This is a genomic window from Microbacterium sp. SORGH_AS_0862 (assembly GCF_030818795.1).
Lineage (GTDB): Bacteria > Actinomycetota > Actinomycetes > Actinomycetales > Microbacteriaceae > Microbacterium.
The window spans coordinates 1,598,271-1,654,301 of record NZ_JAUTAY010000001.1 but is presented as its reverse complement, the minus strand read 5'-3'; the positions used below and the strand labels follow the sequence as shown (position 1 = coordinate 1,654,301).

General features: G+C 68.2%; 55 protein-coding genes, 3 tRNA genes and 3 pseudogenes (2 of these 61 running past the window's edge). 30 read left to right on the top strand and 31 right to left on the bottom strand.

Annotated elements, in window-relative coordinates; genetic code table 11:
• On the bottom strand, nt 1–334 hold the 5' portion of the coding sequence (locus QE377_RS07935) for a hypothetical protein (protein WP_307321550.1). It extends 290 nt beyond the left edge of the window; 334 of the gene's 624 nt are visible here — the first part of the coding sequence; it begins with the start codon at nt 332–334; its stop codon lies off the left edge, out of view.
• A gap of 242 nt (nt 335–576) precedes the next feature.
• Between QE377_RS07935 and QE377_RS07930 the strand changes: the two genes are divergently transcribed.
• Together QE377_RS07930 and QE377_RS17365 are read left to right on the top strand one after the other, a co-directional pair.
• Entirely contained in the window at nt 577–2,007 is a 1,431-nt protein-coding gene (locus QE377_RS07930; RefSeq protein WP_307321547.1) for an RNA polymerase sigma factor, read from the top strand.
• A 68-nt stretch (nt 2,008–2,075) separates the two neighbouring features.
• Nucleotides 2,076–2,552, top strand: a pseudogene (locus tag QE377_RS17365) (RNA polymerase sigma factor); the annotation flags it as partial.
• 202 nt (nt 2,553–2,754) lie between these two features.
• Here QE377_RS17365 and mnhG read toward each other — a convergent pair.
• The 7 genes and pseudogenes from mnhG to QE377_RS07895 form a co-directional block, all read right to left on the bottom strand.
• Nucleotides 2,755–3,135, bottom strand: a complete 381-nt coding sequence (gene mnhG / locus QE377_RS07925) for a monovalent cation/H(+) antiporter subunit G (protein WP_307321544.1) — start codon at nt 3,133–3,135, stop codon at nt 2,755–2,757.
• A pseudogene (locus tag QE377_RS07920) lies at nt 3,132–3,402 on the bottom strand (monovalent cation/H+ antiporter complex subunit F). Before QE377_RS07920 ends, mnhG begins: the two are co-directional and overlap by 4 nt.
• On the bottom strand, nt 3,399–3,992 hold the full coding sequence (locus tag QE377_RS07915) for a Na+/H+ antiporter subunit E (protein WP_307321542.1): 594 nt from the start codon (nt 3,990–3,992) through the stop codon (nt 3,399–3,401). Before QE377_RS07915 ends, QE377_RS07920 begins: the two are co-directional and overlap by 4 nt.
• On the bottom strand, nt 3,989–5,554 hold the full coding sequence (locus tag QE377_RS07910) for a Na+/H+ antiporter subunit D (RefSeq protein WP_307321538.1): 1,566 nt from the start codon (nt 5,552–5,554) through the stop codon (nt 3,989–3,991). The genes QE377_RS07915 and QE377_RS07910 overlap by 4 nt, the downstream gene beginning before the upstream one ends.
• Nucleotides 5,551–6,090 carry a Na(+)/H(+) antiporter subunit C gene (locus tag QE377_RS07905; RefSeq protein ID WP_307321535.1) on the bottom strand — a complete coding sequence of 180 codons (540 nt, stop codon included), beginning with the start codon at nt 6,088–6,090 and terminating at the stop codon, nt 5,551–5,553. The genes QE377_RS07910 and QE377_RS07905 overlap by 4 nt, the downstream gene beginning before the upstream one ends.
• The gene (locus QE377_RS07900) at nt 6,087–8,990 is read right to left on the bottom strand and encodes a Na+/H+ antiporter subunit A (protein ID WP_307321532.1); all 2,904 of its coding nucleotides are present in this window, start codon (nt 8,988–8,990) and stop codon (nt 6,087–6,089) included. Before QE377_RS07900 ends, QE377_RS07905 begins: the two co-directional genes overlap by 4 nt.
• Nucleotides 8,991–9,065: 75 nt before the next feature.
• A complete protein-coding gene (locus QE377_RS07895; protein WP_307321529.1) occupies nt 9,066–10,142 on the bottom strand; it encodes a LacI family DNA-binding transcriptional regulator in 1,077 nt (358 codons plus the stop codon).
• Nucleotides 10,143–10,205: 63 nt separating this feature from the next.
• Between QE377_RS07895 and QE377_RS07890 the strand changes: the two genes are divergently transcribed.
• Complete coding sequence (locus QE377_RS07890; RefSeq protein ID WP_307321526.1) at nt 10,206–11,441, top strand: sugar MFS transporter; 1,236 nt, start codon at nt 10,206–10,208, stop codon at nt 11,439–11,441.
• A gap of 17 nt (nt 11,442–11,458) precedes the next feature.
• Here the strand turns inward: QE377_RS07890 and QE377_RS07885 are convergent, their stop codons facing one another.
• On the bottom strand, nt 11,459–12,100 hold the full coding sequence (locus QE377_RS07885) for a response regulator transcription factor (protein WP_307321522.1): 642 nt from the start codon (nt 12,098–12,100) through the stop codon (nt 11,459–11,461).
• Entirely contained in the window at nt 12,097–13,281 is a 1,185-nt protein-coding gene (locus QE377_RS07880) for a sensor histidine kinase (RefSeq protein WP_307321519.1), read from the bottom strand. Before QE377_RS07880 ends, QE377_RS07885 begins: the two co-directional genes overlap by 4 nt.
• 116 nt (nt 13,282–13,397) lie before the next feature.
• Here QE377_RS07880 and QE377_RS07875 point away from each other — a divergent pair, with 116 nt between their 5' ends.
• Both QE377_RS07875 and QE377_RS07870 read left to right on the top strand, forming a co-directional pair.
• Nucleotides 13,398–14,132, top strand: coding sequence for a GAP family protein (locus QE377_RS07875; RefSeq protein ID WP_307321517.1), 735 nt, complete (start codon nt 13,398–13,400; stop codon nt 14,130–14,132).
• A 38-nt stretch (nt 14,133–14,170) separates the two neighbouring features.
• Nucleotides 14,171–14,341: pseudogene (locus QE377_RS07870) on the top strand (endonuclease); the annotation flags it as partial.
• Nucleotides 14,342–14,418: 77 nt separating this feature from the next.
• Here QE377_RS07870 and QE377_RS07865 read toward each other — a convergent pair.
• Nucleotides 14,419–15,543 (bottom strand): LPO_1073/Vpar_1526 family protein, encoded by a 1,125-nt coding sequence (locus QE377_RS07865; RefSeq protein ID WP_307321514.1) that lies wholly within the window; start codon nt 15,541–15,543, stop codon nt 14,419–14,421.
• A 479-nt stretch (nt 15,544–16,022) separates the two neighbouring features.
• On the opposite strand from QE377_RS07865, the gene QE377_RS07860 reads away from it, so the two are divergent.
• The 5 genes from QE377_RS07860 (at nt 16,023) to QE377_RS07840 (ending at nt 20,859) form a co-directional block, all read left to right on the top strand.
• Entirely contained in the window at nt 16,023–16,805 is a 783-nt protein-coding gene (locus tag QE377_RS07860; protein WP_307321511.1) for a GAF domain-containing protein, read from the top strand.
• Between the two features lie 44 nt (nt 16,806–16,849).
• Complete coding sequence (locus tag QE377_RS07855; RefSeq protein WP_307321509.1) at nt 16,850–17,002, top strand: hypothetical protein; 153 nt, start codon at nt 16,850–16,852, stop codon at nt 17,000–17,002.
• Between the two features lie 264 nt (nt 17,003–17,266).
• Nucleotides 17,267–18,001, top strand: a complete 735-nt coding sequence (nucS, locus tag QE377_RS07850) for an endonuclease NucS (RefSeq protein WP_307321507.1) — start codon at nt 17,267–17,269, stop codon at nt 17,999–18,001.
• A 69-nt stretch (nt 18,002–18,070) separates the two neighbouring features.
• A complete protein-coding gene (locus QE377_RS07845) occupies nt 18,071–18,751 on the top strand; it encodes an HAD hydrolase-like protein (RefSeq protein WP_307321504.1) in 681 nt (226 codons plus the stop codon).
• 26 nt (nt 18,752–18,777) lie between these two features.
• Nucleotides 18,778–20,859 (top strand): bifunctional lysylphosphatidylglycerol flippase/synthetase MprF, encoded by a 2,082-nt coding sequence (locus QE377_RS07840; RefSeq protein WP_307321501.1) that lies wholly within the window; start codon nt 18,778–18,780, stop codon nt 20,857–20,859.
• 57 nt (nt 20,860–20,916) lie between these two features.
• On the opposite strand, the gene QE377_RS07835 is transcribed toward QE377_RS07840, so the two are convergent.
• Nucleotides 20,917–21,123 carry a cold-shock protein gene (locus tag QE377_RS07835; RefSeq protein ID WP_137418469.1) on the bottom strand — a complete coding sequence of 69 codons (207 nt, stop codon included), beginning with the start codon at nt 21,121–21,123 and terminating at the stop codon, nt 20,917–20,919.
• Nucleotides 21,124–21,435: 312 nt separating this feature from the next.
• Between QE377_RS07835 and QE377_RS07830 the strand changes: the two genes are divergently transcribed.
• Nucleotides 21,436–22,077: a GntR family transcriptional regulator gene (locus QE377_RS07830; protein WP_307321496.1), complete on the top strand. Its 642-nt coding sequence runs from the start codon at nt 21,436–21,438 to the stop codon at nt 22,075–22,077.
• A 157-nt stretch (nt 22,078–22,234) separates the two neighbouring features.
• Here QE377_RS07830 and QE377_RS07825 read toward each other — a convergent pair whose 3' ends face one another.
• Nucleotides 22,235–23,176: an aldo/keto reductase gene (locus QE377_RS07825; RefSeq protein WP_307321492.1), complete on the bottom strand. Its 942-nt coding sequence runs from the start codon at nt 23,174–23,176 to the stop codon at nt 22,235–22,237.
• A 342-nt stretch (nt 23,177–23,518) separates the two neighbouring features.
• On the opposite strand from QE377_RS07825, the gene QE377_RS07820 reads away from it, so the two are divergent.
• The 6 genes from QE377_RS07820 (at nt 23,519) to QE377_RS07795 (ending at nt 28,596) form a co-directional block, all read left to right on the top strand.
• Entirely contained in the window at nt 23,519–24,793 is a 1,275-nt protein-coding gene (locus QE377_RS07820) for a sensor histidine kinase (protein WP_307321490.1), read from the top strand.
• Between the two features lies 1 nt (nt 24,794).
• A complete protein-coding gene (locus QE377_RS07815; RefSeq protein WP_307321487.1) occupies nt 24,795–25,514 on the top strand; it encodes a response regulator transcription factor in 720 nt (239 codons plus the stop codon).
• Between the two features lie 115 nt (nt 25,515–25,629).
• Nucleotides 25,630–25,911, top strand: a complete 282-nt coding sequence (locus QE377_RS07810) for a hypothetical protein (RefSeq protein WP_307321484.1) — start codon at nt 25,630–25,632, stop codon at nt 25,909–25,911.
• Nucleotides 25,912–25,951: 40 nt separating this feature from the next.
• Nucleotides 25,952–27,166 (top strand): exonuclease domain-containing protein, encoded by a 1,215-nt coding sequence (locus tag QE377_RS07805; protein ID WP_307321482.1) that lies wholly within the window; start codon nt 25,952–25,954, stop codon nt 27,164–27,166.
• Nucleotides 27,167–27,285: 119 nt separating this feature from the next.
• A complete protein-coding gene (locus QE377_RS07800) occupies nt 27,286–27,933 on the top strand; it encodes a hypothetical protein (protein WP_307321479.1) in 648 nt (215 codons plus the stop codon).
• On the top strand, nt 27,934–28,596 hold the full coding sequence (locus tag QE377_RS07795) for a nucleotidyl transferase AbiEii/AbiGii toxin family protein (RefSeq protein WP_307321475.1): 663 nt from the start codon (nt 27,934–27,936) through the stop codon (nt 28,594–28,596). It abuts the gene before it with no gap.
• Between the two features lie 88 nt (nt 28,597–28,684).
• On the opposite strand, the gene QE377_RS07790 is transcribed toward QE377_RS07795, so the two are convergent.
• Nucleotides 28,685–28,768: transfer RNA gene (locus tag QE377_RS07790), tRNA-Leu, on the bottom strand.
• 161 nt (nt 28,769–28,929) lie between these two features.
• Between QE377_RS07790 and QE377_RS07785 the strand changes: the two genes are divergently transcribed.
• From QE377_RS07785 to pknB, 7 genes are all read left to right on the top strand, one after another.
• Nucleotides 28,930–29,676, top strand: a complete 747-nt coding sequence (locus tag QE377_RS07785) for a DUF3662 and FHA domain-containing protein (RefSeq protein ID WP_274286753.1) — start codon at nt 28,930–28,932, stop codon at nt 29,674–29,676.
• The gene (locus tag QE377_RS07780) at nt 29,676–30,197 is read left to right on the top strand and encodes an FHA domain-containing protein (protein WP_307321471.1); all 522 of its coding nucleotides are present in this window, start codon (nt 29,676–29,678) and stop codon (nt 30,195–30,197) included. The genes QE377_RS07785 and QE377_RS07780 overlap by 1 nt, the downstream gene beginning before the upstream one ends.
• 9 nt (nt 30,198–30,206) lie before the next feature.
• Nucleotides 30,207–31,439, top strand: coding sequence for a PP2C family serine/threonine-protein phosphatase (locus tag QE377_RS07775; RefSeq protein ID WP_307321467.1), 1,233 nt, complete (start codon nt 30,207–30,209; stop codon nt 31,437–31,439).
• Nucleotides 31,439–32,821 (top strand): FtsW/RodA/SpoVE family cell cycle protein, encoded by a 1,383-nt coding sequence (locus QE377_RS07770; RefSeq protein ID WP_307321464.1) that lies wholly within the window; start codon nt 31,439–31,441, stop codon nt 32,819–32,821. The genes QE377_RS07775 and QE377_RS07770 overlap by 1 nt, the downstream gene beginning before the upstream one ends.
• Nucleotides 32,818–34,278, top strand: a complete 1,461-nt coding sequence (locus tag QE377_RS07765) for a penicillin-binding protein 2 (protein WP_307321459.1) — start codon at nt 32,818–32,820, stop codon at nt 34,276–34,278. The genes QE377_RS07770 and QE377_RS07765 overlap by 4 nt, the downstream gene beginning before the upstream one ends.
• Nucleotides 34,275–36,026 (top strand): serine/threonine-protein kinase, encoded by a 1,752-nt coding sequence (locus tag QE377_RS07760; RefSeq protein WP_307321456.1) that lies wholly within the window; start codon nt 34,275–34,277, stop codon nt 36,024–36,026. Before QE377_RS07765 ends, QE377_RS07760 begins: the two co-directional genes overlap by 4 nt.
• Before the next feature lie 78 nt (nt 36,027–36,104).
• The gene (pknB, locus tag QE377_RS07755) at nt 36,105–37,814 is read left to right on the top strand and encodes a Stk1 family PASTA domain-containing Ser/Thr kinase (RefSeq protein ID WP_307321453.1); all 1,710 of its coding nucleotides are present in this window, start codon (nt 36,105–36,107) and stop codon (nt 37,812–37,814) included.
• On the opposite strand, the gene QE377_RS07750 is transcribed toward pknB, so the two are convergent.
• Genes QE377_RS07750 through QE377_RS07740 form a run of 3 tightly spaced genes read right to left on the bottom strand, consistent with a single transcriptional unit; the run spans nt 37,799 to nt 39,404 of the window.
• Nucleotides 37,799–38,458 carry an aminodeoxychorismate/anthranilate synthase component II gene (locus QE377_RS07750; RefSeq protein ID WP_307321450.1) on the bottom strand — a complete coding sequence of 220 codons (660 nt, stop codon included), beginning with the start codon at nt 38,456–38,458 and terminating at the stop codon, nt 37,799–37,801. The genes pknB and QE377_RS07750 overlap by 16 nt on opposite strands.
• Complete coding sequence (locus QE377_RS07745; RefSeq protein ID WP_307321447.1) at nt 38,455–38,610, bottom strand: hypothetical protein; 156 nt, start codon at nt 38,608–38,610, stop codon at nt 38,455–38,457. The genes QE377_RS07750 and QE377_RS07745 overlap by 4 nt, the downstream gene beginning before the upstream one ends.
• On the bottom strand, nt 38,610–39,404 hold the full coding sequence (locus tag QE377_RS07740; protein ID WP_307321444.1) for a class E sortase: 795 nt from the start codon (nt 39,402–39,404) through the stop codon (nt 38,610–38,612). The genes QE377_RS07745 and QE377_RS07740 overlap by 1 nt, the downstream gene beginning before the upstream one ends.
• Nucleotides 39,405–39,459: 55 nt before the next feature.
• Between QE377_RS07740 and QE377_RS07735 the strand changes: the two genes are divergently transcribed.
• Entirely contained in the window at nt 39,460–39,696 is a 237-nt protein-coding gene (locus tag QE377_RS07735) for a cell division protein CrgA (RefSeq protein ID WP_137418491.1), read from the top strand.
• Between the two features lie 77 nt (nt 39,697–39,773).
• Here the strand turns inward: QE377_RS07735 and QE377_RS07730 are convergent, their stop codons facing one another.
• Together QE377_RS07730 and QE377_RS07725 are read right to left on the bottom strand one after the other, a co-directional pair.
• Complete coding sequence (locus tag QE377_RS07730; RefSeq protein ID WP_307321439.1) at nt 39,774–40,643, bottom strand: rhomboid family intramembrane serine protease; 870 nt, start codon at nt 40,641–40,643, stop codon at nt 39,774–39,776.
• Nucleotides 40,644–40,656: 13 nt separating this feature from the next.
• Entirely contained in the window at nt 40,657–41,214 is a 558-nt protein-coding gene (locus QE377_RS07725) for a peptidylprolyl isomerase (RefSeq protein ID WP_137418493.1), read from the bottom strand.
• A gap of 99 nt (nt 41,215–41,313) precedes the next feature.
• Here QE377_RS07725 and QE377_RS07720 point away from each other — a divergent pair, with 99 nt between their 5' ends.
• Entirely contained in the window at nt 41,314–41,895 is a 582-nt protein-coding gene (locus QE377_RS07720) for a DNA helicase (RefSeq protein ID WP_307321433.1), read from the top strand.
• Nucleotides 41,892–42,365, top strand: a complete 474-nt coding sequence (locus tag QE377_RS07715) for an aminoacyl-tRNA deacylase (protein ID WP_307321430.1) — start codon at nt 41,892–41,894, stop codon at nt 42,363–42,365. Before QE377_RS07720 ends, QE377_RS07715 begins: the two co-directional genes overlap by 4 nt.
• A gap of 16 nt (nt 42,366–42,381) precedes the next feature.
• Here QE377_RS07715 and QE377_RS07710 read toward each other — a convergent pair whose 3' ends face one another.
• Together QE377_RS07710 and QE377_RS07705 are read right to left on the bottom strand one after the other, a co-directional pair.
• Nucleotides 42,382–43,548, bottom strand: coding sequence for a PIG-L family deacetylase (locus QE377_RS07710; protein ID WP_307321427.1), 1,167 nt, complete (start codon nt 43,546–43,548; stop codon nt 42,382–42,384).
• A gap of 43 nt (nt 43,549–43,591) precedes the next feature.
• Entirely contained in the window at nt 43,592–44,032 is a 441-nt protein-coding gene (locus QE377_RS07705; protein ID WP_307321423.1) for an NUDIX hydrolase, read from the bottom strand.
• A 66-nt stretch (nt 44,033–44,098) separates the two neighbouring features.
• On the opposite strand from QE377_RS07705, the gene QE377_RS07700 reads away from it, so the two are divergent.
• Genes QE377_RS07700 through QE377_RS07690 form a run of 3 tightly spaced genes read left to right on the top strand, consistent with a single transcriptional unit; the run spans nt 44,099 to nt 46,085 of the window.
• Nucleotides 44,099–44,452, top strand: a complete 354-nt coding sequence (locus tag QE377_RS07700; RefSeq protein ID WP_307321418.1) for a hypothetical protein — start codon at nt 44,099–44,101, stop codon at nt 44,450–44,452.
• Between the two features lie 20 nt (nt 44,453–44,472).
• Entirely contained in the window at nt 44,473–44,796 is a 324-nt protein-coding gene (locus QE377_RS07695; RefSeq protein WP_307321414.1) for a type VII secretion target, read from the top strand.
• Nucleotides 44,793–46,085: a hypothetical protein gene (locus QE377_RS07690; RefSeq protein ID WP_307321412.1), complete on the top strand. Its 1,293-nt coding sequence runs from the start codon at nt 44,793–44,795 to the stop codon at nt 46,083–46,085. Before QE377_RS07695 ends, QE377_RS07690 begins: the two co-directional genes overlap by 4 nt.
• An 86-nt stretch (nt 46,086–46,171) precedes the next feature.
• Here the strand turns inward: QE377_RS07690 and QE377_RS07685 are convergent, their stop codons facing one another.
• From QE377_RS07685 to dnaA, 10 genes are all read right to left on the bottom strand, one after another.
• Complete coding sequence (locus QE377_RS07685) at nt 46,172–46,360, bottom strand: hypothetical protein (protein WP_307321409.1); 189 nt, start codon at nt 46,358–46,360, stop codon at nt 46,172–46,174.
• A gap of 291 nt (nt 46,361–46,651) precedes the next feature.
• Nucleotides 46,652–46,724, bottom strand: a tRNA-Ala gene (locus QE377_RS07680).
• 10 nt (nt 46,725–46,734) lie between these two features.
• Nucleotides 46,735–46,811, bottom strand: a tRNA-Ile gene (locus QE377_RS07675).
• A gap of 66 nt (nt 46,812–46,877) precedes the next feature.
• Nucleotides 46,878–47,282 carry a DUF3566 domain-containing protein gene (locus tag QE377_RS07670; RefSeq protein WP_307321406.1) on the bottom strand — a complete coding sequence of 135 codons (405 nt, stop codon included), beginning with the start codon at nt 47,280–47,282 and terminating at the stop codon, nt 46,878–46,880.
• A complete protein-coding gene (gene gyrA, locus QE377_RS07665) occupies nt 47,279–49,837 on the bottom strand; it encodes a DNA gyrase subunit A (protein ID WP_307321403.1) in 2,559 nt (852 codons plus the stop codon). The genes QE377_RS07670 and gyrA overlap by 4 nt, the downstream gene beginning before the upstream one ends.
• A 68-nt stretch (nt 49,838–49,905) precedes the next feature.
• Nucleotides 49,906–51,939, bottom strand: coding sequence for a DNA topoisomerase (ATP-hydrolyzing) subunit B (gyrB, locus tag QE377_RS07660; RefSeq protein WP_307321401.1), 2,034 nt, complete (start codon nt 51,937–51,939; stop codon nt 49,906–49,908).
• Between the two features lie 121 nt (nt 51,940–52,060).
• A complete protein-coding gene (locus QE377_RS07655; RefSeq protein ID WP_307321397.1) occupies nt 52,061–52,552 on the bottom strand; it encodes a DUF721 domain-containing protein in 492 nt (163 codons plus the stop codon).
• Nucleotides 52,545–53,699, bottom strand: a complete 1,155-nt coding sequence (recF, locus tag QE377_RS07650; RefSeq protein ID WP_307321394.1) for a DNA replication/repair protein RecF — start codon at nt 53,697–53,699, stop codon at nt 52,545–52,547. The genes QE377_RS07655 and recF overlap by 8 nt, the downstream gene beginning before the upstream one ends.
• Before the next feature lie 31 nt (nt 53,700–53,730).
• Entirely contained in the window at nt 53,731–54,879 is a 1,149-nt protein-coding gene (dnaN, locus tag QE377_RS07645) for a DNA polymerase III subunit beta (protein ID WP_307321391.1), read from the bottom strand.
• A 437-nt stretch (nt 54,880–55,316) separates the two neighbouring features.
• Nucleotides 55,317–56,031, bottom strand: the 3' portion of a protein-coding gene (gene dnaA / locus QE377_RS07640) for a chromosomal replication initiator protein DnaA (RefSeq protein ID WP_307321388.1). It continues 698 nt past the right edge of the window; only the last 715 of its 1,413 coding nucleotides appear in the window; its start codon lies off the right edge, out of view; it ends in the stop codon at nt 55,317–55,319.

The window sequence follows — 56,031 nt, the reverse complement described above, 5'->3', positions numbered from 1 at the left end:
TCAGCTTCGGGCTCTCGTTGCGGAACGGGATGTCGACCGAGATCGTGTCCCCCGGCGTGATCGTGTCGGCACCGGCGACGGCGATGTTGACACCCTCGACGGTGTCGGCTTCCTGCCAGGTGCCGGGGACCGGAACGCCGTCCCCATCCGTGCCCACGACCTGGATGTTGAAACGGTTGTCGCCGCCGATGCCCGAGTCATCCGTCCCGTTGCCGAGGTTGAGGTTGGCGAAGTCGGTGAAGGCGGCAGCCGTGACGAGGCCGGCCACGGCGAGCAGCGAGCCGCCGGCGATGACCAGGCGCTTGGTGCCACGCGAGTGAGTGGTGGTGTTCATACGTGCTCTTTCTCTGATCGTGAAGGGGATGCCGAAGGCGGAACCCGACGCGGCGCGACGCGGCGTCACAGGTGAGACACGGATCCAGCCGATCCGTCACACCACTTCGCGAAATTCATCGGGTTCTGCGCGCGACGGCACCGTCCGGAACGCTTCAATCCATTCTCTTGAATGGAGGTTCGCACGTCGGCACGGCTGCTACAGTTCCAGGCACCCGTCTCGTCCAGACCGGGCTTCACGCTATGAGTGCCATACCCGACAGTGCTGCGCGCGAACGCATCGCGCAGGAGTTCCACGACCACGCCCCGGCGCTCGTGCGCTACGCGCGTCGGCTCGGTGCGAACGAGGCGACTGCGGAGGACGCAGTCGCGGAGTCTTTCGCCACCGTGCTGACCTTCGATGCCGAGCGGCTCCTCGGCATCGAGAATCTGCGCGCGTATCTCTACACGGTCACCCGGAGCGCTCTGCGACGCATTCAGGAACACGAGGCTCGGGTCCTTCCGACGACGCACGAGAAGATCGATCGCGCCGTTCCGGATTTCTCAGAAGGCATCTCGCTCCAGGTGTCCGTGCAACTCGCGCAACGCGCGATGAGCAGGCTCGACGCTCGACAGTTGGCCTTGTTGCAGCACGTCGTGATCGATGCGCGTCCTGCCGGAGAGGTCGGCGTCGAGCTCGGAATGACGCCGACGGGCGTGCGAACGGCCGTGCAGCGCGCCCGCGCCGCCGTGCGCTACGCGTACGCACTCGAGTATCTGGAGCTCGCACCCCCCGCATGCGGGTTCGACACAGGGATCATCGCGCGCGTCGTCACCGATCGCGCCGGAGCGAGAGAGAGGCGCCGTTATCGCGAACACTGCGCTGGCTGCGAGCTCTGCCCGCGTCTTGAGCGCAACCTTCTGGACGAGCTCGCCGCCGGCTCCCTCGTCCCCGTGCTCGCCATCGCCCTGCCAGTCTCGGCGGCGGCCATCGTCGCGCCCGCGTCCTCCGCGAGGGCTGATTCGCCGAGGAGGATGACTGCTGCCGCTCTTCTGATCGCGGTAGCCGCTCTGGCGGTCGCCGCGGCCGCACTGATGTCACTCCCGCACGACATTCGCTCCGACGGTGCGGACGCGACGATCCCGGCGATGAGAGTCGATGTCGACTCCGTCGACATCCGTGTGGATCCCGGGTTGATCCCTCTGCTCATGCCCGCACCCGGCGAGCAACGGGACTGGCAGACGTCCGTGTCGAACGCTTCGCGCCAGCCGGTCATGCTCCTCGCAAGTCTCTCCGGCGACATGTCGCACTCCGATGAAGCGCCGATGCTCTCGCTGAGCCGCGACGGCGAGACAGCGCTGCGCGCGACGAACGCAGGTTCACTCCCGATCACCGTCTCGCTCGGCCGGCTGGGGCCGGGATCTTCCGCGCATCTTTCCGGGGACGTCGTGCGTGACCTCAACGACGTGCGGCAGGACCTGTCCGGAGCGGTGACGGTCACCGTGTGGGCTGCCGTGGCCACCGATGAGGATCCACCGCTCGGAACCCTGGTCGACGGGATGGTTCCCCGCGAGACGCTTCTCCCAGTCACAGGTGTTCCCCCGGAGTGGGCCTGGCTTCTCGTCGGCACCGCCTGTCTCGCTCTCGGCGCGGGAGGCCTCACGTTGTCGCTCAGATCACCCCGACGGCGCTGAGACTCACCCCGGCTGAATGCATGTATACATGCTAATGTCTCATTGCTCAACGGGGAGCGGAGGCAGCAATGGTCGACCACGCGTACAAGAGACGTGCTCTGGCAGCGGACGCCTTTCGTCGATACGCCCCGGAGCTCCGTCGGTTCGCGGCACGCCTCGGCGAAGCCCCCGCTGACGCCGACGACGTCGTCTCCGACGCCTTCACCCGCGTGCTCACTCTGGGCGAGGAGCGGTTCCTGGCGATCAGCAATCTCCGGGCATATCTCTTCCGTGTCACGCAGACCTCGATCGTCGAGCGACGCAAGCAGGAGGCCCGCCTTCCATCGATCAGCGCCGACGAATGGCCAGCGGCTCCCGGCGAGGTCGGCGACATACTGGTCCGGGACGCACAGATGCGATGGGCCCTGGCCGCCCTGCGTCGTCTGGCTCCGACACAGCAGCGGGTCCTGATCCTGCAGGCCGCGGGTCATTCCCGCGCCGACATCGCTCGAGCCCTCCGCATGTCGACGACCAATGTCTCGACTGTGCTGCACCGCGCGAGAACCGCATTGCGCACCCACTACGCGCGCGAGCTCATCGAATCCTCGCCCCCTGCGTGCGGAACCGACGGGCTCCTCCTCGCGCGGGTCGCGCTCGGTCTCGCCTCGGCCCGCGACCGGGAGCACTTCGCGGTGAGCGGGGCAATCTGTGCCGAGTGCGTCCGCGCGGTAGACGCCGCGAGACAGGAGCTCGGCCTCCCTAAGCGGATCAGGTCGGGTCGGGATCCTTGTCGCGCAGCTCGTCGACGTACATCGCGTCCTCGTCCAGCGTGCGGTTGCGGTAAGCCTGCCGCCCCACCATGTGCGCCGACAGCGGCGCGGTCGCGAGCTGGATCAGGGCGATCGGGATGAGGAAGGCCACCGCGGCCCAGCTGCGGACCGACAACGCGATCGCCAGGCAGATCAGCAGGAAACCGAGCACCTGCGGCTTGGTCGCCGCGTGGAGTCGCGTCGGGACGTCGTGGAAGCGCAGCAGGCCGATCGCCGCCGTGAGGCACAGGAGCGCGCCGATGAGGATCAGCACGAGGGCCGTGGTGTCGAGGACGGCGTCGACCGGGAATCCCGCATCCGCCTGGACGTGCGCGATCATCGCTGGTTCGCATCCTTCCTCGCGACGAACCGCGCGATCGAGATGGATCCGAACACACCGATCGCGGCGATCACCAGCAGCACCGGCAGCGTGCGGGTGTGGTGGTTGATCGCCATCTCGGCGCCCCAGCACGCACATGACCTCGGTCAGCAGCACGTCGCTGGCGACGGCCCGGTCGAGGATCGACGGCCCCGTGATGACACGCCAGAGCGTGAGCAGGGCGGCCACCGCGAAGACGAGGTAGATCGCCACGAGCAGCGGGTTCATCGGCTGGCCTCCTTCGCCTGGGCGCGACCCGTGCGGGCCGGCGCGACCTGCGCGAGCTGTGCGCGCGAGCCGACGGCGCGAACGATCCGCTGCTCCCACCGCTGCACCTGGCGACGCTGCGCCTCCACATCCGCGTCCGAGCTCACGCCGATGACGTGCAGGTACAGGACGCTCTCGTCGCGGTCGATGTCGATCACGAGCGATCCCGGGATGAGGGATGCGGTGACGGCGGTGTGCGCGAGGATCAGCTCATCGTTCGTCGCGAGCGGTACGGCGATCACCGCGACCCCCGGATAGCGCCGGGGGTTCACGACCTGCCAGGCGACGAGCAGCGAACCCTTGACGAGCGCCCCCAGGAAGGCGAGCACGAAGACGAGACCGTACCAGAGGTTGACGCGCCCGGAGAGCTCCACCGGCGGCAACCGGAAGATGCGCGTGACGAGGATCGCCGCCACGAGCCCGGTCAGGAACGCGATGACCGTGAACTGACCCCACAGCAGCATCCACAGGGCGACGAGCCACAGGAAGAACGGCAGTTGCCGCCAGGTCTGGGCGATGAGTCCTTTGGGGCCGCGGAGGTGCCGGATCACTGATCGACCTCCCCGGACTGCGTCTCGAGTTGTACGAGCTGGACGGGCTGCAGCAGCGCGTCGCCGATGCGGGTGCACATGTCGTAGAGGGGCCCGGCGAACACCGTCAGGGCCACAGTGACGGCGACCATGCCCGCGGTCGCCGCGGTCATGACACGCGGGATGACGCGGCGTTCGGTCTGGATGCCCGCGGCGGGGGCGTTGCCGAGATACTCGACGCGCGCCTCGACCTCGGGCTCGTCCGCGTCGTCCTCACGCCAGAAGCCGAGGTTCCAGGCGCGCATGAGCGCGTACAGCGTGAGCAGCGAAGTGACGATACCGGCCACGATCAGGACCATCATGAGCGGCGTGCCGACCTGGGCTGCGGCGTCGAAGAGGCCGTACTTGCCGATGAAGCCCGAGAACGGGGGGAGCCCTCCCAGGTTCACGGCGGGGATGAAGTACAGCACCGCGATCACGGGCGCCGCGCGCATGAGTCCCTTGAGCTTGAGAATCGATGTGCTGCCGGCGCGGCGCTCGATGAGCCCGACGGCGAGGAACAGGGTCGTCTGCACCACGATGTGGTGGACCATGTAGTAGATCGTCGCGCCGATCGCCGCGGGGGTCGCGATCGCGAGCCCGAACACCATGTAGCCCACGTGGCTCACGAGCGTGAACGAGAGGATCCTCTTGAGCTCCGCCTGGGCGACCGCGCCGAGGACACCGACGATCATCGTGGCGAGGGCGACGATCAGGAGCAGGACGTTCACGTCGCTGTCGGGGAACAGCTGCGTCTCGGTGCGGATGAGCGCGTAGACGCCGACCTTGGTCAGCAAGCCCGCGAACACGGCCGTGACGGGCGCGGGAGCGGTCGGGTAGGAGTCGGGCAGCCAGAACGACAGCGGGAAGACGGCCGCCTTGATGCTGAAGGCCAGAAGGAGCATCAGGTGCAGCGTGAGCTGGACGTGCTGCGGCAGCTCCCCCATCCGCTCGGCGATCTGAGCCATGTTCACGGTGCCGAGGGCGCCGTAGATCATGGCGATCGAGGCGAGGAAGAGGATCGACGAGACGAGCGAGACGACGATGTAGACGATGCCCGCACGGATGCGGGACTCGGTGCCGCCGAGGGTGATCAGCACGTAGGACGCGACAAGGAGGATCTCGAAGCCCACGTAAAGGTTGAAGAGGTCGCCCGCGATGAACGCGTTGAAGATCCCCGCCGCGAGGATGAGGTACGACGGGTGGAAGATCGAGACGGGGGTCTCGTCGTCTCCGTCGGCGGCGCCCTGGCCGACCGAGAAGAGCAGGACCGCGAGCAGCACGACGCTCGAGACCACCACGAGCAGCGCGGCGAGCCGATCGACGTACAGCACGATGCCGAACGGGATCGGCCAGCCGCCGACCGCCACGGCGAGCGGCTGCCCCGAGTCGACGACCACGAGGAGCACGGCCGCGATGGCGAGCACCGCGGTCAGGGTCGTGATCGAGACGGCGACCTGCACGCGACGACGCCGGCCGAACACCAGGGCGATGGCCGCACCGATGAGCGGCAGGGTGACCAGGAGGGGAACCAGTGCGTTCATCGCTCGCCCTCCTCGTTGTCATCGCGCCTGCTGGTCGGTCGGTCGGTCGGCGCGTCGTCTCGGATGCCGGGCACGTCGAGGCTGCCGAGCACCGTGATGGGAACGCTCGCCGCATCCACGAAGTCCGTCGTCGCATCGTCGGCGGTGAACTCGTCCTCCATCGCCTCTTCGTCTTGGGCGGCGCGACCGCGAAGGGCGATGTCCTCGACGTCGTCCTCGACGGTGTCGGCCTGGCCCAGCTGCCAGGAGCGGTAGATGAGCGCGAGCAGGAACGCCGAGACCGCGAAGGTGATCACGATCGCCGTCAGCGTGAGCGCCTGGGGGAGCGGGTCGGAGAACTCCGCCGAATCGGCGCCCTTCGCGAAGAAGGGCGCGGTTCCGGGGAAGCCCATCACGATCAGAAGCAGCAGGTTCGCGGCGTTGCCGAGCAGCAGGAAGCCGATCAGCACCCGCGTGAGGCTCCGTTCGAGCATCGCGTACACGCCGCACGCGAAGAGCACGGCCATGACGGCGATCAGGACGACGGAGACACTCATCGGGCTCCCGCCCCCTGCTGCTCCAGCTGGAGCTTCTGGCGGTCGACCTCGGCGCCGAGGCTGCGGAGTACGTCGAGCACGAGTCCGATGACGACGAGGTACACGCCGATGTCGAAGATCGTCGACGTCACGAACTCGACGTGGCCGAGCACGGGGAGCGTCGCGTCGAACCAGGTGCTCGTCAGGGGGTCGACGCCGAAGAACAGCGGCACGACGGCGGTGCCGACGGCGAGCAGCATTCCCACGCCGAGCAGACGCCCCGCATCCGTCGGGGCTGCGGCACCGAGCTCGTAGCGGCCGCCGGCGACGTAGCGCATCACGAGCGCCATGCCCGCGATGAGACCGCCCGCGAACCCGCCGCCGGGAAGGTTGTGACCGGCGAACAGCACGTACAGCGACACGATGATGATCGAGTGGAACAGGATCCGCACGACCACCTCGAGCAGGATCGAGCGGTTCTCCGGCTTGACCTTGGCTCCTCCCACGAGCCAGGCGCGACGGCCGCTCTCACCCGCGCCCTGGGGGCGCAGTCCCTCCGAGGTCTCGAGCAGCGGACGACGGCGGGGGATGCGGGGAAGCGGCTTGGTGAAGTCGGAGAGCGTGTCGGAGCGGTGGGTGACGAACACGAGTGAGGCGACGCCGGTGGCCGCGAGGATGAGCACCGACAGCTCGCCCATCGTGTCCCAGCCGCGGAGGTCGACCAGGGCGACGTTGACGACGTTGCGCCCGTGGCCCAGTTCGTAGGCGAGTTCCGGGAAGGCGAGCGAGATCGGCGCCTCGACGCGCGCGGAAGTGGCGACGATCGCGACGAATGCCATCGTGAGACCGACGGCTGCGGCCAGCACGGCGCGCGCGATCGGCGCGACCGACGCGTTGTGGTCGCCCATCCGGGCCGGGATGCGCCGCAGCACGAGCGCGAATGCCACGAGCGTGACGGTCTCGATGAGGATCTGCGTCAGAGCCAGGTCGGGGGCGCCGCTCGTCGCGAAGAGCACCACCATGCCCAGGCCGGTGACCGAGACGAGCACGACGCCCGTGTAGCGCTTCCGGGCGCGCACCGCGATGATGCCCGCGACGATCATGATGGGGGCGACGAAGACCTGGGTGGGGGACTGCCAGGCATCCAGCTGCGCGCGCCACTCGGGAGCGGCGAACAGGGTGACGCCCTGCGAGACGACGAAGACGACGAAGATCGTGCCGACGTAGACGGGCAGCGAACCGCGCTGCGTGAGCGTCGTCGTCCACACCGAGACGCGTGCGATCAGACGCAGGACGGCGTTGTAGGCGTCGGCGGCGGTGAACGGGAGGATCCGGCGACGCTCGGACCAGCGCACCTTGAGAGCGAACCAGAACAGGAACGCGCCCACCGCCAGGGTGCCGAGCGACAGGAACAGCGCGGGCTCGAACCCGTGCCACAGCGCCAGGTGCGTGGCCTTCTCTCCGGCGGGCGGAGCGAGCTCGGCGTATCGCGCGAACGCGGTGTCGACCCAGGGTGCGGCCAGACCCGATACGAGAGTGAGGCCGGAGAGGATGACGGGCGCCGCGAGGAAGCCGACCGGCGGGTCGGGCCACTCGGTGCGCTCCCGCGCAGTGCCGTCCGCATCCTTCTTGGTCCAGAAAGCGCCCCAGATGAAGCGGATGCCGTACGCGGCCGTCAGCGCCGAACCGATGAGGATGCCGATGAGCGCGACCGTCGCCCACACCGATCCGTCGTCGAGGAACGCCGCAAGCGCGGATTCCTTCGCGACGAACCCGATGGTGGGGATGACCCCTGCCATGGAGGCGACCGCGATGATCGAGAAGGTCGCGAGCGTCGGCGCTTGCCGCCCCACTCCGGAGAGCTCGTTGATGTCACGGGTGGACAGCTGCCGGTCGATGACACCCACGACGAGGAACAGCGAGGACTTGAAGAGCGCGTGGCTCAGCAGGAGCGCGAGGCCCGCGAGTGCGGCCTCCCTCGTGCCGAAACCGAGGACGACCGTCAGGAACCCGAGCTGGCTCACCGTGCCGAAGGCGAGGATGCGCTTGAGGTCGGATTCGCGCAGGGCCTGCACACCGCCGAGCAGCATCGTGAACACGCCGAGGCAGACGATGATCGGACGCCAGGGATCGGCCTCCGCGTAGACGGGCGCGAAGCGGGCGATCAGGTAGACGCCGGCCTTGACCATCGCCGCCGCGTGGAGGTAGGCGCTGACGGGCGTGGGCGCGGCCATGGCGCCGGGGAGCCAGAAGTGGAACGGGAAGATCGCCGACTTGCTGAGCGCTCCGACCAGGAGCAGGACGAGGGCGGCGTTGACGGCGGGGCCGGTGGGGGCCTCGGCGAGGATCGTGGAGATGCTCGTCGTTCCCGCCTCCACGACGAACAACACGACGCCGATCAGCATCACGAGCCCGCCGAGCGTCGTGACGAGCAATGCCTGAAGTGCCGCGCGTCGGCTGACGCCACGTGCGTGGTAGTAGCCGATCAGCAGATACGAGAGCACGCTCGTGATCTCCCACAGCATGACCAGCACGACGATGTCGTCGGTGAGGACGAGCCCGTACATCGCGCCGGCGAAGGCGAGGAGCACGGCGGAGAACTGGCCGAGGCCCTCGCGCTTGCCCGCGAAGTACCAGCGGCAGTAGAGCATCACCAGAGCGCCGACGCCGGTCACGATGAGCGTCAGCACCCAGCTGAGCGTGTCCATCCGCATCGAGAGCTGGATACCGAGCGAGGGCATCCACTCGTATGTCTCGAAAGGAATGCTCCCCGAAAGCACCTGCGGTGCGAGCCACAACGTGTGCCCGAAGGCGATGATCGGCAGGAGAGCCGCCACCGCGAACGCGCGAGCTCCGAGGCGGGAAACCAGCCAGGGGAGCAGCAGGGGGACGAGGGCGAACGCAGCGAGGAGTACCAGCAAACGCGGCCTCCTCGTGGTCGTCGGGGCTCCGTGGCAGGCGGAACCACTCAGGCGATCGGGGTGTCGCTCTCTATTCTACGGGGCGGATGAGGCGCTCGGCACCACAGCAGCCGAAACGGGGCCCGTCGTATTACCCGGACGGAACACAGAGGTCAGCAGGATGTCGGGGGGCACGACGCCCTCGAGCATCGCCGACACGGCGATGCCCGCGGCACGCCCCTTCTCGGCAGCAGGCTGCACCATCGTCGTCAGGGTGAGCGGCGCGACGCCGTCGACCGAGACGCCGTCGAACCCCGTGACGCTCACGTCCTCGGGTACGCGCAGCCCGGCATCGTGGACGGCTCGGATGATGCCCGCGGCCAGCACGTCGCTCTGGGCGAGGATCGCCGTGGGTCGCGGGCCCGGGGCCGTCAGGATGGCGCGGCCGGCGGAATAGCCCTCGTCGATGAGGCTCGCCCCCGCCGCGTACACACCGGCATCCTCGAACACATCGAGGGCGCCTTCGAGACGTTCGCGGGTGACGTCGACGGTGATCTGCGAGGCCGCCTGCGGATCGAACCAGCCCGTGCCGTGTCCCCCGCCGACGGGAAGAGCGACCACGACGACGCGTCGGTGGCCGAGCTCTCGCACGTGCCGGGCGATGACGGCCTGCGCGTCGCGGTTGTCCAGCCGGATGCGGGGGATCCCCGCGCCCGCATCCCCTTCCACCACGACGACCGGGACCCCCCGGCGCTGCAGCACCTCGAGATCGGCGCGAAGCCGCGTGCTGCAGCCGATGAGCACGAAGGCGTCGGCAGGGGCGGCGGGGAGGGCTGCTCCGCCCGGTTCGTCGTCACGAAGCAGCAGCAGGCCGCTGCCGCGCTCGGCGACGCCCTCGGCGAGGCCGTCCAGCATGATCGTCGTGACGGGGTCGCGGAAGGCCGCGCGCAGCCGGTCGCCGATGACGACGCCGACGACGCCGGAGCGTCCGAGACGGAGCGACGCTGCCCTCGGATCGGGTCCGGAGTAGCCGAGTTCGGCGGCAGCGGCGAGCACGCGCGCACGGGTGGCGTCGGAGACCGCGGTCTTGCCGCTGAACACCACCGACGCGGTCGAGGCGGCGACTCCCGCCTGACGGGCGACGTCGGCGATGGTGGCACGGCGTGCGTTCATGGTCCCTCGATGCTAACCCCCCGCGCCGCGACAAGGATCGAATCGATTCGGTAAGGTGTGGGCATGGAAGCAGTGCTGTCCCGTTCCCAGGTCGTGCGTTGGCGCACAGCCGTCTTCGCCATCTTCCTCGCGAGCGGTCTGAGCATCGCGACGTGGGCGTCCCGCGTGCCGGCGATCAAGACTGCGCTGGGTATCGACAACATCCAGGTCGGCATGCTGCTGCTGGGAATGGGTGTCGCCTCGATCCTCGGCCTGACGGCGAGCTCCGCGATCCTCGCTCGGTTCGGCGCTCGCAAGGGCATGCTCGGAGCGCTCTTCCTCGTCGTGCTCGGACTCGTGCTCATCGGCGTCGGCACCGACTACCTGCACACCTACGGGGTCGTGCTGGCGGGACTCGCGCTCTTCGGCTTCGGCAACGGCTCCCTCGACGTGATGATGAACGTCGAGGGCGCGGCGATCGAGAAGCAGACCGGCAAGACGATCCTGCCTCTGTTCCACGCCTTCTTCAGCTTCGGCACCGTGATCGGCGCGGGCCTCGGCACGGCGGCCGCCGCCATCGCGTTCAGCGTCGTGGCCCACACGGCGATCGTCGCCGTCGTCATCGCCGTCCTGGCCGTCGTGACGGCATCCAACGTGCCGGTGCGCGACGTCGCGATGGACGTCGACGCGGAGGATGCCCCGAAGGGATGGGGCGAACGCATCCGTCTCGCTCTGAGCGCGTGGAAGGAGCCCCGCACCTACACGCTGGGCGTCATCATCCTGGGCATGGCCTTCGCCGAGGGCGGTGCGAACGACTGGCTCTCCCTCGCCGTCGTCGACGATCACGGAGCCGACCCGGCGCTCGGGCCCGCGGCCTTGACCGTCTTCTCCGTCGCCATGACCGTGGTGCGCGTGTTCGGCGGACCGCTGGTCGATCGCTTCGGCCGCGTCGTCGTGCTGCGCTCGCTCGCCGTGACGGCGGCGGTGGGACTCGTGCTGTTCATCTTCGCCCCGAACATGCCGCTCGTCTTCGTCGGTGCGGCGCTGTGGGGGATGGGTGCGTCCCTCGGCTTCCCGCTCGGCATGTCGGCCGCTGCCGACGACCCGCAGCACGCTGCGGCGCGGGTGAGTGCGGCGGCGACGATCGGTTACGTCGCGTTCCTCTGCGGGCCGCCGATCCTCGGCTTCATCAGCGAGCACATCGGTCTGCTGAACACGCTGCTCATCATCGTGGGACTCATCGTGGCGTCGGGCTTCTTCTCCGGCGCCGCCCGCCCGCTGGCCGCTGCCTCCGACGAGAAGGCGCCGCGCGGTCACTGAGCGAGGCGCCGCCGTCGTCAGCGTCCCGCGTCGCCCCGGGCGATCGCCACGGCGTGCGAACGGCTCTCCGCACCCAGCTTCGTCAGTACGCTCGACACGTGCGTCTTCACCGTCGGCACGGAGATCTTCAACAGCGCGGCGATCTGATGATTGGAGCGCCCCTCCGACAGGGCGGCGAGCACCTCGCGCTCGCGCGGCGTGAGCGCGTCGAGCGCCGCAGCGGCGGGGGAGTGCTCCGCCCGCCGCGTCCGCCGGGCCAGCACCCGCCGGGTCACCCGCGGGTCGAGAACCCCGTCGCCGCGGGCGACGCTGTGCACCGCATCCACCAAGGCCGCCGCCGAAACCGTCTTCAGCAGGAACCCGACGGCTCCGGCGTCGAGCGCCGCGTCCACCAGCTCGTCCTCGTCGAAGCTCGTCAGCACGAGCACGTCGCTCGTGTCGTCTTCGCGGATGCGGCGGGTCGCCTCCACGCCGTCCATGCCCGGCATCCGCAGGTCCATCAGCACGACGTCCGGCCGCAGGGCTCGCGCGTTGCGCACCGCCACCGCGCCATCGGCCGCCTCGCCGACCACCTCGACGCCGTGGGCGACGAGCATGATCCGCAACCCCTCGCGGATGGCGGCGTGGTCGTCGGCCAGGAGCACTCGCGGCGCGGTCATCCGGGCACCGCCGCCGGGATGCGGGCCTCGACGCGCCACCCATCGGCACGGGGGCCGGCATCCAGCCGCCCGCCCAGGGCCTTCGCGCGTTCGCGCAGCAGCTCGAGGCCCCAGCCGTTCCCGACGAGCCGAGCGGGCGGCGCAGATGCTCCGCGGGAGTCCACCCGCACCGACACCTCCCCGGACTCCTCGACGAGACGGATGCGGACCTCGGCCCCGGGAGCGTGACGGACGCAGTTCGCCAGCGACTCCTGCACGATGCGGGCGACGGCCTGGTCCACGGGCGTGCTGAGATCGGCGTCGAGTTCGTTCTCGAGCGAGACCTGCAGTCCCGAACGGCGCGCGGCCTCAGCGAGGTCGTCGATCGACGCGACCCCCGCCGGCGCCGCGATCTGCGTGCCGCCGTCGCGCAGCACGGCGATCATCGTGCGAAGCGTGTCGTGCGCCTCTCGCGACGAGTCGCGCACCGCCCGGAGTGCAGCGCGATCGGCATCCGGATCCGGCGGCATCGACAGCGCCGCCTCGGAACGGATCGCCATCGCCGCGACGTGGCCGGCGACGACATCGTGCAGCTCGCGCGCCATGGCGTCGCGTTCGCCCTGCACCGCCGCATCCCGCTGCCGCGCACCCTCGCGTCGCGCGTCCTCCGCCTGGCGTCGGTGCAGCGCGACGAGCTCCCGCGACTGCGCCACCGCCGTGCCGTACCAGTACCCCAGCCCGCCGAGCGCCCCCAGCTGAAGGGCGACGAGGAAGGCGGCGCGCGCGTCGCCGGTGATCCATCCCGCGGCGATCGCCATGACCGCGACGACCGACACCGTGCCCACGAGGATGCGGCGTCGGCGCTCCGTCTCGCGGGTGGCGACGTACAGCACGTCGACGGCCACGATGAGGGGGACCAGCCCGCCGAACACGAAGACGTCGACGGCCATGACGATCGCCGCGGCGATCAGAGCGGGGATCGGCCACCGATCACGCACGAGGACGAGTGCCACGGCGGCGAGCGCGGGAATCAACGCCCACCACGGGGATGCGGCGGCGAACACGCTCGGCACGATGGCGCCCGACACCGTGAGTCCCAGCGCGCCGGCGGCGAGCGCGATCAGCAGGTAGATGAGTGCATCGGCGGGTCCCCGGTGCCGGCGCACCCAGTCGCGCAGCCGGGAGACCTCTGCTTCGCCCATGCCTTCATGCAAGCACAGGCATACGCCTGCGGCATCCGTCGAAGGACGGAGGCGCCGGGGAGCGGGTGCGTCCTTCGCCCGATGTGCGGATCGCGACCCCGCCGAAGACTCGGAGCGTGGACCTCATTCCCGGCGCCCCGTTGCCGCTCACCCTGTTCGTGCTCGCCCTCGTCGACGGACTGAGCGTCGGCACCCTCGTCATCCCGCTGCTGCTCATGATCGCGCCGGGCAAGGTACGCGTCGGGCGCCACCTGCTCTACCTCTCGACGATCTCGCTCTTCTACCTCGCGGTCGGGGTGCTGTTCCTGCTCGGGCTCATGAACGTCATCGACGTGGTCGGCGACTTCTTCTCCTCGACGGCCGGGGCGGTGGTGCGCCTGGTGGTCGGCGCCGCGCTGCTGATTGCCGCCTTCGCCATCCCCGCGAACGAGAAGCGGATGCGGGAGCACCCCGACGCCGGCCCCGGTCGCATCGTCCGGTGGCGTGACCGGCTGGTCGCCGACGGTGTGCCGGCGCGCACCGTCATGACCGTGGCGATCGCGGCGGGAATCGTGGAGCTGGCGACGATGCTCCCGTACCTGATCGGCATGACGCTGCTCGCGGAGTCGCCGCTCACGCTCCCGGTGCAGGTGGGAGCCCTGGCCGCCTACTGCCTCGTCATGATCCTGCCGGCGCTCGTGCTGCTGGGTCTGCGAGTCGTCGCGGCGCGCCTGATCGAGCGCCCCCTCGAGCGACTCGCGGCATGGTTCGCGCGCACGGCCGGCGAGACCACATCGTGGATCCTCGGCGTCATCGGATTCCTGCTCGCCCGTGCGGCGGCGACCGAGCTCGGCCTGTTCGATCTGCTGTGAGCGTCGTGGGCGGGCCCCGGGGCAACTAGGCTCTTCGGGTGCGTCTCGTCATCGCCCGCTGCTCCGTGGACTACACCGGCCGCCTCAACGCCCACCTTCCCCTCGCAACCCGCCTGCTCGTCCACAAAGGCGACGGAAGCCTCCTGGTGCACTCCGACGGCGGCTCCTACAAGCCCCTGAACTGGATGAGCCCGCCGCTTAACTCCCGGCAATCCGGCATGGACACGTCGAGTCAGTAGTCGCGCAGTCGCTTAGGCATTGCTCCGAGGACTCAAAACGACTGTCCTTAGTGATCCGGTGCAGCGGGCTCGGGATCTGGCCCAACCTTGCGCGGGGGCGGTGTGTCGTCCTGTCGAGGCAGGCGCTTAGTTTCATCGAGACGGAAGGCGTTAGCCGTCGCGAGCGCCTTACCGACAGCCGTAATGTTGAAGTGGTGAGGCAACCGACCCCACCAGTCCGCTATCGAGCCAATGGTTGGCTCACTCCGCAGCCGAGATGAGAGCGCAATCTTTGCGTTTTCATCTATCGTCCCGAGCCCGAACGTCGCAATCCCCTGCGCCACAATCTCGTCGACCCAGACATCTTCCATCCCGCCATTCACATAAGTCTCGCGGAAAACATGCTCAGCAACTGCCCTAAGACGCACGTAGCCGGGGCGGAGCTCGTGCTCCTCAACGAAGGGATCCCAGGGGAGCGACTCCAACGAGCCGCCTACCGCGGGGGGCACCTCCTCTTTTAGGACGCCAGGAGCGACATAACCGGGGAACCGAGCAGGATAATACTCATCAAACGGCTTGAACTCCGTGAGGCTGTTGACTCTCACAGCATCGAGTATGTCCAGGTGATCGATCCAATCGCGTCCCTCTGGCAGCGGGCCGTCGACGAGGTCGGCGAAGATGTTCTCCATCGTCGTGATGCCCTGGCTGATGTTCGTCGACCTCGGGATCCACTGGCCCAACGCATGGACGATCGTCAAGCCGCGCAATGCATCGTCGTCAACCTGATCCATAATCTCGATCGCCCGCTCAATCCCAGCCCGGACCGGCCTATCGCGAGGCTTCTCTGCACGCTGAGCGAGTAGTGCAGCGAGCATGGCGTAATCACTCTCCCGCTCGCTGGCAGCGGCACCTTCTTGCGCCTTCTTGAATGTGCGGATAAAGCCAGGATCAGCGAATGCACTCAGACGATCCTGGGAACCAAGTACGGCCACGACCCGAGTGTCGAGCTTCTCGATGCGTTCTACAACCAGATCCATAGCTTCCGCGGTGTGCTGCTGGACAACTTCTCGGGAGGTCTCTCTGGCGATCTCGCGGGCCCGCTCCTCGGTGACGCCGACATTGACGATGTAGTCGCCGGCCACCTGCATCTGCTGCGACCCCTGGCCGCCCTTCTGGCTCTGACCGGAAGTCACCGCTCCTTGCCTTTCGCGTCCCGGCCAACTTGCATCTGACTCGCGTGGTCGCCAGCCCTCTGTTTCTGAGTGACCCTTGAGCGCTTCGACATGATGCGCCACGTCACAGCGCTGCCCCCAGCACCGCCCACCAGGAAGCCGACGAGCAGCGTGCCTAGCCCATCAAAAAACCAGTCCACGGACATCCCGATCCTGAGGTGCCCCTCACCCCTGCATGAACCATAGCGAGGCGCACCGACACCCACGGCGGTTAAACACGCACGACCCGACCTCAGTTGAGACGATGAGAACGCTAGTTATGCGCTGCTACCGACCTCGGATGGATGGATGCACCGGGCCATGTGCACGGCGCGAGGAGAAGCCGAGTCTGACATCCCAGTTCTGATGGGCTGACGACCCCTTAGTGACCTCTCGAGCCTAAGGCGAGCCCCGACTCTCTCGGAGGCAGCCGGACACCCGCGGCGTCATACGATGCTGAAATGAGCAAACGAGGCGGTTGGATATGGCCGGTTATCTCCGCCTCTGTCCCGGTGGTCGGCAGCTTCGCAGGTGCGCAACTGATCGCCTGGGGTATTCGGGATACAACTGGCATTCAGGCCTGGCTGTTTGCCGGCGGGATCGCCTGCGTAGCCACCGCGGTCGGTGTCACGGTGGCGGGCAAGATCGTCGAGTATCGACGCGGTACCTCCATCGATAGGGCCAGACGAAACCAACTCGTCAAGCTTCGAGATGAACTCATGCCGTTTGCGTCGACCACCGCCGATATGGCTAGACAGCCCCATGACGTTCGGCAGGCATACCTGAAGACGACTGCGCAGACCGCGGCCACCGCACTTAGATCGGTCGTGGCGGATCACGTCGCCCGCCCTCGCGCAGTCATCTACCTGCTGAACGCTGACAGCGAGCCCGTGAGCATGGACTCCATCGCGCACAGCGGGCGTGGAGAACGGCCGCGGCCATTCGTCCAGGGCACCACGCGAGGGGACGCCGCTCTCTCCTTCATCGAGAAGAAGGCTGTGGGCTTCTATCCCGACCTTCAGAGGAAGCGTCCCGCAGGCTACGACGGAACCATGTCCGGCTACAACACGTACATCTCCGTACCCGTCTGGACAGAGTCGGGCTCATACGGGATGGTGACGTTGGACGCCCCGAAGGCTGGATCCTTCGATGACGGCGACGTAGCGCTCGTCGAGTTGGTGGCCGAGATGATGTCCATCGCATTCGAAATCGGTCAGGACGACGACGTCAGGGTCGCCGAATGAAGAATGTCAGCGAGGATGTCGTCGTTCGCGCGTACACTTGCGCCATGGCGAAGCAGGGATGGCGGGTGGTTAAGACGTCGGGCGGGTACGGCGTGCTCAAGAGCACTGCTGGAACGAAGGCGACAAAGTCAACCGTCGTGCGCCCGACAGCTGTCACCGGCAAGAAGGTTCAGGGCGCGACGAAAATCGGTCGCTAGTTGCAACGGCAGATTCGGCTAGCGAAGGCTCGCGCATGTCAACCTGCCCCGGTTCGACAACCGGCCAGCTCGCGCATGCATCGGCACCTTCCTGGCCGCGCCAGCACGGCGTCTTGTCAAGACGAACACCGTCTCAAGCTATCCAACGAATCTCATGCTGTGAGCTCGACGCCCTGAGTAGCACAGTGGCGACTGAACCTCGGGGTCGCCGAGGTATCTCTTCATGATTGTCTGACGTCTGCGCAGACTTGCGACAATAGGTCAGTGCGTCTCGTCATCGCCCGCTGCTCCGTGGACTACACCGGCCGCCTCAACGCCCACCTTCCCCTCGCAACCCGCCTGCTCGTCCACAAAGGCGACGGAAGCCTCCTGGTGCACTCCGACGGCGGCTCCTACAAGCCCCTGAACTGGATGAGCCCGCCGTGCTCGCTGGCCGTCGAGGAGCCCGATGAGGATGCGGCGAGCGCCGGCGTGATCGAGCAGTGGCGTGTCACCCACGCCAAGACCGGCGACGCGCTGCTCGTGCGCCTCTACGAGGTGATCCACGACTCCAGCCACGAGCTCGGCGTCGACCCCGGCCTGCAGAAGGACGGCGTCGAGGCCGACCTGCAGCGTCTGCTGGCCGAGCAGGTGGGGGTGATCGGCGAGCACCTCACCCTCGTGCGCCGCGAGTTCCCCACCGCCATCGGTCCTGTGGATCTCATGCTGCGCGATCCGGATGCGGCCACCGTCGTCGCCCTGGACGACGAGACGCCGCGCGCGCTGCACGTCGCCGTCGAGGTCAAGCGGCGAGCGGGCATCGACGCCGTCGAGCAGCTCACGCGGTACCTCGACCTGCTCAACCGCGACTCGCACTTGCGGCCCGTGCGCGGTGTGCTGGCGGCTCAGGCGTTCGCGCCGCAGGCACGCACCCTCGCGACCGATCGCGGCATCGACTGCGTCGTCCTGGACTACGAGGCCATGAAGGGCATCGACAGCGGACTGCCGACGCTGTTCTGAGTCGCTCCGTCCCGTCGCGACCTGCCCGGACGGGCTGACCCCTCGCCGGCGCACGATAGCGTGGGAACCATGTCCGTCGGATCCCCGTTCTCCTGCATCCTCTGGGACGTCGACGGCACGCTCGTCGACGCGTCCGATGGGATCCTGCGCCGCCTGACGATCACGCTCGAGCACTTCGGACTTCCGGCGCCGACGCGCGCCGAGCTCGTGCACTGGATCGGGCCTCCGCTGTACGAGTCCTTCCAGCACCACGCCGGGATGACGCCGGAGGGCGCCACGGACGCGGTCACGTTCTACCGCGAGCTCGGCAAGGCCGACGGCTACACGACCGACGTCAAGCTGTATCCGGGGGTCAAGCAGATCGTCGACGACCTCGCTGCCGCGGGAGTCCCCCAGGGCACGGCCAGCTCCAAGCCCGAGAACCAGGTGCAGGCCCTGATGCTGCACTTCGACCTCGCGGAGCACATGACGGCCATCACGGGGGCGACCCCCGACGAGAAGACGCTCGCAACGAAGGCCGACATCGTCGCCGAGGCTCTGCGGCGGATGCGGGCGGCCGGGGTCGACACCTCGCGCCCCGTGCTGATCGGCGATCGGCACCACGATGTGGACGGCGCGACGGCCAACGGCGTACCGGTGATCTTCGTGCGGTGGGGCTTCAGCTGGCCGCACGAGGCCGAGGGCGCCCAGGCCGTGGTCGACAACGCCGACGAACTCCACGCACTGCTGCTGGTCGACTCCGACGGCTGAGCCCTCCGCGTCGCTATCGTGAGCGCATGACGACGGACGAGGCCGCCAGCCGACCGAGACCGCGCGCCGCGATGCGCATCGCCCGGCGCGTGCCCGCGACGCTCGTGCTGGTCGCCGCGCTGCTCGTGGCCGGGATCGCCACCGGTGCTCTCTGGCATCCCTTCCACCGCAACCCCGGCATGGAGCTGTGGGCCTACGGCTGGCCCGCCCTCGAGGCCGGACGTTGGTGGACGCCGGTCACCGGAACCTTCCTGGTCGGCCACCCCGGCCTCTACCTGTTCGCGGTGGCGAGTTTCGCGGGGATGGCGTACCTCGAGTTCCGCCGCGGCACCCGCGTGGCGCTGGCCTACTTCACGATCGGCCAGCTGTTCTCCGTGCTGGCGGCGGCCCTTCTCGTCTGGGCACTCTCGCTCACCGGCTGGCCCTGGGCGCTCACGCAGGCGAGTGCTCTGGATGTCGGCCCCTCGGGCGGCGCGTTCGCGGCCATCGCCGCGGCCGTGGGGCTTCTCCGTGCCCCGTGGCGCATGCGCGTCTGGCTGCTGCTTCTCGGCTTCGTCTTCGTCACGATGCTCTTCTGGGGCAATCTCGACGACATCGAGCACCTGCTGGCGGTGGTCCTCGTGCTCTTCGTGGACCGCTCGCTGCGCCCGCAGCGCACGACCGTGCGGGAGCAACGGCTCGTCGCCTTCCTCGCGCTGACCATCCTCGCCGTCCTCGAGGTCATCGTCTTCGTGGTTCCCACCAGCGGGCCGTTCGGATCCACGACGCCCGGATCCGGGTCGGTCTGGGACGTCGCGGTCGACGTGGCCGTCGTCGCGCTGATCGCCGACGGGCTGCGGCGCGGTCGCCGATGGGCCTGGGTCCTGGGTCTGGTCATCACCGCGATCAACCTGCTGCTGTTCGTCGCCCTCGCCCTGCTGGTCACGCTGGCAGGGTGGGCGGAAGCGGCCGACGTCCTCTCCGGGGATCCCTCGCTGTCGTTGGCGACCGGCGTGCTCTGGCTGCTCGTTCTCATCTACCTCGTCTGGGTTCGTGGCGCCTTCCGCGCCCGCCGGCGCACCCGCATCGGGCAACCGCCCGCGCCGGATCAGACCGCACTGCGCGAACAGCTGCACCGCTTCGGCGGGGGGACGCTGTCGTGGATGACGACCTGGGAGGGCAACCACTACGCCCGGGTGTCGGAGAGCATCGTCGCGTTCCAGAGTCGCGCCTCCGTCGCGCTCGCGCTGGCCGATCCGATCGGCCCGGAGGCCGACGCGCGCGCCGCCGTGTCGGCCTTCATCGACTCGGCCGAGCGCGCCGGTCTCGTTCCCTGTTTCTTCAGCGCGAGCGAACGGACCCGTGACGCGGTCCCCGAGAGCTGGCGCAGCCTCGTGGTGGCCGACGACACGATCGTGGATCTTCCCGGACTCGAGTTCACCGGCAAGGCCTGGAACGCCGTCCGCACCTCCTTCAACCGTGCGGGGCGCGAGCAGATGACGTTCCGGCTCACGCGCCTCGCGGACGAACCGTGGGGGATCCGCGCCCAACTGCGCGCGATCTCCGAAAGCTGGGTGGGCGACAAGGGCCTCCCCGAGATGAGCTTCACCCTCGGCACCCTGGCCGAAGCCGCCGACCCGGAGGTGCGTCTCGCGCTCGCGATCTCACCCGCGGGCGACGTGGACGGGTTCCTGTCGTGGCTCCCCGTCTACGCAGCGGGCGGCGGCATCCACGGCTGGACGCTGGATCTCATGCGTCGACGCGAGGGCGGCTTCGGTCCGGTGATGGAGTTCCTGATCGGCTCATCCGCCAAAGCCTTCTCCGAGGAGGGTGCGCAGATCATGTCGCTGTCGGGAGCGCCGCTCGCCCACGACTATCCGCCGGATGCCGGACTCATCGCCGAGCTGAGCGGCAAGCTCGCCGAGGCGCTGGAGCCCGTGTACGGCTTCCAGTCGCTGCACCGTTTCAAGGAGAAGTTCCACCCGCGGTACGAGACCATGTACCTGCTCTACCGCGACGAGAGCGACCTCACCCGCATCGGCCTCGGGCTCACGAGGGCCTTCCTGCCCACGGCGACCCTGCGTCAGTTCGCCGGCGCCGGTCTCGAGCTCGTCCGCGGCACCTCCTGACGCGAACGAAAGAGGGACGGGATGCCAGGCATCCCGTCCCTCTTGTCGATTCGCGCCTCAGAGAGCGCGGATCTTCGCTGCCTGCAGACCCTTGGGGCCCTGCTCGACCTCGAACTCGACCCGCTGGTTCTCCTCGAGCGAGCGGTATCCGTTGCCGTCGATCGCGCTGAAGTGAGCGAAGACGTCCGCGCCCCCCTCATCGGGAGCGATGAACCCGAAACCCTTCTCGGAGTTGAACCACTTGACCGTACCCGTCGTGCTCATGCCTTGCCTTCTTGTGCGTCCGGCACCCTCTGCGCCAGTGACCTCCCACCGTAGCGGCGCGGAGTGGTCAGTGGGGAAGAGTTGCAGATGGTGACGAAATCGTTGCACGGGCGACGCGGGCCGTTAACCATTCGACGCCCGGGCCGAGCAGAGCTCATAGGCCCGGGCGTCGACGGATCCCCCCGGATACGTCGCGCGGAGCGCGACAGCGATCACTCTACTGTGTCGCCGCCGGATCGCCACAGAGATTCCCCGGCGACAGGGCAGAACTCCGCGGTCGCTCGGCGGGCGTCGCCGTAGACTGGTCGCGCCATGGCCGACCACCCGACATCGCGGCCGCCGCGCCGTCGCCGGATGCTCGGAGACGAGGTCTTCGAGCTGCTCGGTCGCGCCATCCGCGACGGGAAGCTCGCCCCCGGACAGTCCTTGCGCGACGTGGAGCTGGCCGAACGCTTCGGCATCTCGCGCACACCGGTGCGAGAGGCGCTGCAGCGACTGGAGCGCATCGGACTCGTGGAGATCTCCGCGAACCGCTTCACCCGCGTCACCGTGCCCACCGAACGCCTCGTCGCGGATACCCGCGCCTTCATCGTCGGCTTCACGGCGGAGGCTCTGCGTGCGGGACTGCCGACGTGCTCGGACGAACAGCTGGCCCTCCTCGTCGCCGCCTACGACCGCATGCTCGCCACTCCCGTCGGCACAGCCGGGCACACCGAGGCATCGACCGCTTTCTTCCGGACGCTCTCGATGGCCACCGGCAACATCGTGCTCGGCCGATTCATCCGCGAGACGTCACTCACCCTCGAGCGGAATCTGCAGGGCTGGGCGTTCATCGACGTCACCTCCGACACGGGGCGCCGAGCCGGGGAAGCCCTGCGGGGCGCCCTCGTCAGCCGCAACGCCGCGCGAGGCGATGCGATCCTGCGCTCGTACCACCGTCGACGGAGCCAATGAGAAAGGCCCCCTCCTGCTGGGGGGAGCGGAGGGGGCCGTGGAGCCCTTCGATTGGGGGAGGTGAAGGGCTCGTGCAACCAGAGTACCCCTGTCCCCCATATGGGGGACAGATCGGTGTCATCGCATAAGCAACACTCAGCTTCTCCTGCAAGGGACCTCACGCCCAGTCGAGGGCGGACCGCCGTTGCCAGTAGCTCTCCGGTTCGACGGCGAACGACGGCGTCGGCACGGCACCCGCCTGCGCGCTGCGCTCGACTCCGCGACGCAGCTGGTCGTCGGTGGCGGCGCCGCTGAGCACGATGTCGGCCCACTCCTGGCGACGGGACACCGCGAATGCATACTCGTCGACCGTGAGGGATGCGGTGCGCGCCGCATCCCGGACCACCGTCGGCGCGTGGGCGTCGCTCAGCCACCCGTTGGCCAGCACTTCCTTCAGCACGACGGTCCACCCCTCCTCGTGCGCCCGCGCCAGAGCGGGGCCCGCCGAGGGCTCGAACACGTTCCATGTGGACTGCACGACGGAGAAGAGGTCGCCGTGCTCCGCTCGCGCCCTGTCGATGACCTCGGCCTGGCGGGGTCCGCTCGTCGAGATGCCCACCCGGACTCCGGCGTCGCGGATCTCGCCGATCCGCTCCAGCAGCGCCGCGTCGGCGAGTGCGGGGGAGTCGGGGGTGACGGAATGGATGAGATAGAAGTCCGGTGGGCCGCCGAGGGCGGCGAGCGTCTCTGGCCACTGCCTGTCGAGCATCGTGAGGGTGTGCTGCTTGCGCTCGTGGATCCCGGCCGCAGGATCCCAGCCGCCGACGTACTCGTAACCCCACTTGGAGCCGATCGTCAGCGACCCGCGACGTTCGGGATGCGCGGCGAGCCAGGAGCCGAGGAACTCCTCGGCCAGGCCGTAGGAGCGCGCCGCATCCAGGTAGCGGACGCCGAGCGCCCACGCGGTGTCCAAGAGCGCATGAACCCGGCTCCGAAGGGCGGCGACCGATCGTGCCGCGGGGGTTCCGAGGTCGTGTTCACGATCGCTCGTGATGTAGGCGGGTCGTCCCACGGCCGCGAGACCGAAGCCGAGTTCTGCCGTGTGCGCTGACTCCTGCATGTGCCCATCCTCCGCGTCGCCGTCTCCAGTATCGGATGCGGCGCGCGAGGTGTGGTGGGCGCCGCGACCCGAGCGGCACCCACCGAGGCCGCGGGCAGCGGTGTCAGCGATCCCGTCACGACCGCCCGACGCGGCGTGATGACGGGCTCTCCCCCCAAGCGACACCGCCGCATCCGCGGCGACGGTTCCAGACAACCCGATCGGATGCGGGCCGTCATCATCCGTATGGATGAAATGCCCTCGTCCTGCGGTCGAATCCTGCCGTCGCACGACGGCGGCGGTCCACCATAGGATCGGCGGCGGAGAAGCCCCACTCCGACGAGACGAGAGGGCCGGCACCGGATGCGACCAGTCCCCCCATCCGTCGCCGACGCATCGGCCGGACCGTTCGCCCTCCTCGACCGCTGGCGCACCCGTGTGATCTTCGCGGCCATCATGTGCGTCGCGACACTGGCACAGGTGCTGGTCACGCCCATCTCGGCCCTCGTCGACACCAGCGTCGCCTGGACACTCCCACTGAGCCCCGCCGTCATGATCACGGCACTCACGCTCGGGTGCATGCTCCAATCCGCCAGCCTCGCGCTCAGCGCCCGGCATCCTGTCCTGGCTCTGACGGCGACGATCGCCGCCTATGTGGCGCTGCTGTTCGTCACCAACGCCCCGATGTGGCTCGCCGCCATGCAGCTGGTGATCGTGCTGGCGCTCTTCCTCGTGGCCGCGCGTGCGACCCCGGTCCTCGCGCTCGGATGGGCGGCGCTCATCACCTCGGCGATCGCGCTCGTGTGGGTCGGCTGGACGATGACGCTCGGCGAGAACCCCGCGCACATCGTCGCCTTCCTCATCGCGGAGATCACCCGCTTCGCGCTCCTCGCCTTCTCCGCCGCCGCCCTCGGCATCTGGTGGCACGTCGTGGTCTCACGCGCAGATCGTGCTCGACGCGGTGCCGAAGCCGTCGAGCGCGAGCACGAGGAGCGCATCGAGCAGGCGAGGGCGGCCGAACGCGCGCGCATCGCCCAGGAGCTCCACGATGTGGCCGGTCAGCACCTCGCCGGACTCATCACCCTCGCCGACGCGGCGCTGAAGATGGCGCCGGCGCATCCCGCCGATGCGCTCGAGCTCGTCGAGGATGTGCGCGCCGAGGGCCGGTTCGCGGCTGCGAGCCTGGCCAGCGCCTTGCAGGATCTGCGGGCGGTGGACTCCGGGCCGATCGAAGTCACCCGGGATCTCCGCCAGACCGCGGAGCTCATCGAGTTCTGGCGGGCGCGCGGCGCGGACGTGCGGCTCGTGAGCACGGCGCACCCGGACGATCTGCCCGCCGTCGTCTCGACGACGGCGTACCGCGTCATCGCGGAATCCCTCACGAATGCGGCCAAATACGCGCCCGGCGCGCGCGTCGAGGTGACGGTCGGACTTTCCGAGGGTGTGCTCGAGATCAGCGTCGTGAACGCCCCCGGGCCGGACGACGCCGAGCGCCATCCGGGCATCGGACTCGGATGGGGGCTCACCGCACTGGGCGACCGCGCCGAGCTGCTGGGGGGCTCGCTGACGGCGACGACGACATCCGAGGGCGGCTGGCACGTACGCACCCGCCTGCCCGTCGCGTTGGTCGAGGCCTGACGTGGACACGCACCGGCAGCCCATCCGCGTCCTCATCGCGGACGACAACCGCGCGGTCCGACGGGGCCTGCGCCTCCAGCTCGAGCAGACGGCCCAGATCCACGTCGTCGGCGAAGTGGCCACGGGAGAGGATGCGGTCGCTCTCGCCCGGGCGGAGCGCGCGGACGTCGTGCTTATGGACCTGCAGATGCCGGCGATGAACGGGTTGGAGGCCACCCGCATCCTGCGCCGCGATGCGCACGGGGCCACGCCGGCGATCATCGTGATGACGAGCTTCGCAGTCGACCAGCTCGTCCTGGAGGCGCTGGACTCCGGTGCGGTCGGATACCTGCTGAAGAGCCACGACTCCGACCAGCTGCTGCCCGCCATCCTCGCTGCCGCACGCGGTGAGGCGCTCGTGTCGTCGCGCGTGACCGCATCCATCCTCAAGGAGCTCGTCCGCCGCCGCCCGGCCGCCGCGGATGCGGATGCGCTTCAGTCGCTGTCGCCCGCCGAGAAGCGGGTGGTCGCGGCTCTGGCGGTCGGCGTCACGGGCAGCGACGCGATCGCCGCGCACCTGCACGTCTCGGTGCACACGGTGCGGTCGCACCTCCAATCCGCCATGCGCAAGACCGGCACGCAGGATCGCACGCAGCTCGCCCTCTGGGGGGTGCGCAACCGTCTGGACGTCCCGGCGCCCTCAGCGCCGTCGTCGGTCCGTGGATCGGCCGGAGCCGGGTGAGCCGCCGCGACACGGCCGGACACCCAGCGCACTGCCAGGTGCCGCCGCCGCTGCGCGAAACATCGGCAGTGTAGGAAAGAAGAGCAACGCACTCTCACGACATCAGGGGGACATCGTGGAGGAGACCGGCTACATCCGTGCGCGCCTGAGCGCACCATCTGACGCGGAAGCCGCCTGGCGGGCGACACTCCGCTTCATCAACGGCGACGGCGACGCGGTAGCCCGCCGCGAGGTCGAACTCGATGCGACCCGCGTCGAGGAGGTGCCCGCCGCACTCCAGACCGCGATCGCCGCGCTGCTCGGCGACGAGATCGAGATGGCCGAGGCCCTCCCGCCGCTGACCGGCGACGTCGTCGAGCTCGAGGTGCCGCTGCGCTGCCGTCAGAGCGCATCCTGACCGGGCTTCCGCAAACTTGTCCCAGATCTGGGAGGCATTGATGGGGTTGGATTTCGTCGCGCTCGACTTCGAGACCGCTAATCGATCGCACGCGTCGGCGTGCGCAGTTGGCGCCGTCCGTGTTCGCGACGGTCAGGTGGTCGACGAGTACGCCACCTTGGTTCGGCCAGCTGAGGAGCTGGATGACTTCGAGCCGGGCAACGTTCGGGTGCACCGCATCACTTTCGACGACGTCAAGTCCGCTCCCGGCTGGCCTGAGGTGTACGGCCACCTCCGCACGTTCATCGGTGATGACGTCGTCGTGGGCCACAACGCCGCGTTCGATATGTCGGTGCTCCTGAACACGTGTGGCGCGCACGACATTGAATTCCCCGCGCTTTCGAGCCTGTGCACGCTGCAGCTGGCACGGGCCAGCATCAAGATCCCGTCCTACTCGCTACCGTGGGTGGTGGAGCACCTTCAGCTGCCTGCATTCGACCACCATGATCCGCTCGCCGATGCTCGCGCCTCCGCGCTGGTCCTTATCGCCCTCGCGGCGCGGGCCGGCGTCCACTCTGTCGCAGACCTCAGCGATTATCTCCGGGTGCCGAGGATTCCGACGTGGACGGAGCGCGACGACATGCTATTCGCGCAGCTGTCGGCCGAGAGCGACGACCTGATCGGCACGGGCTTCGCCGGAGAGGTCGTCTGCTTCACGGGAGCGCTGAAAATGATGGTCAGGGACCGTGCGCGCGAGCTCGTCGTCGAGCAAGGCGGCAAGTGGCAGGAGGGTGTCACGAAGACGACCAGCATCCTTGTGACCGGCGACTTCGATGAGCGGACGTTCCGTCCGGGCGCCGCGTTCTCGTCGAAGCTGGCGAAGGCATTCGCGCAAGTTGATGCCGGCCAGAAACTCGAGATCATCACGGAGGAAGCGTTCATCACCCGTATGACCATCGGGGAACAGGAGTTGCGTGCGCGTCTGGGTGCGCGGAACGCTCGAACGAAGGTGCCCGACTGGGTAGTCAGCCAGGCGGGGAACGGACCGGGTGAGGATTTCTGGGACTGGTACCGCAGGGCCCTGGCCCATCCGTCGGGTCGCGCATCGGGCGGCGAGCCGTGCATCTGGTGCAATGCGCCGGTTCCCGCAAAGACGCATTGGATTCATCGTGACCGTCACGTCTGCGGCGCCTACTGCAATGAGCGCCTCAAGCGTGGCGCTCGACGTGCGTGGCACCGCGAGGGGATTGCCGTTCATGTGGCCGAGTGGGAGTGAAGAGTGGTGACGGCGCTGAGATGAGTCGAATGGTCCGTCGGCGCGGAACCCCGGCGATTTCAATTTACTCATCGTAAATCTACGCTGATCGTATACTTGCGATGACTAAAGGAGTCATCATGACCGCGGACGTCGATATCGTACGCGCCGTGGCGCGCGCTCCGCTCCGCACGCTACGCCTCAAAGACGTGCCCGATCTGACGCAGAACACGTGGCGAGCGATGGACCGCCTGGTCGAGAGAGGCGCACTCGTGCGTTTGACGCATGGTGTCTATACCGCACCCCCCGATGGCCGCGATGGTCGCAGGTGGAAGCCACCACTGGAGACAGCAGCGCTCGCCCTAGCAACGGCACGATTCGGTGCGCGAGAAGCTGCGCTCATGGGTATCAGCGCTGCGCGCCATTGGGCGGCCATCCCGCGAGCCGTCGGGATCGCCACAGTTGCCGTGCCACGGCGCGGCTACGCCCCCGTCACCATCGACGGAGGCGGTCTCGTCAAGTTTGTGCCGCGAAGGATGGAGGCCCTTGAGCTCGTCCTGGAGCGCACCGGACTCGGCGACGGGCTCGTCACCACACCCGAGCAGACACTCTTCGACCTGCTGGGCCGCACGGATCGCGAAGGACTGGGGCGCGAGGTCACCGGCGCCATTGAGAACCTCACGGCACAGGTCCTGCCCGAGGAGTTCGCCGAAGTCGTCGCGCGCGCGCGAATCGTGCCGAAGGGCGCACGGGACGTGCTGAAGCGACTGGAGGTGGCGAATGGCTGAGTGGAGGGCCGACGATCAACGTTGGCAGGTCAACGAACGGTTCGAGAAGTCTTCTTCGGCGGCACCGCACTCTCCCGGACATACCTCACTAACCTGCGCCTATCCGAGGACATCGACCTCATCGCGTTCGGAGACAAGTCAGCCATCGCCGACGAGATCGAGAACGTACTCACCCGTCAACTACGTCGTAGCTTCGGCAAGGTCACGTTCACGCCGCGGTTGAGAGACGCGAAGCACCCGGACCCCTCGGTCATGCAGGTGGGTGACGTGCGCGTGCAGATCCAGCTGCTCTCGTCTGAGGGCTATCCGCGTTGGCCAACCGAGGTCGTGAACATCGAACAGCGCTACAGCGATGCTCCGCCCGCGCGCCTGCGGGTGCTCACGCCTGCGGCGTTCGTCGCGTCGAAGCTCGCATCGTGGAACGACCGCGGGGCTCCGCGCGACCTTTATGATCTGTGGGCTCTCGCCGAGGCGGGATACATCGACGCAAACGCATCCGAAGTGTTCGGGCGGTGGGGGCCATACACCAGCGCGTCCAAGGTCTCATTTGCGCGGCTCCCGTCGACCGAGGAGTGGAGTGCATCACTGGACCACCAATGCCTCCCGTCAGTGACGCCCAGAGAAGCAGCCGACAAGGTGCGAGAGACAATCCAGGATCTCTGACCGACGCTCCCTGATGTGGCGGCGCTGCGGCGGAACGCGCCCGTGAACGCAAGAACCGGCCGGGATGAATCCCGACCGGTTCTGTCTGTGCGCGAGGGGGGAGTTGAACCCCCACGCCCTTTCGGGCACTGGCACCTGAAGCCAGCGCGTCTGCCTATTCCGCCACTCGCGCGAGTCGCTCATCAGAGATGTGCGAACTCAACCTGCCGATCGTATCATGCCCGATCACGACCCGAGAAGTCGGCCGCGCAGGCCTCCTGCGGAAGTCCTGCATGGCCTGTTCAGCGCGTACAACTACGATGGTGCCACCCGTCCAGCCGCCTGAGGAGTCGCGTGGGACTACTTGACAGCTTCGAGAGAGGTCTCGAACGCGCCGTGAACGGCGCGTTCGCCAAGACCTTCCGCAGCGGCGTCCAGCCGGTCGACATCGCCTCCGCACTGCGCAGCGAGCTCGACACGAAGGCCGCCGTCGTCTCGCGCGAGCGCATCCTGGCACCCAACACCCTCACGGTGCAGCTGGCGCCGGCGGACTACGAGCGGATGCGGGCGCTCGGCGCCTCGCTGACCGACGAACTCGACGCGCTCGTGAACAAGCACGCCCGCGCACAGGGATACACCTTCGCAGGGCCCCTCTCGATCTCACTGTCGAGCAGCGCGAATCTGTCGACCGGTCAGGTGCGCGTCGAGTCCTCGACCGCCGCGGGCCGGGTCGCCTGGAGCGCCGTGCTCGACATCGCGGGCAAGCGGCATCCGCTCACCGCATCCCGCACCGTGATCGGCCGCGGCAGCGACGCCGACATCACGATCGCCGACTCGGGCACGAGCCGCAAGCACGTCGAGATCCTCTGGGACGGCGAGCGGGCGATGGTGCGCGACCTCGGTTCGACGAACGGCACGAAGCTCAACGGCCGGAAGATCGACGAGGCGCCGCTGCCTCCCGATGCGACCGTCTCCATCGGGCGCACCGACATCGTGTTCCGCATCGTCGCCCAGGCCACGGGGGGCCGCGCGGCGCCCGTCGACGACGACGCGACGCGTGCCTTCTCGCTCGACGACATCGACCGCTGGGGGAAGGCCTGATGAACGAGCTCCCGCTTCTGCTGCTGCAGATCGGCTTCCTGCTGCTGCTGTGGTTCTTCGTGTTCGCGGTCGTGTACTCGCTGCGCGCGGACCTCTTCGGCGTGCGCGTGCGCAAGATGCCCGAGCAGGCCGCCGCCGCGGCTCCCGCGCCCGCTGCGGTCGCGACCGCTCCGGTCGCCCCGAAGGCCTCACCGCGCAAGTCCTCGAAGGGTCAGAAGGCGACGACCGATGCGGTGTCCCGCATCGTCATCACGAGCGGACCGAAGGCGGGCCTCGAGCTGCCGCTCGGCACAGAGCCCCTGACGATCGGCCGCTCGAGCGAGTCGGGTCTCGTCATCCGCGACGACTACACCTCGAGCCACCACGCGCGTCTCATGCTCTGGGGCGACCAGTGGATGATCCAGGACCTCGACTCCACTAACGGCACCTGGCACGACGGCGAGCGCGTCGCGAGCCCCGTCCCGGTCCTGGTGGGCGCCCCGATCAAGGTCGGCGCGACGACCTTCGAGCTCCAGGGCTGATCCGTAGAGATGGTCTTCCAGGGCTCGAGCGCCGCACTCTCGCACACCGGAAAGGTTCGCTCGAACAATCAGGATTCCGGGTACTCGGGATCCAACCTGTTCGTGGTGGCCGACGGCATGGGCGGCCACGCCGGCGGTGACGTCGCCTCCAGCCTGGCCATCGCACGCATCGCCCAGCTCGATCGCCCCTTCGCCTCGACCGTCGACGCCGAGCGCGCCCTCCAGCAGGCGGTGACCGACACCGCCGGCGACATCATCGACACGGTCCGCGTGCGCCCCGCCCTCGCCGGCATGGGCACGACGGTCAGCGCGCTGCTGATGGTCGACGACTACGCGGTCATCGCCCACATCGGCGATTCCCGCATCTACCTGTTCCGCGATGGCGCGATGACGCAGATCACGACGGACCACACGTTCGTCCAGCGCCTCGTCGACTCCGGCCGCATCACGCCGGAAGAAGCGCGGTACCACCCCCGACGTTCGGTGCTCATGCGGGTGCTCGGCGACATGGATCCCGATCCCGAGATCGACACGTTCATCATGCCGACGCGTCCGGGCGACCGGTGGCTGCTGTGCTCGGACGGCCTGTCGGGCGTCGTCGACGACGCACACACCCAGAAGGCCCTCGCCGCGGGCCAGGCCCCCGCACGCACCGCGGATCTGCTGCTGAAGCAGGCATTGGATGCGGGCGCTCCCGACAATGTGACGGTCGTCATCGTCGACATCGGCGGTCACCATCCGGTCTTCTCCGGAACCCCCACCATCGTCGGCTCTGCCTCCAACCCCACGGGGGTCGTCGTGCCCGCCGCCCGTCCGGGCCGCTCGTCGTGGCTGCATCCGGGACGCCAGGCGGCGAACGAACCCACTCACTTCGAGCCGGCCCCGGAGTTCCTCGAGGAGCTCATCGAGGAGGACCGCCGACGCGCTCGTCGCCGCCGCATCGGCTGGCTCGTCGGGCTGCTGCTCGTGCTCGCCGCCCTCGCCGGAGCCGCGTTCGCGGGCTACAGCTGGACGCAGACGCGCTACTACGTCGGCGCCGACGACGACTCCGTCGTGATCTACCAGGGCGTGCAGCAGGGCATCGGACCGATCTCGCTGTCCAGCGTCTACGAGGACACCGACATCGCTCTGGCCGATCTCAGCCCGTTCGACCGGCAGAGCGTGGAATCCACCATCTCGGCACGCTCCCTCGCGGACGCCCAGTTGATCGTCGACCGACTCCGACCGGGAGAGGGGCAGTGATGACCGCCGAAGCCCCCGCCACCGACACCTCCGTGCTGCGTGCGCTGCGCCGCATCCGGATGCCGCAGAAGCAGCGCAACCGTGAGCTCGGACTGCTGCTGTTCGCCCTGGCGATCAACGGCGCCGCGGTCGCACTCGTGCAGCTGGGCGCGAAGGGAGCGATCGACCCGAGCTTCCTCTACTACTCCGGCGGACTCGGCGTGCTCGCCCTCGCCCTGCACATCGTGCTGCGCTTCGTCGCTCACGACGCCGATCCGTTCGTGGTCCCGATCGCGACCGTGCTGACGGGGCTCGGCCTCGCGATGATCTACCGCATCGACATCGAGATCGACAGCGAAGGGTGGGCCGCCGCCTCCACGCGTCAGATCGTGTGGGCGGCGATCGCGATCGCCGCCGCGATCGCCGTCGTCCTCTTCCTACGGAACTACCGGGTGCTGTTCCGCTACACCTACGTCTCCGGCTTCATCGGTGTCGCCCTCCTGCTCCTGCCGTTCGTCCCGGGCTTGGGTACCAACCAGAACGCCGACGTCTGGGTCAGACTCGGGTTCTTCTCGTTCCAGCCGGGTGAGCTGGCCAAGCTCGCGCTCGCCATCTTCTTCGCCGGCTATCTGGTGCGCACGCGCGAGAGCCTGACCTCCGTGGGCAAGAAGTTCCTCGGCATCACCTGGCCGCGCGCCCGCGATCTGGGCCCCATCCTGGTGGTCTGGCTGATCTCGCTCGGCATCATCGTGCTCCAGCGCGACCTCGGCACGGGCCTGCTGATCTTCGGCATGTTCGTCGCGATGCTCTACGTCGCCACCGGCAAGACCGGGTGGGTGCTGCTGGGGGTGGGACTCGCCGTCGCGGGCGCCGTCGCCGCATCCCAGGTGCTGACGTACGTGGGGTGGCGCTTCGCCAACTGGCTCGACGCCTTCAACCCCGAGATCATCGACCGCACGGGTGGCAGCTACCAGCTCGTGCAGGGGATCTTCGGTCTGGCGCACGGCGGTCTTCTCGGTACGGGCCTCGGGCAGGGCCGCCCCTCGATCACGCCGCTGGCGCAGAGCGACTACATCTTCCCGAGCCTCGGCGAAGAGATCGGGCTCATCGGCGTCTTCGCGATCCTCTGTCTCTACATGGTCTTCACGAGCCGCGGACTGCGCGTCGGCGTCGCCGGGCAGGACGACTTCGGCAAGCTCCTCGCGACGGGACTGTCGTTCACGATCGCCCTGCAGGTGTTCATCATGGTCGGCGGCGTGACACGCGTCATCCCGCTCACCGGCCTGACGACGCCCTTCCTCGCCGCCGGTGGCTCCTCCCTCGTGGCGAACTGGATCATCGTCGCGCTCATCCTGCGCATCTCGGATGCGGTGCGCAATCAGCCTCGGGTGGTGATCGGATGACCCGCGAAGTCCGCCGGCTCAGCTTCGTGATGCTGGCCATGTTCCTCGTGCTGTTCGGTTCGACCAGCGTCATCCAGGTGTTCCAGGCGTCGGCCCTGGCCGAGAACGGCGAGAACCGGCGCGCACTCTACGACTCTTACGAGATCCAGCGCGGCTCGATCATCGCCAGCGGTGCGGCGATCGCCTCCTCGAGTCCGAGCGACGACGTGTACAGCTGGCAGCGCAGCTACACCGATGCCGACATGTGGTCGCCCGTGACGGGATACATCAACGCGGCGCTGGGCTCGGCGACAGGCATCGAGCAGGCCATGAACCGCGAGCTCTCCGGAACCGGCGGCGGCCAGTTCTTCTCTCGTGTCGAGCAGATCTTCACCGGGCAGCCCCCGCAGGGCTCGAACGTCGTCCTCTCCCTCGATGCGAACGTGCAGAAGGCGGCGTACGACGCACTCGGCGACCTGCAGGGAGCGGTCGTGGCGATCGAGCCGAAGACCGGCCGCATCCTCGCCATGGTCTCCAAGCCCGGCTACGACACCAACCTGCTCGCCTCGCACGACCTCGCCGCGGTGCAGGCCTCGTACAACGACCTCATCAACAACGCCCTGCAGCCGATGTCCAACCGTGCCATCGCCGGCAAGATGAACCCGCCCGGATCCACATTCAAACTCGTCGTCGCCTCCGCGGCTCTCGCCTCGGGCGACTGGACCCTCCAGTCGACACTGCCGAATGTCGCCAGCTACACGCTCCCCGGTACCTCGACCTCGATCAGCAATGCCGGCGGCGGCGCGTGCGGCGCAGGCGAGACGGTGACCCTCGCCGACGCCCTGCGCTTAAGCTGCAACATCCCGATGGCGGAGCTCGCCGTGCAGCTCGGCGACGATGCGATCCGCGCCGAGGCGCAGAAGTACGGCTTCAACACCTCGTTCGCGACGCCTGTGGACTCTGCGCCCTCGGTCTACCCCACCGCCGCACTCAGCGACGACAGGACGGCCCTCACCGGCTTCGGTCAGGGCGACGTGCGTGCGACGCCTCTGCAGATGGCCATGGTCTCGGCCGGGATCGTGAACGGCGGGATGGTCATGAATCCCCAGATGGTGGACCAGGTCATCGGACCGGATCTGTCGGTTCAGCAGCAGTTCGAGCCGACCGAGTTCGGGCGGGCGCTGGATGAGGATCTCGCCAACCAGCTCGCGAGCGCGATGGTCGCCAATGTCAGTGACGGCGTGGCGTCGAATGCAAGAATAGACGGAGTCGACGTGGGCGGTAAGACAGGTACGGCGGAGAACGGCGGGTCCAACCCGTACACGCTCTGGTTCACCGGATTCGCGCCCGCAGAAGACCCCGAGGTCGCGGTCGCAGTGGTCGTCGAGAACGGCGGCGGGCAAGGTCAGTCGGGCAGCGGTAACTCCATCGCAGCGCCCATTGCAAAGAAGGTCATGGAGGCGGTGCTGGGACGATGAGGCCGACACAGGGAGCGACGTTCGGTGGGCGTTACGAGCTGGATTCGCGCATCGCCATCGGCGGTATGGGCGAGGTCTGGGAAGCCACTGACCACGTCATCGGGCGCACGGTGGCGATCAAGATCCTCAAGGACGAGTACATGGGGGACCCCGGGTTCCTCGAGCGGTTCCGCGCGGAGGCGCGTCACGCAGCACTCGTGAACCACGAGGGGATCGCCAGCGTCTTCGACTACGGCGAGGAGAACGGATCCGCGTTCCTCGTCATGGAGCTCGTCCCCGGCGAGGCCCTCTCCACGATCCTCGAGCGGGAGGGGTCGCTGTCCACCGACAAGACGCTCGACATCGTGGCGCAGACCGCATCCGCACTGCAGGCCGCGCACGCCGCCGGCCTCGTGCACCGCGACATCAAGCCGGGCAACCTCCTCATCACGCCCGACGGCCGCGTCAAGATCACCGATTTCGGGATCGCGCGGATCGCCGATCAGGTACCGCTGACGGCGACCGGTCAGGTCATGGGCACGGTGCAGTACCTCTCGCCCGAGCAGGCGTCGGGTCACCCCGCATCCCCTGCGACCGACATCTACTCGCTCGGCATCGTCGCGTACGAGTGCCTCGCGGGCAAGCGCCCGTTCACGGGCGAGTCGCAGGTGGCGATCGCCATGGCGCAGATCAACGAGCAGCCGCCGCCGCTGCCGCCCACCGTGGCGGTTCCCGTGCAGAACCTCGTCATGGCGATGATCGCCAAGAAGCCCGAGGAGCGTCCGGCATCCGCCGCAGCCGTCGCCCGTGCCGCCAGCGCGCTGCGCCGCGGCGACGTGACGGCCGCGACGGTGGCGGTGCCTGCCATCGGCGGCGCCGTGGGCGCGGACGATGCGACGCAGCTCCTGGGCGTCGGGGAGACGCAGGCCGCGACGCAACTGCTCAGCGCCTCGACCGCGGCGACGCCCGTGGCCGAGCCGGCCGGACGCAAGCGCAGTCCCTGGACGTGGCCGCTCGTCGCCCTCATCGTCCTGCTGTTGATCGTGCTGGGCGGAACCCTGTGGGCGATCTTCGGCAACCAGAGCTCGGATCCCGGACCGACCGGCACGAACACGCGCTCGACCGCCTCCAGCCCGTCATCCACTCCCGCCCCGACCACGACGACGGTGGATGTCGCCGCGCTCGAGCTGGTGGGCAAGACCTGCGACGCGGCGACCGGGATCGCGCAGCAGGCCGGACTCCTGGCCTCCTGCACCCCCGGCAACCCCGCCCCGAGCCCCGAGCAGGTGGGCGTGGTCTACAGCGTGAGCCCGACCGGCAACGCGCCCGAGGGTTCGCAGCTCACCCTGACCGTCTACGCCGACCAGACTCCGATCGGAGCGCCCGCCGAACCCCGCATCGAGGTCAACGGTGCGAAGGCCGGCACCGTTGCCGCCGGCTCCACGGTGCAGATCAACTGGGACGGCTTCACCTGCCCGTCGGGCACGGGATCCGTGGTCAGCTACAACTTCACCGCGGTCAACGGCATCTTCACCTCGACCGGTCAGTCCACCGCCGCGGCGGGCCCCAACCAGCGTCCGATCCCGCTCGAGGTCGGGACGAACACGGGACAGGTGCTCATCGTCAGCTACACCGTCACCTGCTCCGGATCGGGCGACGGTACGACGCGGAACTCCGAGACGTCGCCGCCGGCCCAGGCGAACGTGCAGGCGCCGGCGCCGTCGCCGTCGCCGTCGGCCACCCCAAACCCGCTCCTGGGCGCGAACTGAGCGCGAGCCGCCGACTCGCCCCGGATTCTGCCAGGGCGGGTCGGTTAGGCTTTCATCTGTTGCACCCAGGGAGTCGCCGTGTCAGATGATCCACGCGTGCTCGCCGGTCGCTATCGCATCGATGAACTCATCGGTCGCGGGGGCATGGCGAGTGTGTACCGAGGCTACGACCTGACCCTCGATCGCGAGGTCGCGCTCAAGATCCTGCGCCGCGAGCTCGCTGACGACGCCGCCTTCCGTACCCGCTTCCGCCTGGAGGCGCAGGCCGCCTCCCGGATGTCGCACCCGACCATCGTCCGGGTCTTCGACGCCGGCGAGGACACCGAGACGACTCCCGACGGCGTCGTCCACCCCGTTCCGTTCATCGTCATGGAACTCGTCAACGGGGAGCTCCTCAAGGACATCATCGCCTCAGGCGACGTGCCCGTCACCGATGCCGTGCGCTACGTCGACGGCATCCTCGAGGCCCTCGAGTACTCGCATCGCGCGGGCGTCGTGCACCGCGACATCAAGCCGGGCAACGTCATGGTCACGGCCGCGGGCCAGGTGAAGGTGATGGACTTCGGCATCGCGCGGGCGGTCTCCGACTCCTCGTCGACGGTCGCCGAGACGACCGCCATCATCGGCACGGCCGCCTACTTCTCCCCCGAGCAGGCCAAGGGCGAGCCGGTGGATGCGCGCGCGGACCTGTACTCGACGGGTGTCGTCCTGTATGAACTGCTGACCGGGCGGCCTCCCTTCCGGGGCGAGACCCCTGTCGCGGTCGCCTACCAGCACGTCAGCGAGACGCCGGTTCCCCCCAGCGAGCACACCGAGAGCATCCCCCGCGGTCTCGACGCTCTCGTCATGCGCGCCCTCGCGAAGGATCCCTTCCAGCGATTCCAGGATGCGGCCTCGTTCCGCGCCGCGCTTTCAGAGGCCGTGGGCGGCAAGGCACCCAGCAAGCGACAGCTCGGCGCGCTTACGAGCGAGCTGTACGGGGCGAATCCCCGCCAGGCGGCAGAGACCGCGCGGTCGCTGCGGCAGCTGTCGACCGACACCACGATGCGCCGGACCCAAGCAGGTCCCCCGGTCGCCTGGATCTGGTCCGGCGTCGCCGTGCTCGCGGTGCTCCTGGTGTCGGTGCTGTTCTGGGTGGTGACCATTCGTCCCGGCGATGCGGTGCCCGACAGTGCGCGCATCGTGCCCGATCTCACGACGATGACGTACGACCAGGCCGTCGACGTCCTCGAGGAGCAGGACCTCCTGTCGGATCGTGTTCCGGTGGCCGACGATCGGATCGCCGAGGGCAGCGTCGTGCGCAGCGAACCCGCGGCGGGCGACTCCGTGCAGGTCGGTCAGACCATCAAGCTCTACGTCTCGACAGGCAAGGAGAGCGTCGCCGCTCCGACGATCGTGGGTCTCAACGAGACCGACGCCCGCCAAGCGCTCACCGCAGCGGGCCTCGCCGTCGGGACGATCACGCCGGTGAACGACGCGAAGGCGCCCGCCGGCGAAGTGCTCAGCGCGAGCACCGCGTCCGGCGACGTGGCTGCGGGGGCGGAGATCCCGGTCGGAACGACCGTCAACCTGCGCGTCGCGAGCGGTCGCGTCGTCCTCAACGACGTGACGGGTTACACGATCGAGGCCGCGACACGGGACCTCGAGGCGCTGGGCCTGACCGTCGTGCCGAGCGCCGATCCCGGATGCAAGGCGACGGGCACGACCCCGACCGTCCGCGTGATGTCGCTCGCGCCGGGGGAAGTCCCGATCCGCTCGGAGATCACGCTCACCTACTGCGCAGGCTGAGCGCTCGCCCCGCGATGGGGCGTGAGCGTCCGCGCGCGCGCCGGCGCATCCTCCGCGCCGATCCCGGCCAGCCAGGTGGCGAGCATCCGGTAGCCGTGCTCGGTCAGGACGCTCTCCGGATGGAACTGCACCCCGCTGAGCGGCAGATCCCGGTGCTCGAGCGCCATCACCGTGCCCTCCGGGGTACGGGCGGTGACGCGAAGCACGTCCGGGATCGTCTCGGCGGTCACGGCGAGGGAGTGGTATCGAGCGGCTGAGAAGGGAGAAGGCAGACCTCGGAGGATGCCTGTCCCGTCGTGGACGATCGGCGACGTCATCCCGTGCATGAGCTCGGGTGCCTGCGCGACGCGGGCTCCGAACGCCACAGCCAGCGCCTGGTGTCCGAGACAGACGCCCAGCAGCGGCGTTCCGGTTGCGGCGGCGGCCGCGACCACCGCGAGCGAGGATCCGGCGCGCTCGGGTGTGCCGGGTCCGGGTGAGACGAGGACACCGTCGAAGCCCGTGAGAGCGGCCGTCGCCGCGTCCGCGTCGATCTCGTCCGCTTCGCGCATGACCGTGTCGGCCCCCAGCTCGCGGAGGTACCCCACGAGCGTGTGAACGAAACTGTCGTGGTTGTCGACGACCAGCACGCGTGCTGTCGTCACTGGACAGTCGACTCCTGCGGGTCGACGATCGACGAGATCCACGGGAAGACGTACCAGAAGAGCCCATAGAGGACGGCCGCCGCGATCACCAGGACGATGAGCAGTCGCAGCCACCAGGGGCCGGGAAGGATGCGCCAGAACGCCGCGTACATCAGGTCACCGCCTCGCTCAGGGATGCCGGCGCGCCCTCTGCTCCGGGAGTGAAGGACTCGAAGACGGCGTACGCCACGAGACGCTCCGAGAACCCGTAGCGCGGGCTGCAGGTCGTCATCGTCAGATATCGTCCGTTCGCCTCGATGCCCTGTCCCCGCGGCACGGGCAGCAGCACGTCGACGGAATCAGGGGTCACGTACTCCATGCTGCGGTAGCGGTAGGTGTACCAGCCGTCCTGCGTCTGGATCACGACGGCGTCGCCGACATGCAGGTCAGGCAGATTCATGAACGGAGCGCCGTGGCTGCCGCGGTGGGCGGCGACGGCGAAGTTGCCGACGGCACCCGGCATCTGCGTGCTGGAGTAGTGGCCGATCGCGCCGAGATCAAGGCTCTCCGAGCGGCCGGTCCCGCCCGCGATCTGGACGGCGTAGTCGGGTCCGAAGCGCGGGATATGCATGATGCCGAAGACTTCACCGCTGGCGGCGTTCGGGGGGACGATCGGCTCGGCCGTGCTCACCTCGGGGGCACTCGATTCGCTGGCCGATGGAGACGGTGCGGACGACGAATCGTAGTTCTGCGCCCATTGCTCGGCGATCGCCTGACCCGCAGCGTTGTTCTGCTGTCCCTGGATCCAGTCGCCGATCCACAGCTGCCATCCGACGTAGAGGAAGGCCAGCACACCGACGGTGATGAAGGTCTCTCCGATGATCCCGAGCACACTGATCCGCCGGCGCGGAGGCGTGGCGGCGCTCCGGCGTGAACGCCGCGTGGCGGCGGGCGGGGTGTCGGTCACAAGGGGAGTCTAACCGTCGCAGGTGACGCAAAAGCCTGCCCCCTAGAATGTGCACATGGCACGCTCCGACAACGACGAGGACCTCACCCCCGCTGGCGCCGGTGAGCCCGCTCCCAACCCCGTGTGGTTCAAGCCCATCATGATCGGTCTCATGCTCGTGGGACTCGTGTGGGTTCTGGTCTTCTACCTCAGCGGGATGCAGTTCCCCATTCCGGGCATCGAGGCCTGGAACCTCGTCATCGGGTTCGGGATCGCCTTCGTCGGCTTCCTCATGACCACTCGGTGGCGCTGACGGCTCAGCGCCGAAGAATTACATCCGTGTGATTCATCCCCACGTGTGGATGGATCTGTGGATAACTCTCCCGCTCATCACCAGATCGCGGGCGCCAGGGCCAGCAGTGCGATGAGGATGGCCGACCATCCGATCAACAGCGCGATCTGCAGTGCGCGCCGTCGACGCTCGCGCGTCATGACGTAGATCAGCCCGACGACGGCGCCGGCGACCAGTCCACCGACGTGCGCCTGCCACGAGATGTTGAAGCCGGGCACGAACCCGATAACCAGGTTGATCGCCAGCACGATGATGATGCCGGTGATGTCGTTGCCCAGTCGGCGCGCGATGACCATGAGGGCGCCGAAGAGCCCGAAGATCGCCCCCGATGCGCCCACCACGAACGAGTCGCGAGCGATGAGGTCGACGAGGACGGAACCGCCGAGCGCGCTGATCAGATACAGCGTGAGGAATCGGGCACTGCCGAGCACGGGCTCGAGGATGCGTCCGATCATCCACAGCGTCAGCATGTTCAGACCGACGTGCCAGAAGCCGGAGTGCACGAGGCTCGCTGTGAGCAGCCGCCACGGCTGGAACTCGCCCGTGAACTGGGGGTAGAGATAGAAGGCGCTGAAGCCGAGCCACTGGGTGAGCGGGAGTCCGAACGAGAGGACGAAGACGGCGGCGCACAGGGCGATGATCGTGTACGTCACGATCGGCCGACCGCCGCCCCCGGCGAGCGCCACGGGGGCCGACCGGCCCCATCGTCGCTGCGCCTTCTTCTGCGCGGGCGTGGCGGCACGCCGCTGCTCGGCCATGCACTCCGGACAGATCACCCCGACCGGTGCCTGCGTCTGACACTCGGGGCAGATGGTTCGCAGGCACCGTTGACAGAGCACGAAGCTCTGACGGTCGGGATGCCGGTAGCAGAAGTTCTCGCGGTTACTCGCGAAGCTCTCGCTCGTCACGGGATGCGGGTGGTCAGACCTGCGCGATGTCGATCGACTCGATCACGACGGGCTCGACCGGGCGGTCGCCGGCGCCGGTGGGAACCTGAGCGATCGCGTCGACGACCTGGCGCGATGCGTCGTCCGCGACCTCGCCGAAGATCGAGTGCTTGCCCTGGAGCCACGGAGTGGGATCGGTCGTGATGAAGAACTGCGACCCGTTCGTGCCCTCGACGGCGCCCGTGATGGCGTTGCGGCGCTGACCGGCGTTGGCCATGGCCAGCAGGTAAGGCTTCTGGAAGGTGAGCTCCGGGTTGATCTCGTCGTTGAACGTGTAGCCGGGACCGCCCACGCCCTGACCGAGCGGGTCGCCGCCCTGGATCATGAAACCGGGGATGATGCGGTGGAAGATGACCCCGTTGTAGAGGGGGCCGGAACCGGGCTGACCGGTGGACGGGTCGGTCCACTCCCCGGTGCCGTCGGCCAGGCCGACGAAGTTCTGCACGGTGCGGGGCGCGTGGTCCCCGAACAGGTTGACGACGATGTCGCCGTGGTTGGTGTGAATGGTGGCGACGGCGGTGTGCTGAGGCATGTTGTCATTGTCTCAGAGTTCGCTGCAAGCCCTGCCGCGCACAGCGGATCACTCTGGCAAGATGGGCTCACGACTACCCACGGATTAGGGGGATCTCGCATGAGCCTCAGCCGCAAGCGTAAGAAGGAGCTCCGGAAGCTCCAGGGCCACGCCAACAAGGTGTGGGAATCGCAGCAGGTGCTCGTCGGCGAAGCGGCGGACATCGCCCGCGAAGCCGGCCGCCAGCTCGGCAACTACAACCGCGAGCACCTGGTGCCCGCGGTGCGCGAAGGGTACGACCGCTACGCGGCACCGTACGTGGACCGCGGTGTCAACATCTCGAAGCACGTGCTGAGCGACAAGGTCGTTCCGGCCGCCGGTGCGCTCGTGGGCGGCGCCCTTTCGGTGTGGGATGCGGCGGGCGACACCCGCGCGCGCATCGCTGCCGGACGCGGCATCGACCTCGACCCCGCCACGTACAAGAAGAAGGCCGCCAAGTACGGCGCCCAGGCCTCGAAGAAGCTGGCCAAGCGCCTCGCCGTCGAGTCCCCGAAGAAGCGGGGTATCGGTGCCGGAGGCGTGATCGCGCTCATCTTCGGTGTCGCCGCGGCGGCTGGTGTGCTCTACGCCGCCTGGCAGACGCTGCGGGCCGACGACGAGTTGTGGGTCGCGGACGACCCGCTGAGCGCGCCCGACGCGTGAACGAGGATCCGACGAGGCGGGTGCGGGAAGCCGCATCCGCCCTCGGTCTTTCGGTGGAGGTACGCGAGCGCCCCGAAGCACGAAGCCTCCCCGAGGCGGCAGACCTGCTGGGGATCTCGCCTGTCGACATCGTCAAGACGCTCGTCGTCAAACGCAGTGACGACACTTTCCTCTTCGCCCTGATTCCGGGCGACCGGGCCATCGCCTGGCCCAAACTGCGCCAGCTCGTGGGCGTCAACAAGCTGAAGCTGCCGGATGCCGATGTCGCTCTGGCCGCAACCGGTTACGAGCGCGGCACCATCGTGCCCCTCGGCAGCACGACCGCCTGGCCGGTGTTCGCCGACGAATCGATCCGTGGACGCCGCATCGCGCTCGGCGCCGGCGCCCACGGGTTCAGTCTCTTCGTGGATGCCGACGACCTGCTTCAGGCGCTCGACGCGACCGTGGCGGATATCTCCCAGCCTCTCTGAGCGGCCGCAGCGTCCCTCATCGGCGCAGATCCGCCTGCGTGATCAGATACTCGCGCTGCAGCCAGTCGCCGAAGTGCGCCCGCGCGAGGCATGTCTGGGCCGACGAGCAACCGATCACGGGATCGTGTGCCGCATACACGGCGAACAGCGCCGCCTTGCGGTCCAGTTCCGTCCCGGCGATGTTCGCGGGTCTCTCGGCCGACGGATAGCCGACTGCGTACTCGACCTGCGCGTTGCCCGCGGCTCCGGCATCCACGGCGCTCGAGACGAGCGTGCCGACCGAGGAGTGATCGGGGTGGTCGCCGGCCGACTCGGCCGCCGCCTTGGGCAGGTGCGTGAGTACACGTTCCGGCGCGTAGCCCGTGAGGATCTCGGAGACCGACTTCTCCAACGTTGAGACCGACACCGATCTCCCCGCGTCGATCGTGCGCAACGAAGGGAGCTCTCCGCTCAGGAGCTTCTCGAGCGTCTGCTGCCCGGTGTAGATGAACGTCGTACCGCTGAGCCCGCCATCCGGAAGACGCAGGAAGAGGAGCGAGACGCGGTCATCGTCGCTCGGCTTTGTCATCGTGACCGTCATGCCGCTGACCAGCGTCACCGACCGGTCGACCCACGCCCCGCTGCGCCCCAGCATCGCGTCGTACGCGGCTCGGATGCCCTTCTCGCGTTCGCTCGCGTACGTGGATTCCCCTTCCCCCGCATCCGAGTACGTGAAGAAGAAGGTGCGAACGCAGGCGCCGCTGCCCAGCTCATCGTCGATCACCGGGTTGCCGAAGATCAGGTCATCGTCGTAGTGGGCCCAGAAGGAGACCACTGTGCGACCCTCGCAGGGCTGCTCGATGAAACTCAGAGGTGAGGCGAAGGATGCGACGTCCGTCCGCGGCAGAGCCGCGGGGATATCCATGCACTGGTTCGACGTCGCGAAGAAGAGCGCGGCCTCGGCCGCCGGCTGGCTCGCCGCCGAGAGTTCGGCGCTGAGGGACGCGGTGTCGGTCGCCAGCGCTGTCGCACAGCGATCGACGACGGTCTGGACATCCTCCGCGGCGAGGGTGTTGGGCGGAGCAGTCGGGACCGCGGTCTCACCGTTCGAGGCGGACGGCTGCGGCTCGCTCGCCGCGCACCCGCCGATTCCGAGAGCTGCGACCATCACGGCCGCCGCGGACAGAACACGCCATCGCACCACTGATCATCCTCACTGCACGTCCGGCGATCATACGTGCCGAAGGTCACGGCTGCGTCGGCGCCGCGTCCCCTCCGGCCATCCGACGTCCGATGTCGACGAGCCGCACGCGGCGGAGAGCGTCGGCCTCCTCCGGCGTGAACCACTCCGCGCGATCGGTGGACCCGCCCACCTCGTTGCGCAGGCGTCCGCCCGTGATGTGTGCGCGGTACACGATGCGCAGGGTATGCAACGCGGACGCAGTCTCGGAGAGGCGCTTCGCGGCGGGGATGACCCGCGAATCGATGCCGAGCAGCTCGTCGACGGCGACACGGTAGCCGGTCTCTTCGCGCACCTCGCGCCGCACGGCCCGTTCGGGGTCCTCCCCGTCCTCGAGACCCCCGCCCGGCAGCGCCCAGGCACTCCGCCGGCCCTCGTTCCAGTGAGCCAGCAGAATGCGTCCGGCGTCGTCGGTGATGATCGCGTAGGCGGCGACACGCATATCCATGACGTGACTTTACCGGGGTGTGGATAACTCGCGCTGCCGTTCACCACGCTTCGCTAGCGTGACCGCGTGCCTCTGGACCCCGATGAATCTCTTGCGCAGATCGAGCGCGACGTCCGTCAGAGCGCTGAGCGCGCCGCGAAGATGCCCGCCTTCGAAGCCACGGTTTCCGCGATCCGGGGCTCCGCCTGGTCCACCGCGCGCGACGTGTACGTGCAGGTCGACTCGACGGGCCGCGTCCAGACCCTCCGCCTGGGCGAGACGGCCCTCGCCCGAGGCGCGCAACGACTCGCCTCCGACATCCTCGCCACCATCGTGTCCGCGGAGAAGAACGCTCACGCAGCCACGATCGACGCCGTCGCCGAACTCCTCGGAGACGACGACCCCGTCACCGAACAGCTCCGCTCCACCGACACCCCCTGATACGTCCGAAAGAGCCTCGAATGACCGAGAACATCACGCTTGATTTCGATCGGCTCCGGCAACATGCCGCGCTGGTCACCTCGCTCGCCGATGACGTCACCGGCGCCATCTCGATGCTGAAGGGAGGCGATCTGGCCTCCAACGCGTTCGGCATCCTGTGCGCCTTCCTCGTTCCCCCCTCGATGGCGATGTCCGCGGCGGCCACCGGCCTCTTCGGCGCCGATCAGTCGCTACTCCTTCGCACCGCGGGGGAGCTGCGCAGCACCGCCGCGCAGTGGGAGCAGTTCGAGGACGACACGGTCACCACCCTCCGCGACCTCGAGAATGCGCTGGGCCTGTCATGACCACTCCCGCCGCCCTCGCCGCATCCGGCTCCTCCTTCGCCTCGCCGTACTCCGGCAGCAAGCTCCTCGATTCCGGCCACGCCCTCTCGCAGGCCGTGCGCAACGGCGATTGGCTCGAGGGAGGACTCGCCTTCCTCGACACACTGGGCAACGCCGCGGCCGCTCTCGCGGATCCCATCGGAACGCTCGCGAGCATCGGCCTCGGCTGGGTGATGAAGTATCTCAAGCCGCTGAGCACCTGGCTCGACCAGCTGGCCGGCAGTGAGGCCAACGTCGCCGCCGTCGCGCAGCAGTGGACGAACGCCGGCAGCGCGCTGCGCGAGACCGGCAACACGCTCGTGACCCGGCTGTCGGATCTCGACGGCCTCAGCGGCGACACGGTGCGCACCTACGTGCGCTTCGCGCAGGACACCGCCCAGCACATCGCCGCATCCGGCGACTGGGCGGATGCCGCGGCCGGTGGTCTGCGCAACGCCTCATCGCTCGTCGCCAAGATGCAGGGCGTCGTGAAGAACGCCATCTCGCAGGTCGTCGCCACGGCGATCGAAGCCATGGCGGTCGTCGCCGCATCCTTCGGCCTCGGCATCGGCTACGCGATCGCCCGCGTCGTCACCAAGGTCAACCAGCTGGTCAACAAGGTGGTGCGCCCCCTCACGCAGGTCGTGCGCTCGGTGAAGTCCCTCGTGGGCTTCGTGCAGCAGCTCGGCTCACTGTTCAAGAGCACCGAGCGGCTGAGCTCGACCATCCTCGGTGGCGGGGCCACGTCCGCAACGATCACCGCGGGCGACGTCGTCGATGCCTCCGGCGCCACTCGACTCGGCAACACCGCGCAGGCGAATCTCGTCAGCGCCGGTCAGAAGGCCGACGACTGGCACTTCACGCCGACCGCGGTCGTCTCCACGGGCGTCGGGGCGGAAGGCACTCTGACGGCTGACGGGTCGACGCTCGGGTCTGCGGGCCTCGGAAACCGTCTCCGCCGGTGCGGTCCACGGTTCCGTCGACGGCGGCGGCATCGGATCAGGCGGGGCGTACGGAACCGGCGGCGCGGCCGTCGCCGGCGCCGGAGGCGGCACGGGCAGCCCGTCGTCGATCATGGGCACGGGTGCCGCAGCATCCGCCGCGACGGCGGCGAGCGTCGGCAGCTCCCATGCCGCGGCAGCCGGCTCCCGCATGATGACGCCCGGCGGCATGATGGGCGCCGCGAGCCGCGACGGTGGGCAGCGCAGCGGTCTCGGCGTCCGTCAGGTGGTTCGCGAGATCGTCATCGAGGCGGATGCGGGCGAGGATGAGCTCGCGAGCGCTGAACGCGACTGAAGGATGACGCGAGAGCCCCGCACGTGAGGCGCGGGGCTCTCGCGTGCGATCGGCGTCACGTTCAGCTGCGCACAGGCGCGTGGAACCAGCGCGCGGGCATGCTGAACAGCCACCGCATCCCGATCCGACGGAAGACCACGATCCACCGCTGGTAGGCGACGGTGCTGATGATGGCGACCATCGCCGCGACACCCACCGTCGAGGTGAGCGGATCGGCGAGTCCATAGGGACCGGTCGGTCCGAGAAGCACGGAGCCGACGACGGCTGGTCGAGGACGAAGGGAGCGGCGATGCTGATGACCGCACCCACCGAGACGACGATCCACGCCGGGACCCGCCGGGTGGGCCAGACGGCGATGAAGAGCACGACGAGCGCCCAGAGGTAGCCCGCGTGCCGCGTCCGGCCACGTCAGGCGTTCCGCGCGGACGGGAGGGGGTGCGTCGGGCATACGCTCGACGCTACTGCGTCGTCGGACGAGCCGCGAACCGAGGAACGATCGGGATCCGATCGCGATCCGAGGATCCGGAGGAAAGACAAACTGTGGAGCCTAGGAGATTCGAACTCCTGACATCCTGCTTGCAAAGCAGGCGCTCTACCAACTGAGCTAAGGCCCCGTGAGAAGGGTGGTGGGGCTACCAGGACTTGAACCTGGGACCTCTTCATTATCAGTGAAGCGCTCTAACCGCCTGAGCTATAGCCCCGTTCGGCGCCTCGCGGCGCCAACCTCCAAGACTTTACCGGATGCGGACCGGTTTGACCAATCGCGGTCAGTTGGAGGTGAAGCCCACCAGCAGACCGCCGGTGACCTTGACCGCGAGGTTGTAGATGCCTGCGACGACGGCACCGAGCACCGTCACGACGATGAGGTTCAGGATCGCAACCACGGCCGCGAAGGCCATGACCTGCGGGAGCCCGACGAACTGGCTGAGCGAGAGCGAACCGTCCGAGAACGACTTGAAGAACTCGTCGGCCTGACCGATCAGACCAGTCGTCTGCACGACCAGGTAGACCAGCAGGAACGACACGACCGTGACGATCGCCAGGGCGACGGCCGCCAGGAACGACAGCTTCACGGCCGACCAGAAGTCGACGTAGACGAGGCGGAGACGAACCTGCTTGGCGCTCGTCTTGCTGCTCGACTTCTTGGCGAGCTTGTCGGCTACCGTGCTCATGCGTCAGTACTCTCCTCGGAAACGGTGGCGGCCGGCTCGGTCTCCTGGGATGCATCGGCATCCGCCGCATCCGCAAGACGCCGCTCGCTGTTGCGGGCGATCGCGATGATCCGGTCGTCATCATCCGGTCGGGCGAAAACGACGCCCATGGTGTCGCGACCCTTCGCAGGGACCTCGGCCACGGCAGAGCGTACCACCTTGCCACTGGCAAGAACCACAAGGACCTCGTCGTCGTCTCCGACGATCAGAGCGCCCGCCAGATCGCCCCGATCCTCGTGCAGTTTGGCCACCTTGATGCCCAGTCCGCCGCGGCTCTGGACGCGGTACTGATCCACATCCGTGCGCTTCGCGTACCCGCCCTCGGTGACCACGAACACGTCGCCGTCGACGCAGGCGACGGATGCCGACAGCAGGCTGTCGGTGCCGCGGAACGACATCCCCTTGACGCCCTCCGTGGACCGGCCCATGGGTCGCAGCGACGCATCCGTCGCCGTGAACCGCAGCGACATCCCGTGTCGGCTCACGAGCAGGATGTCATCGCTCTCATCGACCAGCAGCGCGCTGACGAGCTCGTCCTCCTCGCGCAGACGGATGGCGATGACGCCGCCCTGTCGGTTCGTGTCGTACTCCGTGAGTCGCGTCTTCTTGACGAGTCCGCCACGGGTGGCGAGCACGAGGTACGTCGCGACGGCGTAGTCCCGGATGTCGAGGATCTGTGCGATCTCCTCATCCGGCTGCAGCGCGAGAAGGTTGGCGACGTGCTGACCCTTCGCATCCCGGCCGGCCTCGGGGACCTCGTAGGCCTTCGCGCGGTAGACGCGGCCCTGGTTCGTGAAGAACAGCAGCCAGTGGTGCGTCGTGGTGACGAAGAAATGCTCGACCACGTCGTCGGCGCGCAGCTGAGCACCCTTGACGCCCTTGCCGCCACGGTGCTGCGAGCGGTAGTTGTCGCTGCGCGTGCGCTTGATGTAGCCGGCACGGGTGATGGTGATCACCATCTCCTCTTCCGGGATGAGATCTTCCACCGACATGTCGCCGTCGAACCCGTAGAGGATCTGCGTGCGTCGCTCGTCGCCGTACTTCGCGACGATCTCCGTCAGCTCCTCGCGCACGATGGTGCGCTGGCGCGCGGGCGTGGCCAGGATGTCCTGGTAGTCCGCGATCTGCGCCTGCAGCTCCTCGGCCTCGTCGATGATCTTCTGCCGCTCGAGCGCAGCCAGGCGGCGCAGCTGCATCTGGAGGATGGCATCCGCCTGGATGTCGTCGATGTCCAGCAGCTTCTTCAGTCCGCCGCGCGCGTCGTCGACCGTCGCGGACGCACGGATGAGGGCGATGACCTCGTCCAGCGCGTCCAGCGCCTTCAGGTAGCCGCGCAGGATGTGCATGCGCTCTTCTGCCTTGCGCAGGCGGAAGGCCGTGCGGCGCACGATCACGTCGATCTGGTGCGTGATCCAGTACGAGACGAACCCGTCGAGCGAAAGCGTGCGCGGCACGCCGTCGACGATCGCCAGCATGTTGGCGCCGAAGTTGTCCTGCAGCTGCGTGTGCTTGTACAGGTTGTTGAGGACGACCTTGGCGACCGCATCCCGCTTGAGGACGACCACCAGTCGCTGACCGGTGCGGTCGCTCGACTCATCACGGATGTCGGCGATGCCGGTGATCTTGCCGTCGCGGGCGAGGTCGCGGATCTTGACGGCGACGTTGTCGGGGTTGACCTGGTACGGCAGCTCGGTGATCACCAGGCACGTGCGGCCCTGGATCTCCTCGATGTTGACGACGGCGCGCATCGTGATGGAGCCGCGACCGGTGCGGTACGCCTCGATGATGCCGCGCGTGCCGAGGATCTGCGCGGAGGTCGGGAAGTCGGGACCCTTGATGCGCTGGATGAGAGCCTCGAGCAGTTCCTCCTGCGTCGCCTCCGGGTGATCCAGCGCCCACAGCACACCATCGGCGACCTCGCGCAGGTTGTGCGGCGGGATGTTGGTCGCCATGCCGACCGCGATGCCGACGGATCCGTTGACGAGCAGGTTCGGGAAGCGCGCCGGCAGCACGACCGGCTCCTGCGTCTGCCCGTCGTAGTTGTCGACGAAGTCGACGGTGTCTTCCTCGATGTCTCGCACCATCTCGAGCGCGAGCGGGGCCATCTTGGTCTCGGTGTACCGGGGGGCTGCGGCTCCCTGGTTGCCGGGGGAGCCGAAGTTTCCCTGGCCGAGGGCCAGCGGGTAGCGCAGCGACCACGGCTGGACGAGACGCACGAGCGCCTCGTAGATGGGGGAGTCGCCGTGCGGGTGGTACTGACCCATGACCTCGCCGACGACGCGGGCGCACTTCGAGAACGACTTGTCGGGGCGGAAGCCGCCGTCGTACATGCCGTAGATCACGCGGCGGTGCACGGGCTTGAGGCCGTCCTCCACGCGGGGCAGCGCGCGGCCGACGATCACGCTCATCGCATAGTCGAGGTAGCTGCGCTGCATCTCGGACTGCAGGTCGACCTGGTCGATGCGACCGTGGTCGTGCTCGGCGGGCTCCGTCGTCGGACGCTCTTCGTCAGTCATTCGTCTCTTCTTCTCTGCGTCGGTGTCGTGTCATCTGATCGATGCGGCTCGCGCCGCATCCCGTGCCATCAGATGTCGAGGAACCGGACGTCCTTGGCGTTGCGCTGGATGAAGTGGCGGCGGGATTCGACGTCCTCGCCCATGAGCGTGGAGAAGATCTCGTCGGCCGCGGCGGCGTCGTCGATCGTCACCTGCAGGAGGGTACGGGTGGTCGTATCCATGGTGGTCTCCCACAGCTCCTTGGCGTTCATCTCGCCGAGACCCTTGTAGCGCTGGATGCCGTTCTCCTTGGGGATGCGGCGTCCTGCCGCCAGGCCCTCAGCGAGCAGCGCATCGCGCTCGACGTCGCTGTAGACGTACTCGTGCGGTGAGTTGGACCACTTCAGACGGTAGAGCGGCGGCTGCGCCAGGTACACGTAGCCGGCCTCGATAAGCCCGCGCATGTAACGGAACAGCAGGGTGAGCAGCAGCGTCGTGATGTGCTGACCGTCCACATCGGCATCGGCCATGAGCACGATCTTGTGATAGCGCGCCTTCTCGATCGAGAAGTCCTCGCCGATGCCCGTGCCGAACGCCTGGATCATGGCCTGCACCTCGTTGTTGCCGAGGGCGCGGTCGAGCCGAGCACGCTCGACGTTGAGGATCTTGCCGCGCAGCGCCAGGATCGCCTGCGTGTGCGGGTCGCGACCCTGCACGGCGGAACCGCCGGCCGAGTCACCCTCGACGAGGAAGATCTCGCTGATGGACGGGTCCTTGCTCGTGCAGTCCTTGAGCTTGTCGGGCATGGAGGCCGACTCGAACACGCTCTTGCGTCGGGCGGTCTCGCGGGCCTTGCGGGCCGCCATCCGAGCGGTCGCGGCGTCGATGGCCTTGCGGACGATGTTCTTCGCCTGCTGCGGGTTGCGGTCGAACCAGTCGCCGAGCTGATCGCCGACGACCTTCTGCACGAACGCCTTCGCCTCGGTGTTGCCCAGCTTCGTCTTGGTCTGACCCTCGAACTGCGGCTCAGACAGCTTGACGGAGATGACAGCCGTGAGCCCCTCGCGCACGTCGTCGCCGGAGAGGTTGTCGTCCTTCTCCTTGAGCAGGTTCTGCGCGCGGGCGTACTTGTTCACGAGGGTCGTGAGCGCCGCGCGGAAGCCCTCCTCGTGGGTTCCACCCTCGTGCGTGTTGATCGTGTTCGCGTAGGTGAAGACGTTCTCCGTATAGGAGGTCGTCCACTGCATCGCGAGCTCGAGCGCGATGTGGCGCTCGGTGTCCTCGGACTCGAAGTCGATGATCTCGTCGTTGACCGCATCCGCCTTGCGTACGCGATTGAGGTACTCGACGTAGTCGACGAGGCCGCGCTCGTAGAGGAACTCGTCGTGCGGCTGGACGGTGGTGACCTTGCCGTCGATCTCCTCGTCGACCGTGTGGTCGGCTCGCTCGTCGCGCACGGTGATGGTGAGGCCCTTGTTCAGGAACGCCATCTGCTGGAAGCGGGTGCGCAGCGTGTCGTAGTCGAAGTCGACCGTCTCGAAGATCGCGGGATCCGGCCAGAAGGTGATGGTCGTTCCGGTGGACTCGGTCGCCGCGCCCTGGGCGAGCGGAGCCTGCGGCACGCCACCGTTGGCGTACGACTGGTTCCACTCGTAGCCCTGGCGCTTGACGGCGACCTCGAGCCTCGTCGACAGCGCGTTCACGACGGACGAGCCGACGCCGTGCAGACCGCCGGAGACCGCGTAGCCGCCGCCGCCGAACTTTCCGCCGGCGTGGAGGACGGTCAGCACGACCTCGACCGTGGACTTGCCCTCTGTCTTGTGGATGTCGACGGGGATGCCTCGACCGTTGTCGACGACACGCACGCCGCCGTCGGGGAGGATCGTGACCTCGATGCGGTCGCAGTATCCGGCAAGAGCTTCATCGACGGAGTTGTCGACGATCTCGTACACGAGGTGGTGGAGTCCGCGCGGTCCGGTGGAGCCGATGTACATGCCGGGGCGCTTGCGGACGGCCTCGAGTCCCTCGAGAACCTGGATCGCGTCTGCCCCGTAGTCGTTCCGGACCGGTTCGGGGGTGCTCTGTCCGTCGTTGGGAACGCTGGAGGGGGTGGGGGACGTCATAGGTTTCGAGCGCTCCGGTTCTAGTAGACGGACCGTCCCAGTCTATCAAGCGGAGGCTCCTCACGGGGCGTGTACGCCCGTGTGGCGTCGTAAACGGACGCGGGATACGTCCGTACGTGTCTCATCCGTAGGTATCCCGGGGACCGCGCCCTGGAACGGCTCTGGGACCCCATTTCCAGGAGGGGACGTCCGGGCCGACGAAGCGGACGTTCTGGACACCCGCATCCGGGAACCGCTGCGCGATGGTCGTCACGATGTGCGTGCGCATGAGGCGCAGCTGTTTCGCCCAGGCGGTCGAGTCGCACTGCACGGTGAGCACTCCCGCATCCAGTCCCACAGGGCGGGTGTGCCTGGCGGTCTCCTCGCCGGCGACGAGCTCCCACTGCCGCACGAGGTCCGCGCGTGCGAGAAGCGGGTCCCATCCGGCCTGTTTGGTCCAGTGTGCGAGCACGTCGCCGACCCCGTGCGGGTCGCGACCGGGTGTGAACGGCGCGTCCTCGTCTCCGTTCCCGCGACGTGTGCGCTTCTTCGCACCGCGACGCGTCGTCGGCTCGAGTCCGCGCAGCCGCAGGTAGGTGGCGAGGGTCTCGGGGACCTCGTCCTCGTCACTCATCGTCACTGACCTCGAGGATGCGGCCGGCCTCGACGCGCACCGTGCGTCCGCGGAGTTCTTCGGGAACATCCGCCTCGACCGCGGCGGTCACCACGACCTGCTCGAAGTCCGCGACGAGGGATGCGAGCCGCATCCGTCTGTCGGCATCGAGCTCGGCGAAGACGTCATCGAGGATCACGATGGGATCTCCCAGCAGCGAGTCCGCGCGCAGCAGCTGTGCGGAGGCGAGACGCAGCGCCAGCGCCACGGACCAGGACTCGCCGTGCGAGGCGTATCCCTTCACGGGGAGCGAGCGGATGCGGAGCATGAGGTCGTCACGGTGCGGACCGACCAGCGTCACACCGCGGTCGAACTCCGCGGAGCGCTTCGCCGCGAGCGCGGCACGGAAGGCCTCGGCGGTCACCGCGCCGGAGGCGACGCGCTGATCGTCGCCTTCCTCCGGATCGAAGCCGGCGATGGAGTTGGCCCACTCCAGCTCGGGGGAGTGATCCGCGCCGGCGATCGCGGCGTAAGCGGCGACGAGGTGCGGATGCAGGTCGGCGGCGAGCCGAGCGCGTGCCTCGATGATCTCGGTACCGAGGGCGATGAGCTTGTCGTCCCAGACGTCCAGGGTCGGGAGCGCGTCGCCGCGCAAACCTCGGGCGCGGGCGGATTTCAGCAGTGCGGTGCGCTGCTTGAGCACGCGGTCGTAGTCCGCGATGACCCCGGCGAGGCGGGGGGACAGCTGAACGAGCAACTGGTCGGCGAACCGCCGCCGAGCGGAGGGGTCTCCCCGCACGATCTGCAGATCCTCGGGAGCGAACAGCACGACCTGCGCGTAGCGCGGCAGTTCCGCGGAGCGCACCGGAGCGCCACCGACACGTGCCTTGTTCGATCCCTGCTTGTTGATCTGGATCTCGAGCTGGATGTGGCGTTCGCCGTGGCCGAGTCGGGCGCGGACGAACGCTGCATCCGCTCCCGAACGCACCAGGGGCGCGTCGGCCGACACGCGGTGCGAGCCGAGGGTCGCGAGATACGTCACGGCCTCGGCGAGGTTGGTCTTGCCCTGGCCGTTGCGACCGACGAGCAGGTTCGCGCCACGCGTGAACTCGAGATCGGCGTGTTCGTAGTTACGGAAGTCGACGAGACTCAGGCGTTCCACGATCACCGGACAACCCTACGGCGACGGTGCGACGCGATCAGCGCAGCAACAGGTTCGGCTGCAGCAGGTACTTGAACTCGCCCTCGCCGGCGCGCTCGACCGACGTCTGCGGCGTCACCAGGATCGGGCTGAGCTTGTTCGCGTTGTCGCTGGAGGTGAAGGTGATGCGGGAGAACTCGCTGCGCACGGCCGAAAGCGACTCGAGCAGGTACTGCGGGTTGAGCCCGAGGGTCACATCGTCGCCTGTCAGCGTCGCGTCGACGGACTCGGACGCGCGCGCCTGCTCGGTTCCCGATGCCTCCATCGCGACACCCTCTGCGGTGAACGTGAAACGCAGCGGCGCGGAGCGGTCGAGCACGAGCGCGACACGTCGCACCGCCTCGGCGAGCTCCGCGGTGTTCACGACGGCGTGATGTGCGGTCTGCTCGGGGAAGAGGCGACGCACAGGAGGGAAGTTGCCCTTGATGAGCAACGAGGTCACCGTCTTGTTGCCGGAGGTGAAGGCGATGATCTCGCGGTCGCCCGAACCGGAGAACGCGATCGAGATGTTCTCGCCGTGCGAGAAGGTCTTGCCGACCTCCTGCAGCGTGCGCGCCGGCACGAGAGCCGTGGTGGTCTCGCCGTCGGTGGTCGCGGGACCGTCCCAGGGGATCTCTCGCAGCGCGACGCGGTAGCGGTCCGTCGCCACGAGACTGAGCTGTGTTCCGCTCACTTCGAGCTGGACACCGGTGAGCACGGGGGTCACATCGTCACGGGACGCGGCGAAGGCGACCTGCGCGATCGCGGTCGCGAACTCCTCGGCAGGAACGAGACCGGACTCGCCCGTCACCTCCGGGATGGCCGGGTATTCCTGCACCGGCATCGAGGCCAGCGTGAATCGCGCCGACCCGCAGGTGAGCAGGATGCCGTCGTCGTCCACCTCGATCTGAATGGGGGCGTTGGGCAGGCGGCTGGCGATGTCGGAGAGCAGACGACCGTGGACGAGGATCGTGCCCGGCGCTTCCACGGAGGCCTCGATCGTGGTGCGGGCGGATGCCTCGTAGTCGAAGGCCGACAGGGAGAGTCCCTCGGAACCGGCTTCGATGAGCACGCCCGCCAGGATCGGCTGCGGGTTGCGCTGGGGCAGGAGCTTGACGACGAACGATACGGCTTCGCTGAAAACGTCGCGATTGACCTGGAACTTCACAGTGCTCCCTCTCCGGCGGGCTGGGCTTACCCATGCTAGTGCTGCGAATGGCCCAGACGAAGAACACGCTTCCCGCCCCCAGAGGTGATCGCACGTCCATGAAGAGTGAAGTGAGAGTCATCTTGTTAACAACTGTGCAAACTGTGGATAAGTCGGTGGATGACTCTCGGCGCATGGGAACTACACACGTGTGAGATGTGGACGCGCTGCGGATGGAGCTGTCGAACGCGGACCGTGTCATTCGTGGGGTCCGGACGTTCTCCACACGCGATCGCCGTGTCGTTCACATGACCCGTCGGCGTTTCGCACAGTTATCCACAACTTGTCCACATGTGTGAAAGCGCAGGATGAGGCCGCGCGCGGCGATTGTCAAATGAGAGTCTTCGCGGACAGGAAACGACGAACCCCACGGCCTGTGCCGTGGGGTTCGCGGGAGCTCAGCGACCTGCTCTGCCGAGCTGGGTGGTGATCTCGGACACCTGGTTGTAGATGGACCGGCGCTCCTTCATGAGGTCGCTGATCTTCTTGTACGCGTACATCACCGTCGTGTGGTCGCGGTTGCCGAACAGCTGACCGATCTTCGGGAGCGAGAGGTTGGTGCGTTCGCGGCACAGATACATCGCGATCTGACGTGCGGTCGCGATCGCCTGCGAACGGCTCGACCCGTAGAGGTCGTCGACCGAGAGCTTGAAGTACTGCGCCGTGGCCGTGATGATGTCGGTCGGTGAGATGACGTTGGTGTCGTCCTGGTCGACGATGTCCCGCAGCACCTGCTGCGCCAGCGACATGTCGAGCGTCGATCGGTTCAGGCTGGCGAAGGCGGAGACGCGGATGAGGGCGCCTTCGAGTTCGCGGATGTTGCTGGAGACGACGGTGGCGATGTACTCCATGACTTCCGGCGGGATCTGGAGACGCTCGTTCTGCGCCTTCTTGCGAAGGATGGCGATGCGCGTCTCGAGGTCCGGCGCTTGGACGTCGGTGATCAGACCCCACTCGAAGCGGCTCCGCATCCGATCCTCGAAACCCGTGAGGTGCTTCGGCGGCACGTCGCTGGTGATCACGACCTGCTTGTCGTGGTCGTGGAGCGTGTTGAAGGTGTGGAAGAAGGCTTCCTGGGTCTCGGCGCGTCCCTGAAGGAACTGGATGTCGTCG

Excerpts from the sequence above, each read along its gene's own strand:
- QE377_RS07930 (WP_307321547.1), top strand. The coding sequence starts at position 577 with ATGAGTGCCATACCCGACAGTGCTGCGCGCGAACGCATCGCGCAGGAG.
- mnhG (WP_307321544.1), bottom strand. The coding sequence starts at position 3,135 with ATGATCGCGCACGTCCAGGCGGATGCGGGATTCCCGGTCGACGCCGTC.
- QE377_RS07910 (WP_307321538.1), bottom strand. The coding sequence starts at position 5,554 with ATGAACGCACTGGTTCCCCTCCTGGTCACCCTGCCGCTCATCGGTGCG.
- QE377_RS07905 (WP_307321535.1), bottom strand. The coding sequence starts at position 6,090 with ATGAGTGTCTCCGTCGTCCTGATCGCCGTCATGGCCGTGCTCTTCGCG.
- QE377_RS07895 (WP_307321529.1), bottom strand. The coding sequence starts at position 10,142 with ATGAACGCACGCCGTGCCACCATCGCCGACGTCGCCCGTCAGGCGGGA.
- QE377_RS07890 (WP_307321526.1), top strand. The coding sequence starts at position 10,206 with ATGGAAGCAGTGCTGTCCCGTTCCCAGGTCGTGCGTTGGCGCACAGCC.
- QE377_RS07885 (WP_307321522.1), bottom strand. The coding sequence starts at position 12,100 with ATGACCGCGCCGCGAGTGCTCCTGGCCGACGACCACGCCGCCATCCGC.
- QE377_RS07880 (WP_307321519.1), bottom strand. The coding sequence starts at position 13,281 with ATGGGCGAAGCAGAGGTCTCCCGGCTGCGCGACTGGGTGCGCCGGCAC.
- QE377_RS07860 (WP_307321511.1), top strand. The coding sequence starts at position 16,023 with ATGAGCAAACGAGGCGGTTGGATATGGCCGGTTATCTCCGCCTCTGTC.
- QE377_RS07855 (WP_307321509.1), top strand. The coding sequence starts at position 16,850 with ATGGCGAAGCAGGGATGGCGGGTGGTTAAGACGTCGGGCGGGTACGGC.
- QE377_RS07845 (WP_307321504.1), top strand. The coding sequence starts at position 18,071 with ATGTCCGTCGGATCCCCGTTCTCCTGCATCCTCTGGGACGTCGACGGC.
- QE377_RS07840 (WP_307321501.1), top strand. The coding sequence starts at position 18,778 with ATGACGACGGACGAGGCCGCCAGCCGACCGAGACCGCGCGCCGCGATG.
- QE377_RS07835 (WP_137418469.1), bottom strand. The coding sequence starts at position 21,123 with ATGAGCACGACGGGTACGGTCAAGTGGTTCAACTCCGAGAAGGGTTTC.
- QE377_RS07830 (WP_307321496.1), top strand. The coding sequence starts at position 21,436 with ATGGCCGACCACCCGACATCGCGGCCGCCGCGCCGTCGCCGGATGCTC.
- QE377_RS07825 (WP_307321492.1), bottom strand. The coding sequence starts at position 23,176 with ATGCAGGAGTCAGCGCACACGGCAGAACTCGGCTTCGGTCTCGCGGCC.
- QE377_RS07820 (WP_307321490.1), top strand. The coding sequence starts at position 23,519 with ATGCGACCAGTCCCCCCATCCGTCGCCGACGCATCGGCCGGACCGTTC.
- QE377_RS07805 (WP_307321482.1), top strand. The coding sequence starts at position 25,952 with ATGGGGTTGGATTTCGTCGCGCTCGACTTCGAGACCGCTAATCGATCG.
- QE377_RS07800 (WP_307321479.1), top strand. The coding sequence starts at position 27,286 with ATGACCGCGGACGTCGATATCGTACGCGCCGTGGCGCGCGCTCCGCTC.
- QE377_RS07780 (WP_307321471.1), top strand. The coding sequence starts at position 29,676 with ATGAACGAGCTCCCGCTTCTGCTGCTGCAGATCGGCTTCCTGCTGCTG.
- QE377_RS07775 (WP_307321467.1), top strand. The coding sequence starts at position 30,207 with ATGGTCTTCCAGGGCTCGAGCGCCGCACTCTCGCACACCGGAAAGGTT.
- QE377_RS07770 (WP_307321464.1), top strand. The coding sequence starts at position 31,439 with ATGACCGCCGAAGCCCCCGCCACCGACACCTCCGTGCTGCGTGCGCTG.
- QE377_RS07765 (WP_307321459.1), top strand. The coding sequence starts at position 32,818 with ATGACCCGCGAAGTCCGCCGGCTCAGCTTCGTGATGCTGGCCATGTTC.
- QE377_RS07760 (WP_307321456.1), top strand. The coding sequence starts at position 34,275 with ATGAGGCCGACACAGGGAGCGACGTTCGGTGGGCGTTACGAGCTGGAT.
- QE377_RS07745 (WP_307321447.1), bottom strand. The coding sequence starts at position 38,610 with ATGTACGCGGCGTTCTGGCGCATCCTTCCCGGCCCCTGGTGGCTGCGA.
- QE377_RS07735 (WP_137418491.1), top strand. The coding sequence starts at position 39,460 with ATGGCACGCTCCGACAACGACGAGGACCTCACCCCCGCTGGCGCCGGT.
- QE377_RS07725 (WP_137418493.1), bottom strand. The coding sequence starts at position 41,214 with ATGCCTCAGCACACCGCCGTCGCCACCATTCACACCAACCACGGCGAC.
- QE377_RS07720 (WP_307321433.1), top strand. The coding sequence starts at position 41,314 with ATGAGCCTCAGCCGCAAGCGTAAGAAGGAGCTCCGGAAGCTCCAGGGC.
- QE377_RS07705 (WP_307321423.1), bottom strand. The coding sequence starts at position 44,032 with ATGGATATGCGTGTCGCCGCCTACGCGATCATCACCGACGACGCCGGA.
- QE377_RS07695 (WP_307321414.1), top strand. The coding sequence starts at position 44,473 with ATGACCGAGAACATCACGCTTGATTTCGATCGGCTCCGGCAACATGCC.
- QE377_RS07690 (WP_307321412.1), top strand. The coding sequence starts at position 44,793 with ATGACCACTCCCGCCGCCCTCGCCGCATCCGGCTCCTCCTTCGCCTCG.
- QE377_RS07670 (WP_307321406.1), bottom strand. The coding sequence starts at position 47,282 with ATGAGCACGGTAGCCGACAAGCTCGCCAAGAAGTCGAGCAGCAAGACG.
- gyrA (WP_307321403.1), bottom strand. The coding sequence starts at position 49,837 with ATGACTGACGAAGAGCGTCCGACGACGGAGCCCGCCGAGCACGACCAC.
- gyrB (WP_307321401.1), bottom strand. The coding sequence starts at position 51,939 with ATGACGTCCCCCACCCCCTCCAGCGTTCCCAACGACGGACAGAGCACC.
- QE377_RS07655 (WP_307321397.1), bottom strand. The coding sequence starts at position 52,552 with ATGAGTGACGAGGACGAGGTCCCCGAGACCCTCGCCACCTACCTGCGG.